Origin of the sequence: Actinopolymorpha pittospori (assembly GCF_014873875.1) — a bacterium.
GTDB classification, from domain to species: domain Bacteria; phylum Actinomycetota; class Actinomycetes; order Propionibacteriales; family Actinopolymorphaceae; genus Actinopolymorpha; species Actinopolymorpha pittospori.
The window spans coordinates 3,364,357-3,420,796 of sequence record NZ_JADBEM010000001.1; the positions used below are offsets into that span (position 1 = coordinate 3,364,357).

Genomic DNA, 56,440 nt, shown 5'->3' on the forward strand with positions numbered 1-56,440 from the left:
GTCGAGCTTCACCGCCGAGACGCCGACGTTCGTCGTCGCCGCCGATCCGGCCTATGCCGCCGGCCGCTCCGTGCTGGCGGCCGCCGCACACCAGGGCAGGGTCGATGGCGACCGCATGATCGAGGACAATGCCGACCGGTTCGAGTGGACGTGGTACGGCACCCGCTCCCGCCGTACGGCCATGCGGGTGGGCGCGGTCGAGCGGTTCGTCGCGGATCTGGGTGCTCGACCGTCCCGATACGTCGCGGCCGCGCTGCCGGATCTGCCCTTCGCGGACGACAGCTTCGACCTCGTGCTGTGTTCGCACCTGCTGTTCACCTGGGCGAACCAGTTCGACCAGCGGTGGCATCGACGGGCTGTGCTGGAGATGGCGCGGGTCGCCCGACGGGAGGTACGCGTCTTCCCGCTCGTCCTGCAGGGGACGGGCGAACCGGTGCCGTTCCTGCCGGCGCTGTGTGAGGAGCTGGAGGCGGCCGGCCACCGCACCGAGCAGCGGAAGGTGCCCTACCGCTTCCAGCGCGGCGCGAACCACATGCTCATCGTGGCGGGGTCGTCAGCCCGTGTGTGAACGGCTCCGCCGTGGTCAGCGGATCCTGGCTCCGTACACGTGATCGACCGTCATCGTCATCAGGACCCGGCGGTCGGCCACCATCACCGACCGGTACTCGTCCCAGTCCGGGTGCTCCCCGGCGGCGAGCCGGTAGTAACGCACCAGTGCCTCGACCTCCGGACCGTGGGGATCGGTTCCCGGCCCGGTGAGGGTCACCGCGCCCTCGGCCGTGGCCCACGCCCAGCCGTCGGGGCTGGTGACCTCCAGCGCGGCTCGTGGGTCCCGACGCAGGTTGGCCGTCTTGGCTCGTCCCTCGGTCATCGACACGTGGATCACACCGGCTTCCTGGTCGTAGAAGGGCGTGACGGGGGAGAGCTGGGGAAGGCCGTCCGACTTGATCGTCGCGAGGACGCCGAGTCGACTCTCCGTGAGCAGCGTGTACGGATCGAAGGTGCTCGTCATGGTCGCTCTCCTGAGGAGTAGTGGGGACCGCTCGGTCATCGCTGTCATGGCAATCCTCGGCCCTCACACTGATGTGAGGGTCAAGGAGGGCACCGAGGTGTGATTCGTCACCCACCACGAAGCGATGGTCACGCGCCCTGCGGGCGTCGTTTCTGGCCGGCCTTCAGTAGCCGGACAGTTTCGGCGATCCGGCGTGCCCTCTCCTCGGGCCGTCGCTTGGTGGCGTTGATCCACGTCAGGTAGCCCTTGCGGTAGAACTGCGCGAGCGAGTCGAAGAACGCGCCCGCCTCAGGCTCCGCCCCGAGCGCAGCGGCGACGTCGGGGTCGAGATCGGCGCGTTGGGGACCTTCCGCCGACAGGACGACCTTCACTTCGCTGCCGACCTCGACCGGGCGGTCTCGCTGCCAGGAGGGGCCGAGCGCGATGCCCGGGCCGTCCTCGAACTGCTCGACGACCGCGCGGACCTTGCATCCGTCGACCGTCCCGCTGACGTGGTGACGTTGCTTGTGGCCCCACACCTGGTCAGGATCGAAGGGCAGCGCGATGACCGCCCGCCCCCGGCTCCCCTCAGTGACGGCCGCGGTGAAACGCATGGAATCCGCCATACGAGCATCCTCGCACGGCATCCCGCGAGGTCAGGCCCCTTCTGCGGCTCGTGACCCCGAGGCCTCACATCCGCTCTGGTGCGGACACCCCGAGGAGTTCGAGCCCGTTGGCCAGGACCGTCCGCGTCGCGGTGACGAGCACCAGGCGCGCCCGATGCAGGTCGGACGGCTCCTCGTCGTCCTGCGGTAGCACCCGGCAGACGTCGTAGAACTTGTGGAACGCGGACGCGGCGTCCTCGAGGTAGCGGGCCACCCGGTGCGGCTCGCGCAGTTGGGCCGCGGTGCCCACGACCCGTGGGAACTCCGCGAGCGTCCGCACCAGCTCACCTTCCTTCTCGTGCGACAGCAACGACGGGTCGAAGCCGTCGAGAAGGCTGGTGGGTGAGCCGGCCGAGACGGCGAGGTCCGCCGCGTTACGCAGGATCGAGGAGAGCCGGGCGTGTGCGTACTGCACGTAGTAGACCGGGTTGTCGTTGGTCTGCCTGGCCCACAGGTCCAGGTCGATGTCGATCGTGCTGTCGCAGGTGTAGCGGGCCAGTGCGTAGCGTGCCGCGTCCACACCGATCGAGCCGACGAGGTCCTCCAGCGTGATCACGGTGCCGGCGCGCTTCGACATCCGCAGCGGCTGCCCGCTGGAGATGAGGTTGACCATCTGACCGATCAGGATCTCGAGGTTGACGCCGGGGGTGTCCCCGAACGCGGCGCACATGGCGTTCATCCGCCCGACGTACCCGTGGTGGTCCGCACCCAGCATGATCAGGCAGCGGTCGAAGCCGCGTTCACGCTTGTCGAGGTAGTAGGCGAGGTCGCCTGAGATGTAGGCGCCGTTGCCGTCGGACTTGATGATCACCCGGTCCTTGTCGTCGCCGTACTTCTCGGTACGCAACCACAGCGCGCCGTCCTGCTCGTAGGTGTTGCCCATGGCGGAGAGCCGGCTGATGGCTCGCTCGACGGCGCCGGACTCGTGCAGGTTGTTCTCGTGGAAGTAGACGTCGAAGTCGACACCGAAGTCGTGGAGGGCCTTCTTGATCTCGGTGAACATGAGGTTCACCCCATGGGACCGGAAGACCTCCTGGGCCTCGTCGTCGGGCCGGGCCAGGACGTCGGGGTATTCGGCGAGAACCTGCTGGGCGATGTCGACGATGTACTGGCCCGCGTAGCCGTCCTCGGGCGTCGTGGCTCCGCGAGCACTGGCGAGCAGCGAGCGAGTGAACCGGTCGATCTGCGCGCCGTGGTCGTTGAAGTAGTACTCGCGCGTGACGTCCGCGCCGCTGAAGGAGAAGATCCGCCCGAGGGCGTCACCGACGGCGGCCCACCGGGTGCCGCCGATGTGGATCGGCCCGGTCGGGTTGGCGGAGACGAACTCGAGGTTGATCTTCTCACCCGCGAACAGGTCGTTGCGGCCGTACGACGAACCCGCCGAGACGACGTCCGCGGCGACGCTGCCCTGCGCCCCGGCGTCCATCCGAATGTTGAGGAACCCCGGACCCGCGATCTCGACGGACGCGATACCAGCCGTCTCCCGGAGTCGCTCCGCGAGCAGCGTCGCGAGGGCACGCGGCGGCATCCCTGCCTTCTTGGCGAGCTGGAGCGCGACGTTGGTGGCGTAGTCGCCGTGGTCGCGCACCTTGGGACGCTCGATGACGACCTGAGCTGGCACACCGTCGGGGAGGGACACCGCACCGTCGACGGTCATGGTTGTCAACGCGTCGACGATCGCGGCCGAGAGCTGTTCGGAGGTCACCGGAGGAGCGTATCGGCGCCGCGTCCGCCGCGGGCAAGGTAGTTTCGCGGCGCTACCGACGGAGGCGGTCTCCGGCTTCCGGCTAGGGCGGAAGATGGGCCTGTCCGGCCTCGACGATGCGGTAGGTCAGGTCGAGAAGTGGTCCGTCAGGTTCGTCCAGCGGGATGCTCACTCGGTAGGTGCCCGGTGTGACCTGGCCGGCCTCGGTGCTCGGGTAGAGCCGCACCTGGACGGTGGAGTCCTGACCGGCACCGATGGCGGTGACCGGCGACACGGCGCTGCACGGGTCGGCGTCGATCTGCTCCCCGTCGACGGTCCAACCCTGCCCGCACATCCCGGTCACGCCCAACTCCGCGCCACCGTTGACGCGGGTGGCCCTGCCCTCGAACTGGACCAGACCCCGCGTCGACACGACCTCGTCCGCCTCCAGACGAACCAGCGAGGTGAGCATCTCGCCTGGGCGCAGGGTTCCAGCGGGAAGCGGCGTCGCGGCTACGCCATCCATGCCACGGACCACCGCCGACTCGAACAGCACGTCCAGGCCGGTCCGGTCCGGCGCCGCGACCGAGCGGTCGGCGCCGCATCCGAACGCGGCGGGGAACGCGGTGAGGACAAGCCCCATGGCGATGTGCGTGTATCGGACCCTCGACATGAGGCACCAGTCCCACTGCTCGCCGACGCGTTTACCCCGAGACGTCGCAGACGCAGAACAGGTTGCCCTCGGTGTCGGCCAGGACGACGTGAGCGGCGTCGTCCGGAAGGGGCCAGTCCACCCGCCTGGCGCCGAGCGAGACGAGTCTCTCGACCTCCGTCCTCAGCGCTTCCTCGCCTTCCACCCACAGGTCGAGATGTGTCCTGTCACCCTCGTCGAGATGAAGGCGCGGACCCTCGCCGCTCGCCGGTCGGAGGAACGCCGGATCGCCGGGGGCGACGTAACCAAGCGCCTTCTTCCAGAACTCCGCAGCTCTGTTGATGTCCGACACGTTCAGTACGGTCGATCCGAGCGTCACCATCAATGGTCTCCTCGACTTCGGCGTCGTTCCTCAACTGCCAGGTGGCCTTACCTCGTAGGCCCGGAACAACCAGAATGGCAGCCGAACAGGACACCTTCTGTCTTGTACGTCCAGGAGATTCGCCGCCGAGGAGGAACGCCGCTCTAGGGTGCGCGGCGGGCGACGACTCGGGAGAGGCCCAGCGTGCGGCCGGCGTCGGTGCGAAGCATCTGAGCCTCCCATCCCTCTGCGCCGTTCTCGCGGTCACACACTTCGTTCCACCGCAGCCAGTCTCGCCAACCGTCCGGCACTCGATCGGCGATCTCGACGGTGACCAGGCCGGTCTTCTCCCAGTGCCGGCGCCACCAGGCCGGGCTGTGCCAGGCGCAGAAGTCCCACTTCCATTGGGGTTCCAGGTGGGGTGGGGGAAGCGTCTCGTACTCCTCGGCGAGACCGGGCTGAACGATGCCGATCTGTCCGCCGGGTTTCACGAAGCGCGAGTAGTAGCCGAGGTAGAGGTCGTCGGTGCCGAAGTAGTGGTAGGCGCCGATGCTGATGAGCGCGTCGAAGAAGCCCTCCGCGAAGGGCAGCGCGTGCGCTTCGGCGTAGATCGGGTGAACCTGCTCTTCCACGTGTGCCTCGGCCACGCGGCGCAGGTTCTCATCAGGCTTGACCCACAGGTCAGTGGCCCACACCTCGACGCCGAACTCCTTGGCCAGGAAGATCGAGCTCAAAGCTGTGCCACAGCCCATGTCGAGTATGCGCATGCCGGCCTCGAGTGGCATGACATCGGTCAACGCCTCCGCCTGCCACAGCGGGTTCGGCCCCATCGCCCCGTCGACCATCCAGCGGCCCGAGTATCGGGCGGACCGGGGATAGCGTGCGTTTCTCAGCGCCAGATCGAGTTCGTCGTCATCCACGAGACCGGAGTATCGAGAGTACGTCCAGCAAGGCAACTGGTTAGTTCGCAGGGACGCGTGCCACCGAGCCGGGCCAGTTCCGGTCGAAGCGCCGGTACGACCTGACGTCCACGCCCACGTCTCTTGTACCGTCGACGATCACCGCGCGTACGTTGTCGATAACAAATCCATGATGTCGGCGCCTTCGCGTTCGGCCTCTGCTGCGATCTCGCGGTGGCGATCTTCCTGACCGTCCAGCGTTTCGAGTCTCCAGCCGTGGCCGGCTGAGGGGAGCGTGGCAGGCGTCATGACCAGGGCGAAGATGGTTCGGCGGTTGGTGGCGATGGCTGCGGCCGTCGCGATGCTGAGCGGCGTGGGCATGGTCGGCGGGGGCGATGAGGGGAACGCGGCGCAGGCTGCCCCCTACGACAATGCCAGCGACAACCGCGGCGACCGCGACTACGTGAGTCTCGTCGATCCCTGGGTGGAAGCCGACATCGCCCGCTACTTCTTCTTCCAGTCCGCGAGCAACCCGTTCGGCTTCGTGAAGCTACGTCCGGACACGAGTACGCATTCCAGTGGCGGCACCGGATACCGGACGACCGAGAACGACGTCAAAGGCTTCAGCCACATCCACGACTGGCAGTTCTCCGGTGTCCAGATGATGCCCACCTCGGGTTCGAGTGTCCCGAAGACCGAAGGGGACACCGGATGGCAGTCCCATGTGGAGCATGACGAGAGCGAGGTCGCCGAGCCCGGCTACCACAAGCTGCACCTCGACCGCTACGACATCACCGCCGAGCTGACCGTCACCGATCGGGTCGGGCTGCACCGTTACACCTACGGCCGCGCGGGACAGAGCGAGATCATCGTCAACCTCGGCGGCACCCTGGGCGAGGCGGTGATGAAGGACGCCCAGGTGACGAAGGTCAGCGACCGCGAGATCGAGGGATACGTCAACCAGCATGGCGGTGCGTACGCCGACCACGACACCAGGCTCTTCTTCGTGGTGCGCTTCGACCGGCCCTTCGACTCGATGCACGGTTGGGCGAACGGCGCGCTGGCGCGCGGCGGTGCGGCGGTCGACGAGCTCGCCGGCGACAACATGGGTGTGTACGTCCGTTACAACCACCTCGACGCCGGCGATGTCGTCCAGACGAAGGTGGGCCTGTCGCTGACCGGCACCCAGGGTGCGCGGAGGAACATCGACGCCGAACTCCGGGTTGGTCCTTCGACGACGTCAGGGCCGCGTCCCAACGGCACTGGAACGACATGCTCGGGCGGATCGATGTTCGTGGCGGGACGCGTCAGCAGCAGGTGAAGTTCTACACCGACCTGTTCCACGTGCTGTGCGGGCGCAGTGTGGTCAGCGACGTCGACGGAAAGTACCTGGACGACACGTGGAACCACAACACGGTCAAGCAGATCCCGCTGGACGAACGCGGCCGGTCGACGTTCGCGATGTACAACTACGACGCGCTCTGGCTCACGCAGTGGAACGTCAACTCGATCCTGGGCCTGGCCTACCCCGAGATCTACAGCAGCTTCGTCCAGTCACAGTTGCAGATGTACAAGGACGGCGGCCTGCTCCCGCGTGGACCGATCGCGGGTAACGACTCCCTGATCATGACCGGATCGCCGGTCACGTCGTTCATCGCCGGCGCGTGGAACAAGGGAATCCGCGACTTCGATCCGGACCTCGCCTACGAGGCGATGCTCGACGCCCAGTCGGTCGGAGGCCTCTTCGACAAGGGCGCCCTGGAGTACAAGGGGTGGAGCGGCTCCGGCGGTGTCCGGTCCTACCTGGACAACGGCTACGTGGCGTACCGGCCAGGCGGCGGCCTGAACTGCGGAGCGGGGCAGACCCTCGAGTACGCCTTCCAGGACTGGACGCTGGCCCAGTTCGCCAGAGGGTTGGACAAGAAGGGCGTCAACATCGCACAGTACGCGCGGGTGGAGGCGTCCTCGGCCGCGAGCGGTGCGCAGTGGGCCCCCGAGCACGCGGTCGACGGACGGCCGATCCGCTCCGGCGGCGCGTCCGGGGAGGACGTCGGATGGGCGTCCGCGGCCGAACAACGGCCCTGGATCAAGCTGAGCTGGGATCGGCCGAGGACGATCCGGACGGTGGTGCTGAGCGACCGGGCCGGACCGACCTCCAACGTCGGCAGCGGACGGTTGACCTTCAGCGACGGGACCTCGGTCGACGTCAGCGGCGTGCCCGTCGACGGCACCCGCAAGGTGGTCGACGTCGGCGCGAGGAAAGCCACCTGGGTCAGGTTCGAGGGCACCGGCGGAAGCGGCGACGATGGTGCCGGTGTTGCCGGTGTGGGGCTGAACGACATCGAGGTGTGGGACGACACCGACGCGTACGAATATCTCCTCGACAGGTCACGCAACTGGCGCAACCTGTACGACCCGTCGACCGGGTTCATCCGACCACGGCACGAGGACGGCACGTTCCTCGAGGACTTCGACCCCCTCAGCCCGAGCGACTTCGTCGAGTCGAACTCCTGGCAGGCCACGTGGTTCACGTCGCACGACGTGATGGGGCTCGCCAACCTGATGGGCGGTGAGGCCGCCTACGCCGACCGGCTCAACTACGCGTTCGAGCGGGCGAGGGACTCCAACTTCATCGGCGTCTACGGCGAGGGCTACGTGAGTTACGGAAACCAGCCCGGGCTCCAGGTCGCCCACCTCTTCAACTACGTCGGCAAGCCGTGGTTGACGCAGTACTGGGTACGCCAGGTCAAGGAGCGGACGTACGGCTCGATCTCCACAACCGACGGGTACGGCCATCACGACGAGGACCAGGGGCAGATGGGAGCGACCAGTGCCCTGATGGCGATGGGACTCTTCGAGGTCACCGGTGGTGGCGCGTCGCGGCCTGTCTACGACATCACCTCGCCGGTGTTCGACGCGATCACCATCACGCTCAACCAGGACTACTACGAGGGAAAGACGTTCCGGATCCTCACGCACCACAACTCCGCACGCAACGTCTACATCCAACGCGCCAACCTCGACGGCAGGCGACTCGACAACGCGTGGTTCCGCCACGACCAGCTCGCGGACGGCGGCACGCTCGAGCTGTGGATGGGGGACCGGCCCAACACCCGCTGGGGAACCAAGGAGCCGCCTCCGTCGGAGTCCGCGTCGCAGGGGAAGAAACCGGTCTACGCGAAGGAGATCGGGATCACCGGCCCCGACCGGATCGAGGAGCCCTACGGCTCGGCGCGTTTCGAGGCGACGTTCACGCCGGAGAACACCACCTGGCAACGTGCGTTCTGGTCGGTGTCCGACCCGGACGGCTCGCCGACCGACAAGGCCGTGATCAACGACGACGGCGTCCTGACGGTCAACCGACGTGAGGGCGACGTCGTGGTGACGGCGACGAACTCCGACTCCGGTCCCACCGTCCGGGCGCGCAGGACGGTCACCCTCGACCTCGACGTCGCGCTGCTGCGCGGCAACGCGGCCCGCTGGCCGGGCGCGCGTGCCACGGCCTCCTCGGAGTACAGCGACGGCTACCGCGCCGACAAGGTACGAGCGGTGTCATCGGCTCGAAGGACGGCGGCGACTGGGCCTCGCGCGGCGAACGCACTCCGTGGGTGCAGCTTGATTTCGACAGCCCGATCAGGGCGGACCGGATCGTGCTGTACGACCGACCAGGTGACGACGACTCCAACGGCGGCACGCTGAGCTTCAGCGACGGCAGCACCGTGGAGGTACGCGATCTTCCTCGCAACGGCGGCGCGAGGACACTGACCTTCCCGATGAAGACGTTCGACCGGGTGCGGTTCCAGGTCGCGGGTGGCACCGGGCTCAACCCTGGTCTGTCGGAGTTCGAGGTGTACGCGGTGCCGTCGGCTCCCGAGGCTCCCACGGACGTGAGCGTGGTCAGGGACGGCGACGAGGCGACCGTCTCGTGGAAGCCACCCACCTTCGACGGTGGTGCGCCGCTCACCGGGTACGTCGTGACCGCCCGTCGTGACGGCGTACCGGAGAAGACGGTCGAGGTCGACGAGAACACCACCGAAGCGGTGCTCGACGGGCTCTCCGCCGCGCAGTCCTATGACTTCACCGTGGCGGCGCGGAACCTCATCGGGACCGGTCCGGGGATGGGCGAGCCGGTCCTGGCGACGGGGCTCGCGATCACCGGACCAAATCAGGTCGTTCGACCGTATGGGTCCGCGCGCTTCGAGGTGGCCTTCACACCCGACGACACCACGCTGAAGAAGGCCCGGTGGTCGGTGACCGAGTCGGACGGTTCGCCGACGGACAAGGCGACGATCGACGACGCCGGCGTCCTCCGGGTCAACCATCGTGACGGGAACGTCGTCGTCACCGCCACGGCCGCCGACGCGGGCGGGGTGAGCACGAACGCGACCGTGACCATCGCCCTCGATCCGAGCCTGTATCGGTCCAACGCCTCCCGCTGGCCAGGGGCGAGCGCGACCGCGTCCTCCCAGTTCAACAACGACTTCCGGGCGGCGAAGGTCCATGACGGCTTCGGCGCCGCCGCGGGTGAGTGGGCGTCCGGCGGCGAACAGAACCCGTGGATACGCCTGGAGTGGACGACCCCGGTCCAGGCGGACACCATCACGCTGTACGACCGGCCGGGCGTCGACGACGCCACCGGCGGCACCCTGAGCTTCAGTGACGGCAGCAGTGTGCCGGTGGACGGCATACCGGCCGACGGCGGCGCGAAGACGGTCAGTCTCGGGCAGAAGAGGTTCACCTGGGTACGGTTCCAGGTTGTCGGCGGGTCGGGACCCAACGTCGGCCTCGCCGAGTTCGAGGTCGCGGCCACACCGTCACCACCGCAGGCACCGACCGACGTCGCGGCGGCTCCGCTCGAGGACGGAGTGGTCGTGTCGTGGAGCCCGCCGGCGTTCGACGGTGGTGCTCCGCTGACCGGGTACGTCGTGACGCCGTACCGGCAGGGTGTCGCTCTGGATCCGGTGAATGTGGAGGCGGGCCTGAGCAGTGCCACCGTCACCGGGCTGTCGGCCGGGCAGGCGTATGAGTTCGGTGTCGCGGCAAGGAACATCGTCGGGACGGGGCCGGAGTCAGCACGCACCGAGCCGGTGGTTCCGACGTGACCGGGACGGACGATTCGGGGTCGGACTCGGAGGCGGACTCGGAGGTGGACGTGAGACAGGTGGACGTGGCACAGGGGGTACGGAGGCCGCTGCGGAGGTTCGGCGTCCTGGTCGCGGGCATGGCAGTCCTGCTCGCCGCGAGTACCTCGGTCGGTGAGTCGTCGTCGACCGCGGTCGCGGCCTCCGCGCCGACGCCGCAGGGACGCGAGGCCACTCGTCTCTTCACCTTCGGGCACTCCTATGTCGCCGGCCTCGGAGCGTCGAAGCCGGACCGGGCGTGGCCGTCGATCGTCGCCGCGCGGACCTGCCGCCCGCTCGTCAACAAGGCCAGGTCCAGTGACCTGTCCGCGGAGACGGAGAACCAGTTCCTGATGACGGTGAACTCGTTCAGGCGCGGTGACGTGGTTGTCATCGAGACCGGTATCAACGACGTCCGGTTGTTCGGCCCGGACGCGGACCTGGCGAACCGGTACGCGCAGCACCTCACCGAGATGCTCTCGTACCTGCGTTCCACCCAGCGGGGGCGAGAGATCCCGGTCGTCTTCGTGGTTGATCCCGGCATCTCGGCCTCGACATGGTCGAAATACCCGCCGTACGACAAGGGCAGTCAGGAGGTCGCGGACGACTACGCCGAGAAGCTGAAGGACGTCGCCGCGGACATGTCGGACATCAGTGTGGTCGACGTCAGGTCGACGTGGTCCGAGGAGCACATAGCCGCCGACGGCGTGCATCCCAACGACACCGGCCACGCGACGATCGCGGCCGCCGTGGGAGAGGCCCTGCGCGCGGAGCGGCTCGGTCGCTGCCAGGACGTGACACGCATCCAGGTCCACGGCCCCGAGTTGATCGAGGAGCCCTACGGTACGGCCAGATTCACCGCCACCTTCGCGCCGAGAAACTCGCTGCACCAGGCCACCTGGTCCGTCACCGAACCCGATGGCTCACCCACCGACCGGGCGGTGATCGACGACGAGGGCACCCTGACGGTCAACCACCGTGATGGCGACGTCCTGGTCACCGCCACCGCCGCGGACGGGGCCGGTGCGCGGGCGAGCATGCGCGTGCACCTCGAACTCGACAAGGCGCTGTTGCGGGGCAATGCCGCACGATGGCCCGGCGCCGAGGTCACCGCGTCGTCGACGTACAACAGCGACTTCGGCGCGGAGAACGCGCGGGACGGCGTGATCCAGGCCGACGGTGGCGAGTGGGCGTCCGCGGGGGAGCAGAATCCCTGGATCGAACTCCGCTGGGCGCAGCCGGTCCGGGCCGATCGGGTCGTGCTCTACGACCGGGCCGGGATCGACGACCTTCACGGCGGAACGCTGAGCTTCGGTGACGGCAGCACGGTCGAGGTGAGAGACGTACCGACCAATGGCGATGCCCAAGTGGTGACCTTCGCCATGCGGACGTTCACCTCGCTGCGCTTCCAGGTCGAGGGCGGCACCGGACCCAACGTCGGGATGTCGGAGTTCGAGGTCCACGCCGTCCCGTCCGCTCCGCAGGCGCCTGCGCAGGTGGCGGCAGTGGCGGGTGAGCGCGTCGCGACGGTGTCGTGGAGCCCGCCGGCGTTCGATGGTGGTGCTCCGCTGACCGGGTACGTCGTGACGCCGTACCGGCAGGGTGTCGCTCTGGATCCGGTGAATGTGGACGCGGGCCTGAGCAGCGTCGCCGTCACCGGATTGTCGGCCGGGCAGGCGTATGAGTTCGGTGTCGCGGCCAGGAACATCGTCGGGACGGGGCCGGAGTCGGCACGCACCGAGCCGGTGGTTCCGACCTGACAACCAGTTCGGGATGACGGTGAACTCGTTCGGGCGCGGTGACGTGGTTGTCATTGAGACCGGCAGCAACGACGTCCGGTTGTCCGGCCCGGACGCGAACCTGGCGAACCGGTACGCACAGCTGATGGTCTCGCACTCGTCGATCGCGGCATCTGGGCCGCACATCACTGGGGAGCAGGCGAACCATGTCCATCACCGCTTTCGCGCGCAGAAGCGCGTACGCCGCCGTTCCGCGGGCGGCGCTGTCCGCGGCACTGGCGTTCTCGGCGTCGACACCGGCGGCAGCACAACGAGCCCTCTTCACCGAGGAGACGGCGGGGGCCTTCTGGGCGCCCACACACGAGTGCGCGGAGGGCGGACCGGTGCAGGGCACGCTCCTGGTGCAGACCACCCGCGTCTTCGAGTCACCGGACCGCGACGACGCCAACCCCACGGTGCGGGTGCAGTTCCTCGCGGTGTGCCCGGACGGTAGGTCGTTCAGTTGGGCCGCGGGAAGTGTCCCGGCGACCCTCACCAGCACCGAGGACCTCAGGAGTGTCACCGCCTCCGGTGCGGGAGTCGCCCGGGACAACCTCGGCGGAACTCACCAGATCTCCTTCGACGTGGCCTGGACGGGCGTCGGATCCCTGGAGGTCGACCGGCCCGCGCCGGGAAGCATGCGCAAGGAGCGGGAGGCGACCGCGACGGGTCAGGTGATCTTCGACGGCGAAGCGATCGTCGACGGCTCGAACAACCACCCGACCCGGGAGGCTCCGTTCGTCCGCGTCGACACCGAGCGGTGATCCACCCACTCCCAGCGGCCAACGCGGCGGTGGTCGGGCCGGGCTCAGCCGCTGCGTAAACGGATACGTGTGGGCGCCAGGTTCCGGTCGACGGTTGGCGCCCACACGGCTCGCTGATCTGCCAGGATCACCGCATGGATCTGGCCGGTCGTCGTGCACCGCTCTGGATCGCCGTCGGCCTTGTGGCCGCGGCGCTCACCTGGTCCCACCTGACCGGCGGCGAGGACGAGCCGGCGCCGGACACGCGCGAGTACGCGCAGGCCCAACTCGCCGCGGCCGAAGGCGTGCCGATGGTCCTACCGGTGGCGCTGCCTGCCGGTTACGACTACGGACGCCTGTACAGCTTCGACTCCGGGGCGCGGGACCAGACCGGCGACGGCAGCGACGGCACCTCCCTCACCGACCTCGGGCTGCCCGACGGCTACGGCGGCGCCGACGTCAGCTGGAGGCATGCCGACTCACGTGAGGTCGTGTTCTCTCCCGACCCGGACCGATCCTCCGACGATGACGACCTCCCCATCGTCGCCGTGTGCGTCCAGCCGACCAGCCTCGACGACGAGCTCTGCCCCGAGTCGCAGGACGCGAGGCATCTACAGCGACAGCTCGGCGGGACACGGGTGGCCATCTACGTCGCCAGCAAGGACCACCACGACGTCAGCGCATGGCGCGACGTCGCCCTCACCACCGACCTTTCCAAGGTCCGCTGGCTCCACTGAGAGGTTCCGTCGCGCGCCTCTAGCGCCGGTCGTCGTAGGCGCGTACGGACACGATGTGTGCACGTGGCGCGCCGTTGGTGGCGTGGACGACGACGCGTAGCGCGTCCGTACGCAGGTCGACGTCGAAGCGTCGGGTCCGTCGACGGTTAGCCTGCTCACCGGCCACCGGGTGCCACTGCCCGTCGGTCCGCGCCTGGATCTCGTAGTCGCGGACCAGCCCGGGCATGGTTTCGCTCGGCGTCCAGTGGTGGTGCAGGTTGATCAGGTCCTCCTCGACCTCGACGTCGAAGATCACGGCCAGCTGGCGGATCTCGACCGGCTCCGGCCACTGGAGCTCGAGCCACGGGTGCGGGTCGAAGGCCAACGGCTCCGACGCCCACAGCTGTGGGCCCCCGTAAGGGCGGGCGTAGCCGCCGACGGCGCGCTGCGGTGCGTACGCGTCAGTCTGTTCGACCAGGCGCAGGCACAGGCCCTCCCGATGCCAGACGTGCTTCCAGGACCGCCACTGCTCGGTGTACTGCTCGTCGGGGTCCATCTCCCGATGCCGGAAGAACAACAGTCCCGGCTCGGTGGTCGCGCTCCGGTGCACCTTCAGGTCGGGGTTGGGCGCCAGCACCACGAACGCGTTCTGTGCCTCCTGCGGTGTCCAGTCGAGGTTGACGCGAACCCACTGCTTCTCTCCCGCGGACACCGCGACCTGCGTCGCACCGACCTGGTCGGCCGGCAGGTAGTTCTGCGGCTTGCCAGTCGTGTGAACGGCGACGTCCAGGGTGGTGTCGGCCCGGGCGTCGACCAACAGCTCCAGCGCGCCGAGGGTGGGTGCCACAGGCAGCACGATCCCAAGCGGGGCGTCGAGAGCCTCCGTGTCGGTGCTGACCTCGACCGTGAGCTGACGCAGGGTGGACGACGCCGTCACCGTCGCGCGCGGGGCGAGATCGTGGGGATCCTCGGAGCAGATTCCGAGGACGGACGCGTCGGTGCGCACCAACGCCCGGCGGACCTCGCTCACGTGGTCGCGCGCGAGCTCACGCGGAGAGCAGTCCAGGCTCAGCGCGAGATGTGCCGCGAGGCCGGCCGCCTCGCCCAGGACGGCGCACGTGGCCATCACCCGCGTACTGCCGAACGCCACGTGGCTCGCGCTGATGTCCCGGCCGGCCATCCACAGGTTCGCGACGTTGCGGGAGTACAGGCAACGCAGCGGGATGTGGTAGTTGCCGTCGGCGTGCCAGTGCCGGGAGCCGCGTTCGCTGGCGTAGACACCGCCGGGCGGGTGGAGGTCGATCGACCAGCCTCCGAACGCCACCCGGTCGGGGAACTCGGTCTGGCCCAGGACGTCGTGCTGGGTGAGCACGTGGTCGCCGACGAACCGGCGATACTCCCGCTTGCCCGGGACCGAACCGATCCATTCCAGGGTGAGGTTGTCCGCCGCGAAACTGCCGGAGTTCTTGATGTAGTCCCAGATGCCGTAGACGACGGACTGCAGCTCGTCGCGGATCGTCTCGTTGTCGTCCACGACGTCGAGTTCGCCGCCCCACTCGATCCACCAGTACGCGCAGCCGTTGTTCTCCACGGCGATCACGCGGCGGTCGGGGACGGCCGTCTCGGTGATGTCCTTGGCGAAGGGCGGTGGGATGAAGGGTGCGGGCCGTCCGACGTCCTTGGTGTAGAAGAGGATCGTGCTACCGAGGGTGTTGTCGTCGGGCACCTGCGGCGCCCACGGCTCCTGGTAGACGTCGTACGCCTCACGGCCGGTCCGAAAGTCGGCACCGGCGAGGAAGCCGATCAGGCCGTCGCCGCTGCAGTCGATGAACACCGGGCTCTCGAAGCGGATGCGGCGTTCGGACCCGGACATCCAGCCGGTGACCGAGACGACCCGCTGCTCGTAGCCGTCCTCCGACCGGGCGGTCGGAAGAGCCTCCGCCTGGACCTCCGTCACGTCGGTGTTGAGGAAGAGGGTGATGTTCGGCTCGGCCCGAACGGCTTCGAGCACGGTGAGGTCCCAGTAGTAGGGGTTTCCCTCGCGGTTGCGGTACTGGTTCTCCACGAACAGCTCGCCCATGATTCCGGTCTCGCGGGCGTTGCGGTGGAATCCGTGGCCGGTGGCACCGCAGACCCAGACCCGGACCTCACTGGAGGAGTTGCCCCCGAGCACGGGACGGTTCTGCACCAGGGCGACCCGCGATCCGGCACGTGCGGCGGCGATGGCCGCGCACACTCCCGCCAGCCCGCCGCCGATCACCGTGACGTCGCTTCTGACCTGCTCCGAGCGCATGCCGATCAACCCTCCTCTTCCTGCCTCGGCTCACCCGTCGGCGTACCTGTGTGGTGTGCTCGAAGGCGAGGTCCGAGACTCAACGGCCACGGTAATCGTGTTGGCGCCCAGGGACCCGGCGCGCGGGCAGGTGTGGTCGATACCGGTCAGCCCCACGCGGACCCGGCTGCTGGCGGCCTGTCCGATGCTCCGGGTGCTGCGGCCGCGCGGGATCCGGAGGCCTACGGCCGGCTCACCACCCGGCCGTGGTTCCTGTTCGTACGCGCCGTGGCATAGGCCCGACGCCCGCCACGCGGCCGCGACCCGCTCCCGGCGCTCAGCCGTGCTCCCGGATCGGGCGGATCTCGACACCGCTGTGGCCCGCATGGACCTCCGGGAGCTTCCCGGCGAGGGAGATCGCCTGGTCGAGGTCGGAGGCGTCGAGCACGTAGTAACCGCCGAGCACCTCCTTCGTCTCGGCGAACGGTCCGTCGATGACCATGAGTCGGCCCGTCGCGTCCGCGCGCAGGCTGGTCGTGGCCGTCGTGGACTCCAGTTCGTGACCGCCGAGCACGCTGGCCCCGGCCGCCGCCCGGAAGGCCTCGTGCCCCTCCATGTTGGCCTGCTCCTCCTCCGCGGTCCTCGCGTCCCACTTCTGCTCGTCCCCGTAGATGAGGACCAGGTACTTCGCCATGTCGCTGCTCCGATGATGTGGGGCCCGGTCGGCCCGACCATGCCTATGACGTACCAGGAGTCCGCCAATCGACAAACCGACGCGCCCGGTCCAGGTGGCTCCGGGAGAAGGCGCGGCCGTTCGCGGAACGCCGCTGGCGCGCGCGTCACCGCTGGGGGATCGTGGGTGAACAGCGGGGAGTCTTCGGTACACAGGCAATCGAAGGAGCATCCGATAGATGATGAATCCCGAAGTCGCGCCGGGCCCGTTCACCGATCTGGATCGCTTTGTGTTCGAGTCGTGGGGCTACCTCGTGATCCCCGACGTGCTGACCCCGGCGGAGGCGGAGGAGGCCTATGAGGCGTCCAAGCGGCTGCACGCCTCCCGCGAACGGGCGTTCGGCCAGATCGGACAGGGCTACCACACCGAACCCAGCCTCGAGCGACTGATCGACCATGCGGCCGTGCTGCCCAAGGTGCGGGGTCTGTTCGGCGACCGGTTCATCCTGCAGGCGAGCTGGAACACCATGCAGCCCGCGCACGCCGGGGTGGGTGGCTGGCATCAGGACGGCTCGAGCGCGTACAACTTCAACCAGGTGGGATATCCGGTACCCCTGATCCAGTTGCGGGCGTCGTTCCTGCTGACCGACCAGCTGGAGCCGGGCACGGGCAACATGGAACTCATCCCGGGCAGCCACCGCAGCCAGGTGCCGCTGCCGGCCGACATCCGCGCCGAGCGGGGCGACACCCCGATCGGGCACGTGATCTGCGCGCCGATCGGGTCGGTGCTCCTGTTCCACAACGGTGTGTGGCACCGCACCTACCGCCACGACGGAGACCGCGACCGTTACACGGCGCACTACGTCTACAGCCCGCCGTGGGTGCGTGCGGCCGACCGGTTCGCCAACTCCGAGGACTTCCTGGAGCGGACGACGCCGATGCGCCGGGCCCTGATGGGCGAGTTCGAACGGCCCGACGCTCCCTACGGGGCCAGCTACCAGCCGCTGCCGTTCGGCTAGCTCGCCGGCACCCTCCGTGCGCCAGGTGCCTGTCGCCGCGTTCGTCACCCGAGTCGCGGCGACAGCCACCGGGGCTGGGTCGTGTCCTAGAGGGCCTTGCGGTACGGGCTCATGTCCATGCCCGGGTAGCGGAGTCCGACGTTGGCGATGGTGTTCTCGTCCCAGTAGGGGTCGCCGACGCGTGGGAATCCGACGAACTCGCGTTCGCGGGGAGTGGCGTTCTCCAGGAAGTGGTTCATCTCGGCGCTGCCACCGTCGTGTTGGAACGTGACCTGCCCGGCCCAAGGTGTGTCGACCCGCTTGAAGCCGATGTTCTGGGCGTAGCGGAGGCCTTCGGAGGCGCGGAGCGCGGAGCCGCGGTGGAAGGTGTTCATGGAGTAGATCAGCACCGAGCCGGCGGGGACGACGACGGGGAACTCGTGTGCGTAGAGCTCGGGGTGGTCCTCCCGGCTGCGATGGCGCGGCTCCCGCGGTTCGTCGCGGGTGAACTGCTGGGACACGACGTAGGTCGGGCTCAGGTCGACCGTCACGTCGGTGTAGTAAATGATCGCCGGCAGGTCGACGATCTCCTCGTCCGGCTTGGGGCAGACCAGGGTGTTGTTGCCGTAGTCCAGGTGCAGTCGCTGTTCGAAGTCACGGGTGCCGGCATACTTCCCGCCGAGCTGGCCGTGGCTGAGCATGAGCCGGTCGGTGCCGATGACCCGTTCGGCGAAGGCGATCAGCTCCGGATGCAGCGTCGAGGCGTTCAACGCGTCACCCACGAAGGGGAAGGTGGCGTGCGTGCGCAGCCGCCCGGTGAGACTCGCGACGGAGTCGGCGTACCAGCGCGGATGACGGGCGTACTCCTCCCAGGGAGGCATGTACTCGTGGATGTTCTCGACGGTCGCCCGCACCTCGTCGTCCTCCAGGAGGCGCACGATGACGTACCCGTGCTCACGCCAGTGTTCGTAGTCTGCTTCCGTGATGCGACCCATTCTTCTTTTCCCTTCTGCCGGGGTGACGGATCTTCCGTGGGGACAGACGTCGAGCGCACGGGGCGCTTCGGGGCCAGGGGAGTGGAGGGCACCTGGTGGCTGTGTCTGTCTCGCAGTCGTCGACGCATCGGTGCGCCAGCTGATTCGGGGCGAAGCCGCGTTGCCTCGCTGGCATGTCCGGCCGTGTGATCGGAATTCCCGGCCGCCGGGCCGCTGGAGTTCTCAACTGCCGTTGGACCTCACGCCATCGCAACTTACCGCGTCGCGCACCTGCGTCGGCGGGCGGCGGCGACGATGGGACCGGTCATGGCCAGAAGTGATGTGGGAGCCTGACCCGATGACAACACACTGGATCGCGGTGGTGGGCAACAGTCCGGGTGTCGGAAAGTCGACCCTGTGCGTGGCGCTCGCGAGCTGGCTCCGTGACGCCGGCGCGGTGGTCGATCATTTCGAGGAGGAGCACATCCTCACCCGTGCGCAGTTTCGCGATGTGGCGGAGGAGTTCGCCGGCGACGGGGTCGTACACCCGCGCACCCTGGTCGCCGCCACCCGTTCCTACGTCGAACATGCCCGCGGGAGCGGGGTGGACGTCCTGGTGACCGACGCCCTGATCCCGTTCGTCCCGTCGCTGGTCGCCTGGGGTCAGGACGAGCCGGCGATCGCCGAGATCATCCGCGACCTGGAGCGGGCCGTGGAGCCGACTCGGGTGACCTTGGTCTATCTGCGGGACGACCCGGGGGTGGCGCTACAGCGTGCCGTCGATCGCGAGGGGCCGGCGTGGGCAGAGTGGTACGTCGGCAAGCTCGGCGCCGCGCCGGGCACCCGCTCCGTGGTCGACCTGGCGTCGGCGGCCGAGCATCTTCGCCGCGAAGCCGACCTGACGCTGCGGCTGCTGGCGGCCTCGCGATGGGACGTCGTGATCGCGGACGCCGGGGTGGCCGACGCGGGGCAGATCGCGCGGTACGTCCGGGAGCGGTTGCGCGGCCGGCTCCAGGACGTCGTCCCGTCCGGGCGCTGACCTTTCGGCAGGACAACCCTCGCTTCCTGGCGCGCGATATGCGAACATGTGTTCGTGCCAGGTGAGGCGACCATCCTGCACGCTGACCTCGACGCGTTCTACGCATCTGTCGAGCAGCGTGACGATCCTCGCCTGCGCGGCCGACCCGTGATCGTCGGAGCGGGCGTGGTGCTCGCCGCCAGCTACGAGGCCAAGGCCTACGGCGTCCGTACGGCGATGAGTGGCGGACAGGCTCGGATGCTGTGCCCGCAGGCGATCGTGGTCCCGCCCAGGATGTCGGCCTACTCCGAGGCGAGCAGGGCCGTGTTCGAGGTCTTCCGGCAGACGACGCCGCTGGTCGAGGGGCTCTCGATCGACGAGGCGTTCCTCGACGTCGGCGGGTTGCGGCGGATCTCCGGCCGGCCCGTGGACATCGGCGTGCGGTTGCGGCACGACGTCCTGAGCCAGGTCGGCCTGGCGATCACGGTGGGCGTGGCGCGCACCAAGTTCCTCGCGAAGGTGGCCAGCGGGGTGGCCAAGCCCGACGGCCTGCTGGTGGTCCAGCCCGACGGTGAGCTGGCCTTCCTGCACCCACTGCCGGTCGAACGACTCTGGGGCGTGGGCCAGGTCACCGCCAAGAAACTGCGCGACCGGGGCATCACCACGGTTGGTCAGGTGGCCGAGCTCACGGAGTCGACCCTGGTCTCGATGCTCGGCCGCGCGGCGGGGCGGCATCTGCACGCGCTCGCCCACAACCGTGACCCACGGCCCGTGCAGGTGGGTCGCCGGCGCCGATCCGTCGGGGCGCAGCGCGCGCTCGGTCGTCGGCCCAGGTCGCCACATGAGATCGACGCCATCCTCATCGGCCTGGTCGAACGCGTCACCAGCCGGATGCGGGCGGCCGGGCGGACCGGGCGCACCGTCGTGCTCCGGCTGCGGTTCGACGACTTCTCCCGGGCGACCCGCTCGCACACCCTCGCTCGGGCGAGCGCGCAGACCAACGAGATCCTCGCCGCCGTACGCGGTCTGCGGACGGCGGCGAACCCGCTGATCGAGAGTCGGGGGCTCACCCTGGTGGGAGTGGCCGTCAGCAACCTCGACGACGACGGTGCCGTCCAACTCGAACTGCCGCTCGACGGACACCGCGACGCCGCCCTCGACGCCGCGTTGGACGCCGTACGCGAGCGGTTCGACTCGGGCGCGGTCACCCGTGCGGTCCTGCTCGGCCGGGACCAGGGCCTGACGGTGCCGATGCTGCCCGACTAGGTCGTGTCCTGGCCCGCGTGGTCCCGGCCGGAGGATCGAGTCCGGCTCGGTCGGTGGTCTCGGGTCGGATCAGCCGCGCGGAGCGATCCGCTCGAGCTCCTCGACGGTGCCGGACATGATGACGCGCAGGTGCTCGGTGATGTGCTCGACGGGCCAGTCCCACCAGGCGAGCCTGCGAAGTCGGGCGACCTCGTCCGCGTCGAAGCGGGTGCGGATCAGCTTGGCCGGGTTTCCGCCGACGATGGCGTAGTCGGGAACGTCGTCGACGACCACGGAGCCGGAGGCGATGATCGCGCCGTGTCCGATGCGGACGCCGGGCATCACCATCGCGCGGTAGCCGAACCACACGTCGTTCCCGACGATGGTGTCGCCCCTGCCGGGCAGGCCGCTGATCAGATCGAAGTGATCCGACCAGGAGCCACCCATGATGGGGAAGGGGAAGGTGGACGGACCGTCCATGCGATGGTTCGCGCCGTTCATGATGAACCGAACGTCGGTACCCAGCGCGCAGAACTTCCCGATGACCAGCTTCTCCGGCCCGTAGTGGTAGAGCACGTTGCGGGTCTCGAACGACGTCGGGTCATCCGGGTCGTCGTAGTACGAGTACTCGCCCACCTCGATGAGCTCGGACTTCACCAGTGGCTTGAGCAGCACCACCCGCGGCTGGTCGGGAAACGGATGGAGGGTAGTCGGGTCGGCGGGCACGCGGTTCATGGAGGACGCCTTCGGTTTCGGATTCGGGTCCTCCCACTGTGCCAGGCGCCCGGTCCGGCAGGAGATCCACTGGTCGCTCGGGCGGGTGGGCACGCGCGGCTAGGCTTTGGCTCAGGGTCACCGTTCACCCCCAGAGAGCGAGCCTGACGTGCCCGACGACACGCCGACCGACTCCCGTCCCGCTCTGCCGTTCCGCATCCTGATCGTCTTCGTCGCGGCCGTCCTGCTCTGGCTGTTCGTCTATCACGGGACGCCGCTCGGCTACGGCTACGACCGCCTCACCCATGCCGCGCGGGCGGTCCTCACGACGATCCTCGTCGTACCGATGGTGGTGCTCGCCCGCCGCCTGCTCGCCCGCCGCCCGTGGGCGGGACTCGGGTTGCCCTCGCTCCGCACCGGCTGGCGGCACCTACTGCTCGGCGTGGCCTGCTGGGCGGTCCCGGCGGCGCTCGGGTTCGCGCTCTGTCTCGGCTTCGGCTGGGTCGAGATCGGCCTGGGTGCCTCCGTCGGCGAGGTTCTGCAGACGGCGGCCCTTCTGGTCGTGCTCGTCTTCCTGTACGAGGCGTTGCCCGAGGAGTTCGTCTTCCGCGGCTACCTCCAGCGCAACCTCGTCACCAGGGTGCAGCCGTGGCAGGCGGTCGTGGCGCAGGCGGCCCTCTTCACGCTCTTCGGGTTCCTCGTGGGCGCCGCGCGTTCCATCGACCGGATCCTCGTCTTCTTCGTCTTCGCCCTGGTCCTCGGCGTGTTCCGCGTGGCCACCGGCGACATCTGGGCGGGCATCGGCTTCCACCTCGGCTTCCAGACGGTCGCGCAGCTGTTCTCGGGCGAGGGCGCCGTCTTCGAGACGACAGGGCTCGGCACGCTCGAGTTGGTCGCCCTGGGCGGGTTGCCCTTCTTCCTCGGCTGGCAGGCCATCGAACGCCTGAAGAAGGGGAGCCTCGACTGGCGCACGCTCCAGCCGGATCCGTGCGGACGCGCGGCCGGCGCCGCGTAGCGGCGAAGCGGCGTTCAGTCCCGGAGGAGCAGACCCTCCATGACGAGGTCGAGCATCCGGGCGGCGCGTGCCTCGCCTCCGGTCGCGGGGTCGATCCGCCACAGGAACGAGATCAGCAGCAGAAAGTCGTCCGGGTCGACGTCGGGGCGGAGCAGGCCGGCGTCCGCGCCCGCGGTGAGCAGCTGCTTGATCGCGCCGATGACCAGCGCGTAGGCCTCGTCCTCGAGGCTTGCCGTCGTGGCCGCGTGAATGACCTCCGCGACGCCGTACTTCACCTGGCCGTAGCGCGCGACCCGGTCCAGCCAGCCGCGCAGGGCCGTGAGCGGCGGCTGGGTTTCGAGGAGGGCGGGAGCGAGCGCGGCGAGTTCCTCCAGCTCGTGCCGGTAGATCGCCAGGACGAGTGACTCCCGGGTGGGGAAGTGGCGGTACAGCGTGCCCGGACCGACCTCGGCGCGTTTGGCGATCTCGTTGAGGGACGTGTCACCCGCCCTCGACAACGCTTCGCGCGCGACTTCCAGGATCCGACGCCGGTTCTCTCGGGCGTCGGACCGGACCGGTTTCCCCGTCATGTCGTACAGCTCCCTTCGCGACTCCTCAGCCCCATCTTGCTAGACGGAGACCTCTCCGGTACCGTCGGGTCCACTACCGGAGAGGTCTCCGGAAAAGGATCATGGCAACGATCGAGGAGGATCGGTGGCGCAGACCGTGTTGGTGACCGGAGGTACGGGATATGTCGCGGGCTGGTGCGTCGCGGAGTTGCTCCGGCGCGGCTACCGCGTGCGGAGCACCGTCCGGGACGGCAGCAGGGGAGCGACGGTCCGGCGCGCCGTGTCGTCCGTGGTCGATCCCACTGACCGCCTCTCCCTGGTCGTCGCGGACCTCACCGCGGACGACGGGTGGGACGCCGCGGTCGACGGCGTGGACTTCGTGCTCCACGTGGCGTCCCCGCTCGGCGACACCGCACGCGGCGCGGACGACCTGATCGTCCCCGCGCGGGACGGCGCCCTGCGGGTGCTGCGTGCGGCCGCCGACGCCGGCGTCCAGCGGGTCGTGTTGACGTCGGCGGCGAACGCGGCGAGCCCCTCCTCCTACGGCGACGACAGCGTGACCGACGAGACGCTCTGGACCGATCCCGACGACCCGACCCTGATCCCCTACCGGAGAGCCAAGACGATCGCGGAGAAGGCCGCGTGGGACTTCATGGCCGACCACGACGGACCCACCACCCTCACGACGATCCTGCCGGGAGCGGTGTTCGGCCCGATCCTCGACGTCGGCCACCTCGGCACCACGCGGATCATCGCCCGGATGCTCGACGGAAGCATGCGCGGCGCCCCGCGAATCGCGTTCGAGATCGTCGACGTACGCGACATCGCCGACATCCACATCCGCGCGATGACGGCGCCGGCGGCCGCGGGTGAGCGGTTCCTGGCGACAGGCGAACTCGTGTCGATGCGGGAGATGGCCCGCGCTCTCCGCGCGGGGCTGGGTCCGGCCGCCGACAAGGCGCCGACGCGGGAGCTTCCCGATGTCGCGGTCAGGTTCGCGGCGAGGTTCCTCGACCCCTCACTGCGCGAGATCGTCCCCGCGCTCGGGCGACGAAACCGGCACCGCACGGACAAGGCGCGGCGACTGCTCGGCTGGCAGCCGCGGCCCGCCGCCGAGACGCTCGTCGACTGCGCGCGGAGCCTCATCGAGGCGAAGGCCGCTCAGGTCGGTCCGTAGGCCCCGGCCTTGCTCTTCCCCGTACGGAAGGGCCGCCCGGCGGTGACGAGGACGACGAACGTGGACGCCAGGAGCAGGGCGCTGGCGACGGCGAAGGCGGCCCGATACCCCGCCACGTCGGCGTTGTGCGCGGCCCGGGCGGTGACGCCGCTCGCGATCGTGTTCAGCAGAGCCACGCCGAGCGCGCCGCCCAACTGCTGGGTGGTGTTGACGAGGGCGCTGGCCACTCCGGCGTCGTTCGCGTCGATTCCGCTGAGGGCGACATTGTTGACGGCAACGAACACGACACCGAGCCCGAAGCCAAGCAGCGCGAGCGCCGACAGGAGAAGGATTAGACTTCGCGGGTGGTCGATCGTGGTGAGCGTGAGCATTCCGACGACACCAAGAACCATCCCTGAGACCATCAGCGGGCGCGGACCCATCCGGGGAAGGAGCGCCGACACGAGCACGGCGCTCACGATGATCCCGACGCTGAAGACGAGGAACACGAGACCGGTTCGCAGCGGCGTGAGTCCGAGCCTCCCCTGGAGGTAGTAGGTCAGGAACAGCAGCATTCCGAACATCGCGCCGGCGGCCAGCAGGGTGGTGAGATAGGCGCCGCCCCGGACCCGGTCCGTGACCACTCGCAGCGGAAGCATCGGGTGCTCGGCGCGGTGCTGCCTGACGACGAACGCGAGGAGAATCGCACCGGAGGCGACGAGGGTGACCAGGGTGAGCGGATCGCGCCAACCCCGGCCTTCGTCCGCGGCGAGGGTGAATCCCGCGACCAGACCGAACGATCCGGCGGTGGCGAGCGCCGCGCTCGGAACGTCGTACCGCCGGTGCGTCTTCTCGAGGCGGCTCTCGCGAACCGAGTAGAGCGCGAGTGCGGCGGCGACGAACGCTATGGGTACGTTGACGAACAGTGACCAGCGCCAGTCGACGTACTCGGTCAGTACGCCGCCAAGCAGGAGGCCGACCGCCCCGCCCGCGCCCTGGACCGCGCCGAAGACTCCGAAGGCACGCGAGCGCTCCCGCGCCTCGGTGAACGTGACGGTGACCAGTGCGAGCGCCGCCGGGGCGAGTGTCGCGGCGAACACGCCCTGGGCGCCGCGGGCGACGAAGAGCAGCTCCGGTGTGGAAGCGAACCCTCCCAGTGCCGAGACCGCGGCGAACCCGATCAAGGACGGACCAGCGTTCTCCTGCGTCCGTTGATGTCGGCGACGCGTCCGCCCAGCAGGAGCAGGCCGCCGAAGGTGAGGGCGTAGGCGGTGACGACCCAGTGCCGGTCCGCCTGCGCGATGCCCAACTCGCGTTGGGCGTCCGGGAGTGCGATGTTGATGACCGACGCGTCGAGCACGACCATCAGACTGGCCAGCGTGATGGCGACCAGGGCGGTCCAGCGCCTGGGGTCCGCGGCCGTCGGCCGGATGGTGGCGGCTGCCGTCGGTGTGTTCTGGGTGGGCACAGATGTTCCTTGCGACAAGAGCGGTGGAAGGCTTCGACGTCGACGTCCCCCGTCTCGTCGTACCGGGTCGAGTGTCGAGGGCCCCTGGCTCTGTCGCAAAGAAACTTGCTGAAGCAGCAAACAGTCCGGTGTCAGTCCGTGGAGATGAAGTACTGGTGCGGATCGGTCGGTCCGGGTGTCGGGAACCACGCGCCCGTACTGCTGATCATCGACTTCGGGACGTTGTGGAAGTCGTTGCGCACGATGCCGTAACCAGTGGCCGGCAGGATGATCCCGATCAGGGTGAACTCCTCCGCGGCGATCTCGATGACCTGCCGCATGAGCTCGTCCTGTCGTTTCTCATCCGTCGTCGTCCTGATCTCGTTGTAGAGCCGCATCTGGTTGCGGATGGGCTCCGGTGGCTCCTCGCCGCCCTTGCCGCGACTCTCGTACCACTGCACCCAGGGCAGGAAGTGTTCCGTGCCGTGGTGCGGGAAGACCGCGCGCGGGTCCATCAGGATGTTGAGTCCGCCGAAGTCCACGTCGATCGCCGCGTCCTGGAGGTTCGCCTCGGCACGACTCGCCATGAGTTCGGCGCTCCACACCCGCGGCTCCGTCTCGACGCCCACCTCACGCCAGTAACGGCTGACGAACTCCGCGACGTCGGGGAGCACCGGGCTGTCCCACTGGACGGTGCACTCGAGCATGATCGAGATGCGCTTTCCGTCCGGGCCGAGCCGGAACCCACCCCCGTCGCGTCGGCTGAACCCCGCGCGGTCGAGGTGGTCGTTCGCCTTGGCCACGTCGTACTCGATGTACTGCTTCGCGAGCCGTTCGTTGTAGAACTTCGACTCCCGGCGCGGTGAGCTCTGCCAGGGCTCGCCCTGACGCTGGTAGACGGCGTCGATGATCTCCTGCCGGTTCAGCGCGTGGGACAGGCCGATGCGGAAGTCCTTGTTCTGGTAGATCTGCCGCTTGATCGGGTTCTTGTGGGTGAGGTTGAGGGTGATCATCGCCTCGTTGACGAGTTCGGAGGTGAGGTCGAAGAACCTGTAGTTGCCCTTCTCCCTGCTCCGGGCCAGGACCGGCTTGTTCCGCAGGGTGTTGATGTGCCGGTCCACCTGGCCGAACTCGCCGTTCTGTGCTCGCAGCAGTGCCGCCTCGAGGTTCTGCATGACGTAGTAGTGGATCTCGTCGATGTAGGGGAGTTGCCGGCCCTGCGGGTCGACCTTCCAGAAGTACGGGTTTCGCTTGGCGATGATGCGTTCGAGTCCGTCGCCGAGTGGTGAGGTGACGACCCACGCGCTGAGGACGGGCAGGTCGGGGTTGATCGACCAGTCGGCCTGGTTCAGGAAGAGCTGCACCCAGTCGTCCAGGCTCGCGTCCTTGACGAGCGCCTCGATCCCTTCCGGGTTGTACTTCTTGTGGAACTTCTGGAGATAGTGGCGCGGCTTACCGATGATCTCGTCCCCGTACCCTCCGGCCAGGACGCGTGGCAGCAGCCCGTGCGGAGTGTCGTACTTGAAGACGACGGTGTGGTCGTCGGTCTTCTCGACCTTGGGTGGTTGGTCGTTGCTCAACAGGTCCGTGGGCGGCACCGGAGTGAGTTCCTCGTTCATGAGGAGGTCCTCGTACCAGAACATGATGTCGTCGGCGGTGAACGGATGGCCGTCCGACCACTTCACGCCCTGCCGGAGGTGGAACACGTACTCCCGGCCGTCGTTGTTGACGTCGTAGGACTCGGCCAGGTCGGGGATGATGCCGCTCCAGTTCCGGTTGTAGCGGAGCAGGCCGTTGTAGCGCTGTTGCCGATCCATCCAGGCGACGTACTCGCCGCTCACCAACAACGAATGCCAGGTGCCACCGTAGGTGCCGAGGCGTTCGACCGGCTCGACGACCAGCGGCGCGCTGGGCAGCCGATCCTTCAGCGCCGGAAGCTTTCCCTGCTTGACCAACTCGGCGAGCATGGGCGCTTCCTTGCCCGTGCGAGCACCGGATCCACCGGCCCCGCCGGCCGGCTCTGGCTGACGTTTCTCCGGATCGGTCGCGAAGAACTGGCAGCCCGGAAGGGTCAGGATCGCTCCGGCCGCGGCGGCGGTCTTCAGGAAGGACTTGCGGCTGAGACTCCGTCGTTCCTCTCGATGATCCATCGCGATACGCCTTTCACGGAGGCCGATGATGCGGGTGAAGGCCGATGGCGGCGAAGTCGCGTCACGACTCGTAGCCGATGCCGGGCTCGGTCGGTGCCTGGACGTGACCGTCCGGGCCGACGGCGGCTTCCCGTTGGACGGGGTTGGAGTAGATGAGGGATTCGTAGTACGTCGTGTTCGCGATGGCCATGCACAGATGCCGGTTGACCGCTCCGCCGCCGTGTACTTCGGCGCGGATACGGAACGCGTCGGCCAGGTGCGCGATCCGCATGGCACCGGTGATCCCGCCCTTGAACGCAGCGCTGGTGCGGACGAACGCGGGCGACACCTCGGTGATGAAGTCGGCGGTGTTCATGTGGGCGCCGTCGGAGGTCTCGGCGACCAGGAGCGGAACGCGTACCTTCTCGGACAGGATGCGGTAGGCGGTGATGCTGAACTCCCGCATCGGCTCCTCGTACCACAGGTACCCCGCGTCGGCGAGCGCGTGGCCGAGATACAGCGCGTCCGGAAGGTCGAAGCCGGCGGACCCGTCGTACATCAGGGGTATGTCGTCGCCCACGTGCGCGCGTAGGGCGGCGCACAACCGGGCGTCGTCGCGGGCGTCGCCCCAGGCGTGCAGCTTGATCGCCGGGTAGCCGAGCGTGAGGCACTGGTCGGCGACGTCGAGATACTCCTGCACGGACTCGAACGTGACCGTGCTCGCGTAGGCGGGGATGGAGGTGCGGAATCCGCCCAGCAGCTGGTGAACCGGAACGCCGGCGGCCTTCCCGGCGAGATCCCACAGCGCGACGTCGAGCACACCGAGGGCGTAGATCGGCAACTCCTCGATCCGGTCGACCTCCCAGATCCGGTGCCACAGGTACTCGCGCTGGAGGGGGTCCTGGCCCACGAGTTCGTCCCGTAGCCGGCGGGCGACGACCTCGGCGACGATCGAGCCTCTCCGGGCGTGCGCGACACCCTCGACACCCGCGTCGGTGATCACCCGGATGACCGCGCGGGTGCCCGCCGGCGACGAACCCGGAATTCCTTTACGCCAACGATAGGAAGGTCCAGCCGGTGCCTCGACGACATCGGTCTTCACGTCGTTGATTCGCATCCGTTGCCTCGCTTCGCGTGTCGGCACTCGATGCGCCCGGCCGATGAGATCACGCGCGAACGACATCGGCGGTCCGCAGGTCGGCAATGCGTCGGAATCGATGGGCCCGGCCTCATTGATTGCCCAGCAGAACTGTGCGGCTGTCAGAGGGCGAATACGGGCTCAGAGTAGCTATGAGGTGGCGGCATGACCACCTTCGGTTCACGCCTGGTGACTGACCGATCGTGGACAGTGCCGATCGTCGACGGCGACGGAAACGCCTTGGGGCGTTCGGCGTCCGGCTTCCTGCCCGGTTGCGGAAACGGTGTGGTCTACCCGTGCAGCGCGACCGGTAGGTGGCGCGGCCCGCGAAGGATCGGGCTGCGTCGGTACGGCGGTGGGTCCTCGACCAGCCGGGCACCGCCGAGATGCGCGAGAAGTTCGGTCAGCGCGACCTGGGTCTCCAGTCGGGCCAGCGGTGCGCCGAAGCAGTTGTGGATGCCGCTGCCGAACCCGAGATGCTGGTTGTCCTCGCGGGTGGGGTCGAAGCGGTCGGGGTCGTCGAACCGCACCGGATCCCGGCTGCCGGAGGCGAGTACGAGGATCAGCGGCGCGCCCTGGGGGATCGTCGTACCCGCGACGTGGACGTCGGCGAGCGGCGTACGCAGCGGCAGCATCTGCACTGGCGGCTCGTACCGCAGGAGTTCCTCCACGGCGCGGGGCATCAGCGCCGGTTCGCGTCGAAGTCGCTCCAGCCACTCGGGATGGCGGAGCAACGTGAGCGTGCCGTTGGTGATCAGGTTGACGGTCGTCTCGTGGCCGGCGATGAGCAGCAGGACGCCGGTGGCCATGAGCTCCGGCCGGGTGAACCGACCGTCGGGCCCCTCTTCCTCGACGTAGGCCGAGAGCATGTCGTCGGCCGGGTGACCGCGGCGGGTGTCGGCGAGATCGCCAAGATACTGTCCCATCGCCCTGCGCGCCTCGAGGCCGGCGCGTTCCCGTACGGCCGGGTCCTCGCCCGGCGTGGGGTCGAAGCTCGCGATGATCGCCTCCGACCAGGCCCGGAACCTGGTCTCGTCCTCCCGTGGAACGCCGAGCAGCCGGCAGATCATGGTGACCGGCAGCGGATAGGCGAAGTCGTCCACGATGTCGACGACGTCCCTGCCCCGGAGACCGGTGAGAAGGTCCCGGGCGACGCCGGCCATTTCCCCGACGAGCGAGTCGATCCGGCCCGGTGTGTGGGGCGGACCGAACGGCCGCATGGCGATGCGGCGGAGTCGGTCGTGTTCGGGATCGTCGACGATGATGAACGACGGGGGCAGGTCGTCCTCGGGCTCGATGCGTTCCGGTGGGATGCGGTTGCGGCCGTCGGAGCTGATCCGCGGGTCGTGCAGCAGGGCCTCGATCTCGTGGTAGGTCCCGACCAGATAGGTGCCGTCGTCCTGGCGCGCCACGCGATGCCGGCGCAACTCCGCGTAGAGGGGATACGGGTCGGCGCGACTGGCGTAGTCGTTGATCCGGTGGATCAGGGTGTCCACGGCCATGCGGGAGGACTCCTCGTCGTCGGGGCGAGCCTGCGCTCAGGTGTCACGCACCCGGGTCAGCCTTCGGTCCGGCAGGTACCCGGTGAGGGCGACGGTCGGGCCGTGGGAGAGCAGCTTCGGGTCCGGCACGTCGGAGGGAACCGGGCCGAGCGTCTCCGGCTGGTCGGCGGCGCCGGGCTCGGGCGGAAAACGCGCCGCGGTCTCGATGAGGCGTTCATAGTGCTCGAGCCACTTGGCCCGGTTGACGCTCACGGCGGCGGTGACGCGGCCGCGATAGCCGTAGACGGCGACCAGACGAGCCTCCCGCAGCGAGCCCTGGGCGATGACCACCTGGTCGGAGAAGGTCGGCACGCCGACCGACTTGATGTTGAGGCCGAACTGACTCGACCAGAACGCCGGGACCGCGAGGTGCGGCATCCGGCGCGACTCCGGGTTGACCATGTTGTGCGCCGCCACCTCGGCCTGGCTGACGGCGTTGCCCCAGTGCTCCAGCGACAGCAGTTGGTACTCGAAGAGCGGATGGGGGAAACGGGCGACGTCACCGGCGACGAAGACGTCGTCGGTGACGATGCCGTACATGGTGAACGCCCGGCACCCGGCGTCACAGGCGACACCGCGGGGTCCGGCGGCGAGCCCGCACTCGGCCAGCCAGTCGGTCTCGCGGACGGCGCCCAACGCCACCACGGCCACGTCGGCGTCGACCCGGGAGCCGTCGGAGAACCTCGCCCCGGTGAGCCGACCGTCGCCTTCGAGGGCGGTGACCGTGACACCGCAGCGCAGGTCGACCCCGTGCGCGCGTTGCAACCGGGCGGCGAGCTCTCCGAGCGTTCCCCCGAGCGCACCGACGAGTGGAGCCGGCCCGCGCTCGGCGACGGTGACCTCGAGGCCGCGTTCCCGGCACGCCGAGGCCACCTCCGAACCGGTGAACCCGGCGCCGATCACCAGGACGCGACGGGGGCCGGCGTCGAGTCGCTTGGCCAGGCGGGCAGCGTCCTCGCTCGTGCGCAGGCTGAACACGCCGTCCAGCGCGGCTTCGGCGGAATTCGGCCAGGGGCGGGCGCGGGTTCCGGTCGCGATCAGTACCCGGTCGAACGGCACCTCCGCGCCGTCGCCCAGGAGCACCCGCTTGCCGAGCAGGTCCAGTCCGGTCGCCCGTACGCCGAGCTTCCAGTCCGCGTCCACCTCGCGGCGTTGCGGCAGCCCCGTCAGGTCCGCGGCCATCCGGCCGAGCAGGACCTGTTTGGACAGGGGCGGCCGGTCGTAGGGTGGCCGGCGTTCCTCCCCGATCACGGTCAGCGAACCGGCGAAGCCCTCCTCGCGCAGCGTCTCGGCCGCGCGCAGCCCGGCCAGCGACGCGCCGATGATGACGATCCGGCCGTCCCGCAGGTCAGGAGGCATCGACGCGGCCTTCGCCGAGACGGTCGGCGACAAGGTCGCCGACTCCGACCTCGTTGCCGACGAGGATGGCCTGCACCGGGCAGGCCGCCGCGGCGCGGAGGACGCGTTCGGTTTGCTCCTCCGGTACGACCGGTGTGTACGACAGGGCCTCCTCGCCGTGCAGCTCGAACACCCGTGGAGCGAGGAACACACACTGTGCGTAGGCCTGACAGCGATTGAGGTCGACCACGACGTTCATCCGGGCACTCCCCCAACCGCGACGCCTGATGAGCGAACGACATCAGTGGTCCTACCCCGTGCGCGGCGGTCCCGCGCCTCCCGAGGGTCACGCACCCTTTGTGGCGCGCACAATCGACGGGTCGCGGGGCTTCCTGCCTCCGGCGGTCACGACCGGACCGGTGGTGGGCCCAGGGCGGAGGCCGGTTCGGCGAGTTGGGAGACGCCGCGCTCGGAGTACGGCCGCTCGTGTGAGCGAGTGGCCGTACCCCTTCGTCGGCCGGTGGGGGAGTCCTCCTACTTCGTGCCGGCGTTCTTGGCGGCTTCGGCGTAGGACTTCTCGAGCTCGCCGCGGATCGCCTCGCCGCCGTTCGACAACCAGACCTTGACACCTTCGTCCCAGTCGGAGACCGGCTTGCGGCCGAGGATGATCTGGGTGGCGAGGTCGTTGAGCACACCATCGATCTGGCCGCTCTTGCGGTCCTTGGTGTCGGAGTACAGGCCGTACGACGCGTCCTTGATCAGGCGCGGGGTGATCTTCTGCTGGATGGCGTACTGCTTGCGTACGACGTCCGGCTTGCCGGCGAGGTACAGCGCCATCGGCGCGTCCCCGAAGTACTGCAGCCCGATCCCGGTCTCGGTGACGCCGGTCCGGCTGGGAATCGGATCGCTGCCCTGCATGGTGTAGTGACTGCCGGGCAATCCGTACTTGCGGAAGAGGTACTCCTCCGTACCGAAGGAGGCCGACATCCAGTCGGCCAGCTTCAGCAGCGTCTCGGTCGAGTGCTCGTTGTCCTTGTTGAACGCCGTGATGTTGTTGAGGGCCAGACCGAGCCAGGGCGTGCCCTCCCCACCGTCGAACCCGGGCACGTCCAGCATGTTGACCGCGAAGGCGTCACCGGCGGTGTTGTCGGCGTAGAACTGGTTCCAGGCGACGAAGCTGTCCAGCACGAAGCAGACGATCCCGCCGTTGAACCACTGCTTCTGCTGGCTCGCGCCCGACCCGAAAGCGTCGGGGTTGACGACCCCGGCGGCGACCAGCTTCCGGACCGATTCGAGGGCCGTCTTCATCTGCTCGGACTCGTTGGCGCTGGTGAACTTCCCGCCCTCCTGCTTCCACAGGTAGGGGATGTCCAACATCTGCTTGACGTAGTTGGTCGGTGCCGAAGCCCAGGCCCACCGGCGGGACTTCGCGTCGGTCAGCTCCTTGCACAGGTCCAGGAACTCCTGGAAGTTGCTGGGCGCGGGGTCCTTGATGCCCTTGGCGGCCAGCAGATCCTCCCGGTAGAGCGGCAGGGCGGTACGGGCCATGCCGCGCGGGATCGGGATGCCCCAGATCGCGCCGTTGTAGATGCAGCCCTTCCACGCCTCGGCCGGAAGGTTGGCGAGGAACGGGTACTTCAGCACGGCGTCGCCGGCCAGGTGCTCGGTGAGGTCCTGGCACTTGGCCTGCAGCAGGCCGGGAAGTTGGGCCGTGGCCGGCGGGATGTTGATGACGTCGGGCAGGTCGTCTCCGGCGATCCGGGTCGCGAACTTCTCCGGATACTCGTCGTTGGAGGCCATGCTGATCTCGAGCGGAGAGCCGATGCGCTTGTTGAGGGTTTGCCAGAAGGAGTTGCGGTCCTCGGTGGGCGGAATCGCACCGGGGATGTTGGTCATGAAGGTGACGGTCTTGCCGTCGCCCGGTGTCTCCTCGATGGCCCGGACGGGCTTGTCGGGGTAGCTCAGGAACCCGTCCAGGATCAGGTCCGTGCCCACGAGGTCGGGCTTGACCTGTGCGTACTTCCGATAGGTCGGCAGCAGCGCAGCGGCACTCTTCTGCGTGGTCTTGGCGTTGCTGGTTCCGGCCGTGGTGTTGGAGCAACCACTGAGAACGGGCAGCCCGGTCGCTGCGAGGGCTGCCGTGGCGAGCCCGCCCCTGAGGAGCGATCGTCGGCTCACTGGCTCCACGAGGCTCTCCTTCCGCTGGTCACGTCGCCGATGGGGAGCCAACCATGACATAGTACGTCCTATGTCCACAAGATCAGGTTCTGAAGGTTCCGGTGCCGCTCTGTCCGGAGTCGTCCCGCCGCTGGTGACCCCGCTGACGCCCGACTGCGACGTCGACGTGCCGTCCCTGGCCAGGCTGATCGACCATCTGCTCGGTGCCGGAGTCGCAGGTGTCTTCGTACTCGGCACCTCGGGGGAGGGCACGTTCCTCACCGACGACCAGCGCAGGCGGGTGCTCGACACGACGGTCGCCCATGTGGCGGGTGCGGTTCCGGTGCTGTCCGGGATCATCGACGCGTCCACCTACCGGGCGCGGGCTCTCCTCGACCAGGCACTCCAGGCCGGTGTCGACGCCGTGGTGGCGTGCGCGCCCTTCTACGCCGGCACCCATCCCGCCGAGATCGAACGCCACTTCCGATACCTGTCGGAGCGGGCCGGAGACACCCCGCTCTACGCGTACGACATCCCGGTGCGGGTGAACGGCACCAAGCTGACCAGCGACTCCCTCGTCCGGCTCGGCCAGGAGGGCGTGCTCGCCGGGGTCAAGGACTCCAGCGGGAGCGACGCCAGTCTGCGCCGGGTGCTGCTGGACCGCGCGGACGCGGGAGTCCCCGGCTTCGCGGTGATGACCGGCTCGGAGATCAGCGTGGACGTCGCGTTGGCGCTCGGCGTGGACGGGGTGGTTCCCGGGCTCGGCAACGTCGATCCGGCCGGCTACGTCCGCATCTTCGAGGCCATGACGAAGGGCGACCTGGAGACCGCGCGCGCGGAGCAGAACCGGTTGTTCCGGCTCTTCGACATCGTCAAGGTGGCGGACCGGGGCCGGATGGGACCGAGCTCGGCGGCGCTCGGCGCCTTCAAGGCCGGCCTCTACCTGCGTGGTGTGATCAGCTGCCCGGTCACGATGTTCCCCTCGATCCCGCTCAGCGACGACGAGATCGAGGGCGTCCGCGCACATTTGGTGACCGCCGGTCTGCTGTAGCCGCCCCGGTACGCTCGGGGCGGGCACCGACCACCACGCACCGATCACCCGGACTGGGCCCGGTCGGGTACGGCCTGGAAGGAGTCAAGGTGACGGCTGAGCAGGGCACCCGATCGCGTACCGCCGCGGCCAACCAGACGTTCATCCGTGATCAGGTGAAGGCCTACATCCTCGAGCACAACCTGAAGGCGGGCGACCCACTTCCCAACGAGCCCACGCTGATGGCACAACTCGGCGTGGGCAGGCATCCCCTGCGTGAGGCGATGAAGGCGCTGCAGGCCGTCGGCATCATCGAGATCAGGCACGGGTACGGCACCTACGTCGGCGAGGTCACGCTCCAGTCGCTGGAGGACGGGCTGTCCTTTCGGATGTCGCAGTCGATGGGCGGCGACCTGCGCGACATCCGCAACGTCCTGGAGGTGCGCCGGGCTCTCGAGGTCGGGCTGGCCGACGAGGTCGTCGCCTGGTTCACCGAGCGTGGGTCGGAGCGGCTCGACGAGATCGTGGCGCGGATGGAGGCCAAGGCCGCACGGGGCGAGTACTTCCCCGAGGAGGACTGGGCGTTCCACCTGGCGCTGTACGAACCGCTGGGCAACTCCCTGGTCATCGACCTGCTCAGTGTCTTCTGGCGGACGTTCGCGGAGGTGGACGCCCGGCTGCCCGGCGCCCGTTACTCCGCGAACGACGCCGCGGGTTGGCACCGCGATCTGCTCGAAGCACTTCGCAGCGGAGACCCGAGCGACTACGCGAAGTCGATGAAGGACCACTTCGTCGGGATCCAGACCCGCTTCGACGACTGAGATCCTTCGCGGCCCAACGCGTCGAGGTGAGGGGAGTGGCCATGACGTCCAACCAGCCGGGTGCCCGGCGAGACGAGGCGGACCAGGCGGCCGGTGAGCACCGGATCACCCACGCCGACCTGTTCGACGCCGAGGTGCGCCCGCACAACGAGCGCTTCCGCGCCGCCACCGCTGTCGGCCCGCGCGACAGGGTGCTCGACATCGGTTGTGGCGCGGGCGAGTCCACGCGGGACGCGGCGCGGGTCGCCGTCGCCGGACATGTGGTCGGCCTGGACCTGTCGGCCGCGATCCTCGAGCACGCCCGTCGGGTCAGCGACAACGAGGGCTTGCGCACCCTCACCTTCGTCCAGGGGAACGCCCAGACCCACGCCTTCCCGGCGGAGCACTTCGACCTGTGCATCAGCAGGTTCGGCGCGATGTTCTTCGCCGACCCGGTCGCCGCGTTCACCAATGTGCGGGAGGCGTTGCGCCCCGGAGCGCGACTGGTGTTGCTGGTCTGGCAGGACCACGGCCGCAACGAGTGGTCCTGGGCGATCCGGGCGGCCCTCGACGTGGACGCGGCGGCTCGCGCGACGTCCCCAGCCGGTACGGGACCGTTCTCACTGGCCGACCCCGACGTCGCGGAACGGATCCTCACGGCGGCGGGCTTCACCGATGTCGTCTTCACCGACGTGCACGAGCCCGTCTTCTACGGTCCCGACGTCGCCACGGCGTACGACCTCGTGCTCGGTCTGCGACACGTCCGCGAGATCCTCGCCGGCCTTGGTCCGGCGCTCGCCGAACAAGCGCTTGGGCGGCTGCGCGCCACGCTCGCCGCGCACGAGACCGACCGCGGTGTGCACTTCGACTCCCGCGCCTGGATCATCACCGCCCGTCGCCCCTGACGCCCGCGTCCCTCACCACGCGCCACCCGGGTTGCGGATCGCTGAAGCCGGGGACGATCAGCGCGGTCGCGGCGATTCCGACCGCGGCGGTGAGCAACGCGACCCGCAGGCCGCTCGTCGTCGCGGCCAGGTTCGTCCCGGCCATTCCCTGGGTTCCGAAGTTGGCGACGGCGACCAGGACCGCGAGACCGACGGCGCCACCGATCTGCTGGGCGGTGGAGGTCATGCCGGCGGCGATGCCGCGGTCGCGTGAGGCGATTCTGCTGGTCGCGGCACCGAACATCAGCGTGTACGCGGCCCCCTGGCCCACTCCCATCAGCAGCAGGCCCAGGATCAGGGCGGTGTAGGGGGTGCCGGTCCCGAGCGTCCTGCCGATGAGAACGACGCCGATCCCACCGACGAGAAGACTGCTGACCATGGCGGTGCGCGTTCCACGGCTGCTCGCCAGCCGGGAAGCGATGTGCGGACCGGCGACGCTGCCGGCCATCGGGACGAGGAAGGCCAGCCCGGTTCGCAGTGCGCCGTATCGGTGCACCGTCTGGAAGTAGGTGGTGAGGAAGTACAGCGGAGTGCCGAAGGTGCCCATGTAGAGGAAGGTGACCAGGACGCCGGTGCGCAGGTCGCGACCGCCGAGCAACCGCAGCGGATGCGACGATCTGTTGCCGCGGCGTTGGATCCGGACGAACGCCCACAGCAGAACCAGACCAACCGCCGCGGCGCCGAGGACCACCGGAGTGAGCCAGCCCGACTCGGCTCCCTGCACCAGGGAGAACACCACCAGCGTGATGCCGGCCGTGGCGGTCAGCATGCCCGAGACATCGAAACGGGCGCGAGCGGCTCGCGTCGGAGGAGTCGCGACGGGTGTGATCAGCAGGAGCGCCAGCACCACGGCGACCGCTGCCAAGGGCACGTTGACATAGAAGACCGCGGGCCAGCCGAACGTCTGGGTCAGCACGCCGCCGAGGAGCAGCCCGAGGATCAGTCCGGCCCCTCCGGCGGTGCCCCAGACCGCGAAGGCCCGGTTGCGCTCGCGGCCCGGTGCGAAGCCGGAACTGAGGAGTGTCAGGGTGGCCGGAAACAGCAGCGCCGCGCCGAGTCCCTGCACGACCCGAGCGGCCAGGAGTGGCCCGGCCGCGGTGGCGAGGCCGCCGAGCAGCGACGACACGGCGTGCAGCACCAGCCCGAGGACGAACATCCGGCGTGGCCCGAACAGATCGCAGGCCCGCCCACCCAGCAACAGGAAACCGCCGAACGCGACCGCGTAGGCACTGAGCACCCAGTGCGATGTCGGCAGTGAGGAACCCAGGCCGGCGCCGATCTGTGGCACCGCCATGTACACGATGTTGTAGTCGACGGAGATGATCAGTTGAGCGACCGCCAGGAGCGCCGTGGTCAGTCCCGGTCGGCGGAAGCGCACGTCCGTCGACCGGGCGAGGACGACCTTGCCGGTGGTGCCGCGCGCTTCGACTGGAAGGCCTCGGCCTGGCGGTGGATGCGTACGGCTTGCATGGGGTGCCCCTTCGCTGCCCTGCGGGTTCTGGGCGCGCCGGTCGGAGTGGGTCGGGCACTCCCGACCGAAACGTAACGGAACGTTTCCGTCGGCCCATCGTGGTCATCCCAAGGCGTCTCTGTCAATACGTAACGTTTCGTTTTATCGCCTGCTAGAGTGCGACTATGACTCCAACCTCCACAGGTCGTACGGCCCGATCCAGGGAGACGATCCTGCGAGCCGCACTGGACCTGTGTGCGGAGCAGTCGTACGGCTCGGTGACCATGGAGGCGATCGCGGCCCGCGCGCGCGTCGGCAAACCGACGCTTTACCGGTGGTGGCCCTCCAAGGGCGTGCTCTACCTCGACGTCGTGCTGGCCGAGGTGAGCGAGCGGTTCCTCGTCCTGCCGGACACCGGAGACATCGCGGCCGACCTGCGCACCTGGATCCGCGGCTTCCTGGACCTGTTCGCCGAGCCTCGCCTGCGAGCGCTCTGCGTCGGCGTGGTCGGCACGGCCCAGCACGATCCAGAGCTCAAGGCGATGGTCCGGAAGGCCATCCACGACCCCATCCGGGCGCGCAACCAGTCTCGGATCGCCGCCGCCCAGGCGGCCGGTCAGCTACCCGCCATGGAACCCGACGTCATCGAGGACATGCTGATCTCGCCGCTGTGGTACCGCCTGCTGATCAGCGAGGCACCACTCACCCCGGAGTACGCCGACGCCGTGGTCGCCGCGGTGGTCGGAGTCTCCGACCCCGGTGTCCGCGAGACCTCCTGAACGCCGGACCTGCCCTGGTATGCCCAGGGATGACAAGGCTGCCTTGACTGTTCTCGCCGACCCACGCCCGCCGTCGCCGAGCGGTCGCCGACTCCCGCCGACTCGGACGGGTCCCCGTCATGCCGTTGAGCAGTTCGCGGCGGCGGTCACGGAGTTACGATCAAAGCGAAGCTCGGCAAACTTCGAATGCCACAGCCTCACTTCCGTTTGGGAGGTGTTCAGTGCTTATCATCGGCATCATCTGTTTGGTCCTGGGATTCGTGTTAGGTATCTCGATCCTCTGGACGATCGGGATCATCATTCTCGTGATCGGCGCCATCCTCTGGATCCTCGGCGCCGTCGGCCGCCCCGTCGGCGGACGACGACACTGGTTCTGAGTTTCGGCGGCGCTGAGCGCCCACCGGTACGGGACGAGGGACCTCGACCGCCCGGCATGTCCGGGCCGCACGTACTGCTGTCGTGTGTCACCGGGTCGTTGGGATGATGAACCGATGCGAGTGGTGGTGCTCTCCGACACACACGCTCCGCGTCGCTGGCGATCGTGCCCCGAGCGAGTGGCCGAGCAGCTGCGGACGGCGGACCTGATCCTGCACGCCGGAGACGTGTGCACGCCCTCGGTGTTGGACGAACTGGCCGCCTATGCACCCGTCCAGGCCGTACGCGGAAACAACGACGGTCCGGACGTGGCCGAGTGGGGCGCACCGGAGGTACTCGAGGTGACGCTGGAGGGCGTGCGGGTCGCGATGCTGCACGACAGCGGCCCGGCGGGCGGGCGCCTGGCTCGGATGGGACGCCGGTTTCCCGAAGCCGACCTCGTGGTCTTCGGCCACTCCCACATCCCGTTGATGCAGGCCGGCGAGGGTCTGCTCATCTTCAACCCCGGCTCACCCACCGACCGGCGGCGGCAGCCGAAGGGGACGATCGGCCTCCTTCGGCTCGACGCGGGGCGGATCGTCGACGCCGAGATCGTGCCTGTCACCTAGGCCGACTCCTGGGTCGTGCCCTGGGTCGTGTCCTGGGTCGTGTCCTAGTCGTCGGTGGTGGACTCGCGGACGACGAGCTGCGGCGGCACCAGCTCCACTCCGTGGTGTGGCGCTCCGGCGATCGCGTCCAGCAGGAGTTCGGCGGCTCGCCGGCCCAGGTCCTCCAGCCGTGGGTCGAGGGTGGTGAGTGGCGGGCGACTGGCGAGCGACATGACGTCCCAGTCGTCGTAGCCGGTCACCGCGACCTGACCGGGCACGCTGACCCCCCGTTCCCGCAGCCGGTCCGTCACCCCTCGCGCCACCTGGTCACTGCCGCACACGATGGCGTCAGGGCCAGCCTGCCCGGAGTGCTGGGTGGTGCGCAGCAGCGCGTCCGTGGCCTGTCGACCCCAGCGTTCGGTCCACTCGCCGAACAGCGGCTCGCGAACGGTGTCCAGGCCGGCCTCCCGCAACGCCTGTTGTGCGGCCTCCACCCGGACCCGGGCGCTGAGCCGGTCGGCCCGTCCGGTGACGATGGCGACGCGGGTCCGGCCGAGCGCGAGAAGATGCGCCACCGCCAGCCGGGCACCGGCCGCGTCGTCGGGCACCACGGACGCGTCCGCCGCGGCCCGAGACGGCGCGAACGCGTAGACCACCGGAACAGGAACCTCGATCGGACGGCGCGGCTCGGTGTTGCGGCCGGTGACGATGATGCCGTCGACGCGCCGACCGAGGAGCGCTCGGACGTGGTGCTGCTCGCGGACGGGATCGCCGCGGCTGGTCGCGAGGAGTGCCGACATCTGCCCGGCGGCGAGAGCGTTCTCGGCGCCGAGCATGACCGGGATGCTGAACCGCCCCGCGGAGTCGGAGCTGAGCAGGCCGACGCTGTAGGAACGCCGGGACGCGAGCGAGCGGGCGCTGCCGTCGGGGACGAAGCCGAGGCGTTCGGCCGCCTCCCGCACGCGTTCCCGGGTGCTCGCCCGCAGCGCGCCCGTGTTGTTGAGCGCCTTGGAGACCGTGCCGGGGGAGACACCGGCGAGGGCAGCCACATCCACGATGCGGACGGGGCGTGAGGTCGAGGCCACGGTCGTGTCTTTCTGTTTCCGTTCGGGCTCCTCCGATGAGGGGGAGAGTGTAGCGACGGCGGCCCGCCGGGCGCTGGACATCAGGCCGCTCCGATGCCCTGGCCGAGGGTCGCGAGTCGCGGCGACGTCCCGAGGCGACGGCGTCCGGGCCCGGTGGAGTCCATGGCTTCCTGGCCCGAAATCACTGTGTGCACAGGAAGAAAGGGCTCCTGTCGGAGGTGGGTGGAACGACCTGACCGCATCCGGCCGCGGTCGAGGTGACCGCGCGGCGTACGAGCGGCAACCAGCGGCGGACGGTCCCCCAGGTGTCCTTGACGCCCCTTCGAAGGGAGGTCTAGCGTGTGGGAAATCGTATTCCTGAATTTCTCGCGAAACTCTCTCGGAGGAGATGGATGAGCACCAAGCCATCGGCCGGCACCGTGTGTGGACCGGCCTCGCCGACGGCCGGGGCACAGACCCGTCTGCACCCGTTGCCGCTCGGCCAGGTCCGGATCACCTCCGGTCTGTGGCACGAACGCGGTGAGGCCAACCGGCTCGCCTCGATCCCCCGTGGCCTCGACCGGCTGCACGAGGCGGGAAACCTCCGCAACCTCGACATCGCCGGGGGACTCGCGCAGGGCGAGGCGGAAGGGCGGATCTTCGCCGACTCCGACGTCTACAAGTGGCTCGAGGCCGCGGCCTGGGAGTACGCACGTACCGGCGACGAGCAGCTGCTCGCGAACCAGCTGTCGGTGACCGAGGTGGTCGGCCGGGCCCAGGCGGAGGACGGCTACATCGACTCCGTCGTCCAGATCCGGGAGAACAAGGAGCGCTACCGCGACCTGCCGCACAGCCACGAGCACTACGTCGCCGGACACCTCATCCAGGCGGCCGTGGCGCAGGTGCGTGCCACCGGGCGGCGCGACCTGCTGGAGGTGGCGATCCGCCTCGCGGACCACCTCGCGGCGACCTTCGGACCGCAGGCGCGGGACGACGTCGACGGCCACCCGGTGGTCGAGATGGCCCTGGTCGAGCTCTACCGCGAGACCGGCACCCGGGAGTACCTCGACCTCGCGGAGTACTTCGTCTCCGCGCGTGGTCGCGGACTGATGGCCTCCTACGGCCGGGAGCCCACCTACTTCTCCGACCGCGTTCCCGTCCGCGAGGCGACGACCGTCGAGGGCCACGCCGTCCGCGCCGTCTACCTCGCCGCGGGCGCCGCCGACGTGGCCGCCGAGACCGGTGACGCGGAACTGCTCGCAGCGCTGGCCACGCAGTACGACTCGATGGAGCGCGGCAAGCAGTACATCACCGGCGGGCTCGGGTCCCGCTGGGAGGGCGAGTCGTTCGGCGACCCGTTCGAGCTCCCCACCGACCGTGGCTACGCCGAGACCTGCGCCGCCATCGGCGGTGTCCAGTGGGCCTGGCGCATGTTGCTCGCGACCGGTGACGCACGCTACGCCGACCAGATCGAGCGGATGCTGTTCAACGGCTTCCTCGCGGGCGTTTCGCTGTCGGGGACGGAGTACTTCTACGTCAACCCGTTGCAGCTGCGCGGCGACGCTCACCCCGAGCACGAGCGCAGCGCGGCCAACGGCCGGCGCGGCTGGTTCGACTGCGCGTGCTGCCCGCCCAACATCATGCGCATGCTCTCCAGTCTGGGAGCACACGTCGCGACGACGACCGATGCCGGCGTGCAGATTCACCAGTACGCAAACGGCACCATCGCGGCGGGCGACCTCCAGCTCGACGTCGAGACCGCCTACCCATGGGACGGTCGCGTTCGGGTCACCGTCCGACAGGCGCCCACCACACCGGTGGAGCTCGCCTTCCGCGTGCCCGCGTGGGCGGCGGGTGCGACGTTGGACGGCGCGGCGGTGGCCGCCGGCGACTACGCCCGCGTGTCCCGCACCTACCGCGACGGGGACGAAATCGTCCTGGACCTGCCCATGGCCCCGCGTCTCACCCGGGCCGACGAGCGCGTCGACGCCGTGCGCGGCTGCGTCACGATCGAGCGCGGGCCGCTCGTCTACGCGCTGGAGCAGTGCGACCAGGCTGAAGGGGCGCCGGTCGACGACCTGCGGATCCTGCCCGGGGCGCCGTTCGAGGTCGAGCACCGTCCCGACCTGCTGAGCGGCGTGAGCGTCGTACGCACCACCGGACGGGTCGCCTCGCCCCCGCCCGCTGCGCGCAGCCCCTACTCGACCACGCCCGCCGACGCGCGGGAGGAGCAGGCCGGTCGCGAGGTGAGCCTGGTCGCGATTCCCTACTACGCCTGGGCCAACCGTGGCCCGCAGCCGATGCGGGTCTGGATCCCGACGGCCTGACACCTCTGTCGACACCTGACGCCGCTGCCAACACCTGACGCCACTGCCAACACCTGACATCTCTGCCAACACCTGACACTTCTGGAGACATCTGGAACCACCAAGAGCAAGGGGTGCCGACCGACGCGCGGACGAGGAGGAGCGGTGGAGTTCTCACGCAGGACCTTGTTGACACTCGCGGGCGCCGGTACGGCATCCGCCCTGCTCACGAGCTGTGCCCACCGGCTCGCCGAGGTCGACGTCACCGTCGCCGGCTTCGGGGAGGGCGCGAAGGGAACGATCAACGTCTGGTGCCGGTCGGAGACGCAGACCGGCATCCAGACGATGGTCGACGCCTTCCACGCTGCACAGGACCGCATCCGGGTACGGCTCACACCGGTGCTCGGCGGCCAGTACGTCACCAAGCTCGCGACCGCGATCCGCGGCGGCCGGGTGCCGGACCTGGTCGACATCGACGACATCAACTCCGCGCTCTTCATCTACCGCGACGCGTTCACCGACCTCACCGACGCCATCCGGCGACTGCCCGGGGCCGACCGGCTCAGCCCCGGGCACCTCGCCCTCGCCACCCGGAACAAGCGCTACTACGGTGTGCCGTTCCTCGCGGACAACTCCGTGATGTGGTGCAACGGCGACCTGTTCGAGCGGGCCGGAGTCGACGTGGACGAGGCGACCGGATCCTTCGAGGGATACCTCGAGGCGGCCCGCGCGATCACCCGACTCGGCCGCGGCTTCTACGGCTGGTCCCTGCCCGGTAACGCCTCCGGGTCACTCGGCTTCCGGGTACAGCCGCACATCTGGGCGGCGAAGACCGACCTGATCGCCGGCCAGATCGGCGGGCAGCGCGGCAACGTGGCCGGTAACGCGGCGCTGAGGCGAACCCTGGAGTTCCTGCGCACACTGTGGACCGAGAAGCTCGTACCACCAGGTGCCTACTCCGACGACAACTCCCGAGGTGCGGCCGACTTCCTGGGCGGCCGGGTCGGTATGAGGTCGGACTCCTACGGGTCGATCGTTCCCGACACCAAGCCCGACTTCCTGAAGCGGGTCGAGGTGCGCCTGCTCGCCGGACCCGAGGGTGGGCGGAGCTTCTTCGACGGCGGCGACAACTTCTCCATCCCCAACGGCGCCGCGAACCCTTCCGCCGCGTGGGAGTTCGTGCGCTTCTGCATCGACGTCAAGCGGCAGTCGACACTGCCGAGCGGTGGCTACACCCCGATCCGCTCCGATGCCGCGACACCGGAGTTCCGGAAACGCTACCCACTCGCCGTGTCCCCGCTGGAGAACCTCGACGCGGGATACGCGCCACTGTCGCTGTCCTACAACCGCATCTACAACCAAAGTGACGGACCGTGGCTGGAGATGATCCGCCGGGCGGTCTTCGAAGGAGAGGTGGAAGCCGCGATGGAGGACGCGCAGCAGCGCTACGACCTGATCCTGCGGCAGGCGGACGCATGAGCACCCTCACCAACCGCGTCGCCGCCCCCGCCCGCACCCGTCGGCAGGGTTCGCTGACACATCCGTCCCGAGTCGGCCTGGCCCTCGTCGCTCCGGCGGCACTCTTCGTCACCGTCTTCGTCTTCGTCCCGCTCGTCGTCGCGATCTACATCTCGCTGACGAACTTCCCGCTGATCGGGCCGTACCACTTCATCGGCCTGGAAAACTACCGGCTCGCGCTCACCGACCCGGTGTTCGGTCGGTCGATCCTCTACACACTCCTCTACACCGCGATCGTCACCGGTCCCATCCTGGTGCTCGGCTACGCACTCGCGGTGATGGTGCGGTCCAACCGGCGTGGTTCGACGTTGCTGCGTACGTTCTTCTTCCTGCCGCACGTCGTCGGGCTCACGACCCTCAGCTTCCTCATGCTGCTCGAGGCGCAACCCAACAGCGGCGCTGTCAACATCGTCCTGCGTGCCCTCGGCGTCACCGACGGAACGACAGCCTGGCTCGTCAACGGCCCGTTGGCGACGGCCCTCATCTGCGTCCTGGTCGTCTGGGGCGTCTCGGGCCTCACGATGGTGCTGCTCATGTCCGGGATGCAGGGCATCCCGCGGGAGATCTACGAGTCGGCCGAGATGGACGGTGCCACCTGGTGGCAGACCGAGCGCCGCATCACGATCCCGATGCTGCGTCGTACGATCACGCTGAGTCTGATCATCTCCGTGATCGGGTCGTTCCTCGCCTTCACGCAGTTCTACATCCTCACCCAGGGCGGGCCCGGTTCGGACACGACGACGGTCGTCATGGCGATCTACCGCCGGGCGTTCGTGGACCTGCAGCTTGGTGCCGCGACCGCCATGTCGCTCATCCTGGTGGTCATCACCGCAGTGGTGACCGCCGTACAGTTCTGGCTGCTCCGCGAGAAGGACTGAGGCCCATGGCCGCAACCACCACCACGGCACGAACGGTCCGACGCGGCACCCGCGCGCCCGCCACCCCGGGCTCGTCCGGGCCCGAGCGCGACACACACGTCAAGCGCGTGTTGTACGTTGTCGGGGGAGCCGGTGCGCTCCTCGTCTTCGCCGTGCCGCTCGTCTTCGCGCTGGTGCGTTCGGTCCAGCCGGGTGACGTCATCGTCTCCGCACCCCACGCGTCCACCTTCTTCCACTGGACGTGGGAGAACTTCTCCGGGCTCGGCGCCCAGGGACCGCTGCGCCGCTCGATCATCAACAGCCTGGTGGTGTCGCTGTCGACCGCCGCGCTCACCACGGTGCTCGCGACGCTTGCCGGCTACGGCTTCGCGAAGTTTCGCTTCCACGGCCGCGGCCTGCTCTTCGGCCTCATCCTGCTGACCATGATGGTGCCGTTCCAGGCGATCCTCACGCCGTTGTACCTCCAGCTCAACACCATGGGCCTGACCGACTCCCTGCTCGGCCTCGTCCTCTTCTACACGACGGTGAATCTGCCGTTCGGCGTCTTCGTCATGCGCAACGCGTTCGCGGCGGTCCCGACCGAACTCGAGGACTCCGCCCACGTGGACGGGTGCGGCACGCTGCGGTTGCTGGTCTCGGTGCTACGCCCGTTGATCGTTCCGGGGGCGGCGACCGCGGCGCTGTACGCCTTCCTCGCGTCCTGGACGGAGTTCCTCGGTGCGCTGACCTTCCTGACCGACCAGGATCTCTACACGTTGCCGATCAGCCTGGTGAACCTGCAGGAGGGCACCTACGGCGAGGTCAACTTCGGGTTGCTCGCCGCGGGCGCCGTGGTCGCGATGATCCCGTGTGTGGTGCTGTACGTCGCACTGCAACGCTTCTACGTCGCGGGTCTCGCTTCGGGCTCCGTCAAGGGCTGAGTGCGAGTGAGTTCCATGACCCAGTTGCTGACCCAGGTCCTTTCTCCGTCGACGGAGAACGACTGCTCCCACCGCGCGGAGTGTGCGGTGATGTCGGACCAGACGAAGCGCACCCGGACCGGCGTCCCGGCGTGGGTGTCGTCGCCGTAGAAGTCGCCTCGTCCGTCGGTGAAGCGGCCGACGACCGGAGGGAAGAGCGTGCCGGTGCGCCTGCTTGCCCAGTACAGCGACCACTCCTGTCTCGCGGGGTCGAACAGCCGCAGGGTGAGCCCGCTGAACCCCTTCGTGGGGAAGTCGATCTCGTCGAAGCTGGCGCCGCCCGCGAAGTGTCGGGACGCGTGGCTGCGCGCCGGGAACTCCTCCCATTCGCTGGTCTCGTCCAGGAAGTCGGTCCGCCACCGGTTGGCGACGTCCCAGGTGCCGGTGAAGAAGTCGAAGTCGTTCATGGGCGGTCTCCCGTCGTGCCGTCGGGCAGGGTGTCGGCGATGTATGCGTCGAGGTCGGGTCCGTCCGGGCGGTCCGGGTCGCTGCCCTCGGGTGCGAGCAGGTGACGCACCCACGCGTCACGTTCGTGCAGGATCGGCGGCAGCTCCCACACGCAACCGATGAGTGATCCGCGCAGCCGGACGAAGTGCGTGGGGTCCGTGTCCGGGCAGCCCAGCACCGGCTGGCCCGCCGCGGCCCCCTCGAAGTGCAGGGCGTTGTCCCACATCCAGCTGTAGGCGTTGAGGTAGGCGCCGGTGTCGCCGCCCTTGTGCAGGATGACGAAGGTCGCCGGCGGTGTGCCGTCCGGCTCGGGCAGGAGTTCGGGCAGGATCGCGTACGCCTCGCGCACGATCTCGGGCGCGATACCGGCCGGGTCGGCGGTGACGTGGTAGCGCTTGACGCGGCGGCCGGCCACCTCGATCGGCGGCGGCACCCGCAACAGTTTCTCCGCGAAGGGCATGACTGGACGCTAGGGCCCTTCCACTGTCATCTTGTGTCAGTGAAGTCCAGCCGACTGCTGTCGATCCTGCTGCTCCTCCAGACCAGGGGGCGGATGACCGCCGCGCAGCTCGCCGCCGAGCTGGAGGTGTCGGTCCGGACCATCTACCGCGACGTCGACGCGCTGCACGTCGCGGGGGTGCCGCTGTACGGCGACGCCGGGCACGCGGGCGGGTACCAACTGCTGGCTGGATACCGCACCCGCCTCACCGGCCTGAGTTCCGGCGAGGCGGAGGCGCTGTTCCTCTCCGGCATCCCCGGACCCGCTGCGGAGCTCGGCCTCGGTGAGGCCCTCGCGGCCGCCCAGCTCAAGGTGCGGGCCGCGCTCCCGCCCGATCTCCGGACCCAGGCGGACCGGATGCGGTCCCGCTTCCACCTCGACGCCCCTGGGTGGTACGCGCCGGACGACGACATCCGCCAGCTGCCGCGAGTCGCCGACGCGGTGTGGCACAGCAGGGTGCTCGACGTCCGCTACCGCCGCTGGAAGGAGCCGACCGAGGTCCACCGGCGCCTGGAGCCGTACGGGCTGGTGCTGAAGGCGGGTCGCTGGTACGTCGTCGCTGGACCTGGGCCTCGGACCTACCGGGTGGACCAGATCCTCGACCTCGCCGTACTGCCGGAGGAGTTCGAACCGCCGCCGGACTTCGATCTGGCGGACTACTGGCGGCGTTACCAGGCGGACTTCCACGCTCGCCTGCACCAGGGTGAGGCGCTGGTCCGGGTCGCGCCACGAGCGGCGGCTGGACTCTCCGGCGCGGCCGGCCGGGCGCTCGCCGACAACGGAACCACCGAGCCGGACGGCTGGATCCGGGCGAAGCTTCCGATCGAGTCTCTCGACCAGGCGCACGGGGTGTTCCTCGCCTTGGGTGCAGACATCGAAATCCTCGAGCCCGCGGAGCTGCGGGCCCGGCTCGCCGAAACGGTCCGCGCGTTGGCGTTCCGTTACGCCGGCGCCTGACCCGGCTCACGAACGGTCCTCCCGCGCATGATCACGGGGGCGAGCGGGGTCCCAGTAGTGAGCGGGGATCTCAGTAGGGTGAGAAGTCCGGCCGGTCGGAGAAGGAGCGGGCGGCGTTGATGGCGTCCAGCCCGAGCGCCACCGTCGCCCAGGTGAACAGGCCGGCGACCACGACGGCGAGGATCGCCAGCACGATGGTGCCGCGCGAGCGCCCCCGTTTCAGCAGCGCCCAGCCCCCGAGGACGACGGCCGCGGCCGGAGGTAGCAGGCAGTAGACCAACATGTGTTCCCGGTGGCCGATCTGCTCCCGCCAGTAGGAGCGGCCGTAGTCGTTCGGGTCGAAGTCGAACCCGACCACGGCCATCACGAGCACGGAGAAGAACGAGAAGAGCGCCCAGGCGAGCCCCCACCACGCGAGCCGACGTCCCGGTCGCCGCGTCGGAGTCGAGCCGGTGCGCACCGTCGTGGAGTCGGCCACTGCTTCGTACTTCCCCACTCTTCCCGTCGCTGGTCCGATCGCGCGGCTGGGTCGTACTCGTTCGCGCACCGAGACCACTCGGATCGTCTCATCTCACCCGCGCCGAATCGACACATGGGTGAACAATCCGTCGGCCCTGCTCCGATGACGGTCCGAGAACGTCTGGTGACCACTCGGGTGGTGGAGTGCGGGCGGGGGCCGTTCGGCACGCACCGACCCCGGTCGTGTGACCCGTGCCTGACCCAAGCTTGCGTACGACTCTGGGCGTGTGGGCCCTGGGCAGGGTGCAACGGACTGAGGGGTACGCCAATGACCGAGCACGCCGTGACCGATCCGGACGTTATGGACGCGCGGGCCATCAACACGATCCGGGGTATTTGCATGGACGCGGTCCAGAAGGCGGAGTCCGGTCACCCGGGCACGCCCATGGGAATCGCTCCGGTGGCCTACACGCTGTGGCAGAAGTTCCTGAGATTCGACCCCGCTGATCCGATCTGGCCGAATCGCGACCGCTTCGTCCTCTCCGAGGGCCACGCGTCGGCACTGCTGTGGTCGTTGCTGCACCTGACCGGTGTGCGCGCGGTGGACCCGGACTACGAGGTGCTCGGCCGTCCCGCGGTCACCATGGACGACCTCAAGACGTTCCGCCAACTCGACTCGCACTGTCCGGGCCACCCGGAGTACCGGTGGACGAGTGGTGTCGAGGCGACGACCGGTCCGCTCGGGCAGGGCGTCGCGATGTCCGTCGGCATGGCGATGTCGGGCCAGTGGCTCGCGACCCGCTACAACCGGGAGGGCTTCCCGCTCTTCGACTTCGACGTGTACGCGCTGGCCGGCGACGGCTGCATGATGGAGGGCGTCTCCAACGAGGCCGCCTCGGTCGCGGGCCACCAGAAGCTGTCCAACCTGTGCTGGATCTACGACTCCAACCGGGTGACCATCGAGGGCCACACCGACATCACGTTCACCGAGGACGTGGCTGCCCGCTTCCTGGCCTACGGCTGGAACGTCACCACCGTCGCCGACGCCAACAACCTCGGCATGGTGGCGCGGGCCCTGCACTCGTTCCGGACCGAGCACACCCGCCCGACGCTGATCCTGGTGCACAGCCACATCGGCTACGGCTCACCGATGGAGGACACACCCAAGGTGCACGGCTCACCGCTCGGCGAGCAGGCCGTGCGGGCGACCAAGCGGGTGTTCGGACTGCCCGAGAACCTCGACTTCTACGTCCCCGACGGGATCTACGAGTGGTTCGAACGTGGTGTCGGCACGCGGGGCGCGGCCGCGCGGGCGGCGTGGGAGGCGAGCTTCAAGGAGTACGCCAACACCTTCCCGGCTCTCGCCGACGAGATCGAGCGGATGCAGACGCGGGAGCTGCCGATCGGCTGGGACGCTGACCTGTCGCCGTTCCCCGCCGACCCGAAGGGCGTGGCGAGTCGGGCGTCGTCGGGCCAGGTGCTCAACGACATCGCCCGGAACGTGCCCTGGCTGGTCGGAGGTTCGGCCGACCTCACTCCGTCCACCGACACCTGGCTGAAGGTCGACGGCGGCACCGGGTTCGAGCCTGCGGATCGGGCGGCGCGCAACTTCCACCACGGCGTTCGCGAGCACGCGGCGGCCGCCATGTCCAACGGCATGGCGCTGACGAAACTGCGCCCGTTCTGGTCCGGCTTCCTCATCTTCTCCGACTACGCGCGCGGCGCGATCCGGCTGTCGGCGTTGATGGAGGTGCCGGTCATCCACATCTTCACCCACGACTCCATTGGGGTCGGGGAGGACGGGCCGACCCACCAGCCGGTCGAGCAGCTCGCGTCCCTGCGGGCGATGCCCGGGCTCATGGTGTTCCGGCCGGCGGACGCGAACGAGGTGGTCGAGTGCTGGCGGGTGGTCGCCGGTCTGCGCCGTGAGCCGGCGGTGATGGTGCTGTCCCGGCAGGCGCTGCCGACGTTCGACCGGTCCGTCGTCCACAGCGCGGACGGCGCCGCGAGAGGTGCGTACGTCCTCGCCGACCCGCCCGGGGGCGGTGATCCGGACGTGCTGCTGCTGTCCACCGGCTCGGAGGTGGCGCTCGCGATGAACGCACGGGACGAGCTCGCCGCCGAGGGCATCGGCGCCCGGGTCGTGAGCATGCCCTGCTGGGAGCTGTTCGACCGGCAGCCGGCGGAGTACCGCGACGAGGTGCTCCCACCGTCGGTGACCGCCCGGGTCGGGATCGAGCAGGCGTCCTCCTTCGGCTGGGACCGCTACGTCGGTCCTGCGGGCGCCATCATCGCGATGCACACGTTCGGCGCTTCCGCGCCGCTGAAGCAGCTGCTCAGCAAGTTCGGCTTCACCCCGGACAGGGTGACCGAGGTGGCGCGCGACCTGGTGCGGGAACAACATGGGGAGGGAACGTCGTGACAGCGACCCAGACGCTACATGAACGCGGGCAGAGCCTGTGGCTGGACAACATCACCCGGGGGATGCTCGACCGGGGAGTGGTCCAGCGTTACATCGACACCTATGCCATCACCGGGCTCACCTCCAACCCGTCGATCTTCGACAAGGCGATCGAGTCCGGCGACTACGACGAGGCCATCGCGGCCGCGGCCCCGAAGTTCGCCTCGGACGAGGACCTGTTCTTCGCCCTCGCGATCGAGGACCTGCAGCGGGCGGCCGACGAGTTCCTGCCCGTCCACGAACGTACCGACGGTGTTGACGGCTGGGTGTCGCTGGAGGTCTCGCCGTTGCTGGCGTACGACACGGCCGCGACCATCGCGGCGGCGAAGTCGCTGCACGAGCGGGCCGCCCGGGCGAACCTGCTGATCAAGATTCCCGGCACCAGGGAGGGCCTGCCCGCGATCACCGAGGTGGTGGCGTCCGGCATCCCCGTCAACGTCACCTTGCTCTTCTCCGCCGACCACTACGCTGCCGCGGCGCGGGCCTATCTGGACGGCGTACAGCAGCGGGTCGAGCGGGGTCTCGACCCGGCGGTCGGCTCGGTCGCGTCGGTGTTCATGTCGCGGTGGGACGCGGCGGTCGCGGACCAGGTGTCGGCGCAGCTGAAGGACCAGCTCGGACTCGCGGTGGGCCTGGACACCTACCGCGCGTACCGGAGCTTCATGGACAGCGACGACATGCAGCGGCTGGAGAACGCCGGCGCCCGGGTGCAGCGGCTGTTGTGGGCGAGCACCCGCACCAAGGACCCGGCCGCCTCCGACACGTTGTACGTGCACGGGCTCGCCGCGCCGTTCACCATCAACACGATGCCGGACGCCACCCTCGAGGCCTTCCACGACCACGGCCGGGTGGGGGAGATGATGCCCGCCGACGGGGACGAGTGCGACCTGATGCTCCGGCGCTTCGCCGATGCCGGTGTCGACGTCGGCGCCCTCGCGGCACGTCTGCAGGAGGAGGGCGCGAAGTCGTTCGTCAGCGCCTGGAAGGACCTGCTGGGCCGGATCGCCGCCCAGCGTGCCTCGCTCACCTGAACCACCGACCCACAGGGAGTCAACGATGGCCACCGACCGACCGATGCAACTGGGCATGATCGGCCTTGGGCGGATGGGTGCCAACCTCGTCCGCCGGCTGATGCGCGACGGCCACCAGTGCGTGGTGTACGACGTCAACGAGAAGGCCGTGCAGGAACTCGCCGGCGAAGGTGCACGGGGAACGACCACGCTCGAGGACTTCGTCTCGGCGCTGGACCGGCCCCGGTCGATCTGGCTGATGCTGCCGGTCGGCGTGGTGCAACCCACCCTCGACCAGCTCGTCGGCCTGCTCGACCCGGACGACGCCGTGATCGACGGCGGGAACTCCTACTACCGCGACGACATCACCCGCGCGAAGCAACTCGCGGACCGGCAGCTGCACTACGTCGACTGCGGAACCTCCGGCGGTGTGTGGGGTCTGGAGCGGGGCTACTGTCTGATGATCGGTGGCGACAGCCGTGCGGTGTCGCGCCTGGACCCGATCTTCGCCACCGTCGCACCGGGCGAGGGTGACGCCGCCCCCACGCCGAGCCGGACCCGGAACGGAACTGCGCCCGACGGGTACCTGCACTGCGGCCCGAACGGCGCCGGTCACTTCGTCAAGATGGTCCACAACGGTGTGGAGTACGGCATGATGGCCTCGCTCGCCGAGGGCCTGTCCATCCTGCGGCACGCCAACACGGGCAAGAAGGACCGTCCGATCGACGCGGAGACGGCTCCGGTGCGCGACCCGGAGGCCTACCAGTACGACATCGACGTCGCCGACGTCGCCGAGGTCTGGCGACGTGGTTCGGTGATCGGGTCCTGGCTCGTCGACCTGTTGGCCGACGCCCTCGCCCGTTCCCCCAACCTCGAAGGGTTCAAGGGACGCGTCTCCGACTCCGGCGAGGGTCGCTGGACGGTGATCGCGGCGATCGAGGAGAGCGTTCCCGCGGCCGCCATCACCGCCGCCCTGAACGAACGCTTCGAGTCTCGTGGCCTCGGCCACTTCGCTGACGCGGCGATGTCCGCGATGCGTAGCGAGTTCGGCGGCCACGCGGAGAAGAAGGGTTGAGGCGCCATGCACCACGACCTCGAGGTGCTGGAGACGCCCGCCGACGTCGCGACGGCGGCGGCGGACGACGTCCTGCGACGGAGCGAGGCGGCGGTCGCCGACCACGGCCGCTTCACCTTCGCGGTGAGCGGCGGCCACACCCCGTGGGCGATGTTCGCCGAACTCGCCCGCCGCGACATGGCGTGGGACCGGGTGGTGATCTACCAGGTCGACGAGCGCGTCGCGCCGGCCGGTGACCCCGACCGCAACCTCACGCACCTGCGCGAGAGCCTCGGCTCGGCGCCGGCCGAGGTGGTGCCGATGCCGGTGAACGACACCGGTCCCGGTGGCCTCGAGGCGGCGGCGGACAGGTACGCGGCCACGCTGCCGGAGCGCTTCGACCTCGTCCACCTCGGCCTCGGACCGGACGGGCACACGGCCTCGCTCGTACCGAACGATCCGGTGCTCAAGGCGACCGACCACCTGGTCGCGATCACCGGCCCCTACCAGGGCCACCAGCGGATGACGCTCACCTATCCCGCCCTGGCGCGAGCCGCACGAGTGCTCTGGCTCGTCACCGGGGCGGACAAGCAGGAACCACTGGCGAAGCTCCTGGCCGGTGACGAGTCCATCCCGGCCGGGCTGGTGCGGGCGCAGGCATCCCTCGTCCTGGCCGACCGGCAGGCGGCCGGCCGATGAACCGAGGGTCAGGCGAGGTCCCGTCGTTCGACCGAGTCGCCGCGCCCGACCAGGATCGTCGCGACGAGGTCCGGCGGGAAGAGCCCGTGCTCGACGAGCCCAGGTGCGCCGGCCAGGTCGGCCGCGAGGCGCACCGGGTCGCCGATGTCGCCGTGGTAGTCGGCGATGACGCCGCCGTCCGGGCTTCGTGGAACGTCGCGCCGCCGCACGTCGGCCAACCGCCGCAGCGTCGTGGCCAGGCCGTACTCCAGGAGTTCCAGCGGGACCGGCGGCCGGAGCGCGTCGACCGGCTTGCTGGAGTCCGCGATGACCACGAACCGGTCGGCCGCCGCGGCCACGATCTTCTCGCGGGTGTGGGCCGCGCCACCGCCCTTGACCAGCCACCCGTCCGGCGCGATCTGGTCGGCTCCGTCGATCGCGATGTCGAGGCGGTCGAAGCCGCCGAACGGCTCGACCTGGATCCCGAGCTCCCGCGCGGCCTGTTCGGTACGCGGGGACGTCGCGACACACCGGATCGACAGCTCGCGGCGCGCCAGCGCGGGGAGCAGGTAGGCCACCGTGCTGCCCGTACCAAGACCCACGGTCATGCCGGAACCGACGAGTTCGGCGGCGGCCTCCGCGGCGATCCGCTTCTCGCGTTCGACGCTCACAGGGGGACAGTCTGCCCCGCTCCCCGCCTGACACACCCCGACGTGACGGAGGGATCACGATGGTTCTCGGATACCAGAGTCCGCTGTACGTGATGGCTTTCGACCATCGCGGGTCGTTCGAACGCGACCTGTTCGGTGCGAAACCACCGGTGCGGCCGGAGGTACGCGCCGGGATCACCGACGCGAAGAAGATCATCTACGAAGGTTTCGTCCGGGTTGTCGGCAGTGGCGCTCCACGCGAGGCGGCCGGCGTCCTCGTCGACGAGCAGTTCGGTGCGGAGGTCGCCCGCGCGGCGAAGGCGGCGGGGTACCTGCTCGCCATGCCGGTGGAGAAGTCAGGGCAGCCCGAGTTCGACTTCTTCTACGGCGAGGACTTCGGCGCGCACATCGAGGCCTTCGACCCGAAGTTCGCCAAGGTGCTCGTCCGCTACAACGCCGAAGGCGACCGGGATCTCAACGCCCGCCAGTCCGAACGTCTCGCGAGGCTCAGTTCGTGGCTGCACGAACGGGACCGGAAGTTCCTGTTCGAGCTGCTGGTTCCGCCGACGCGGGAACAGCTGGAGCGGTGCGGCGGCGACCACGGCCGCTACGACCGCGAGCTGCGACCCGACCTCGTCGCCCGCGCGATCGGCTCGCTGCAGGACTCCGGCGTCAACCCCGACATCTGGAAGATCGAGGGGCTGGAGACGGCGAACGACTGCATCCAGGTCGTGGCGCAGGCCCGGACCGGTGGCCGGGACGGCGTGAGCTGCATCGTCCTCGGCCGCGGCGCCGACCTCGCGAAGGTGACCCAGTGGGTCGAGATCGCCGCGGGTGTCCCCGGCTTCATCGGCCTGGCCGTCGGCCGCACGGTGTGGGAGGACGCGCTGCGGGCCTACCTGGCCTCCACCGTCACCCGGGACCAGGCCGCGGCCACGATCGCCGACCGCTACCGCGACCTCGTCGACGCCTACGTCACGACCGCCCGGGCGGGCGTCGTCCCCACCTCGGAGTCGTCATGACCAGACCGGACGAAGCAACCAGCGCAGGCGCCGGCCGCCCGATCCGGCTGTTGCTCGCGGACGTCGACGGCACGCTGGTGACGAACGACAAAATCCTCACCGACCACGCCGTCGAGGCCGTCCGCAGGCTGGACGAGGCCGGCGTCAGGTTCGCGGTCACCAGCGGACGCCCGCCGCGCGGCATGGCGATGCTGGTCGAGCCGCTGCGCATCTCCACCCCGATCGCGGCGTTCAACGGTGGCCTCTTCGTTCACCCGGACATGTCGGTGATCCAGCAGCAGGCGGTACCGGACGAGCTGGTCGCACCGGTCATCTCGCTGCTCGAGTCCCACCGGCTGGACGTCTGGCTCTACCAGGGGACGCGGTGGTACGTCCGCGACCGGAACGGTTCGCACGTCGACCGGGAGGCGTGGACGGTGAAGTTCGAGCCGACCGTGACCGACTCCTACGAGGGCATCGGGGACGTCGTGAAGATCGTCGGAGTGAGTGACGACCTGGACGCGGTGGCGGTGGCGTCGAAGGCCGCGCACGACGAGTACGGC

General features: G+C 69.2%; 55 protein-coding genes and 1 pseudogene (2 of these 56 running past the window's edge). 30 read left to right on the top strand and 26 right to left on the bottom strand.

Features of this window, described 5'->3' with window-relative positions; all coding sequences use genetic code 11:
- A protein-coding gene (locus HEB94_RS16010) for a methyltransferase domain-containing protein (protein ID WP_192750632.1) crosses the window boundary here: on the top strand, positions 1–568 show its 3' portion. It extends 101 nt beyond the left edge of the window; 568 of the gene's 669 nt are visible here — the last part of the coding sequence; the start codon falls outside the window, past its left edge; its stop codon occupies positions 566–568.
- 15 nt (positions 569–583) lie between these two features.
- Here HEB94_RS16010 and HEB94_RS16015 read toward each other — a convergent pair whose 3' ends face one another.
- The 7 genes from HEB94_RS16015 to HEB94_RS16045 all read right to left on the bottom strand — a co-directional run bounded on the left by HEB94_RS16015 (position 584) and on the right by HEB94_RS16045 (position 5,633).
- Positions 584–1,012 carry a PPOX class F420-dependent oxidoreductase gene (locus HEB94_RS16015; RefSeq protein WP_192750633.1) on the bottom strand — a complete coding sequence of 143 codons (429 nt, stop codon included), beginning with the start codon at positions 1,010–1,012 and terminating at the stop codon, positions 584–586.
- A gap of 128 nt (positions 1,013–1,140) precedes the next feature.
- Positions 1,141–1,617 (bottom strand): YdeI/OmpD-associated family protein, encoded by a 477-nt coding sequence (locus tag HEB94_RS16020; RefSeq protein ID WP_192750634.1) that lies wholly within the window; start codon positions 1,615–1,617, stop codon positions 1,141–1,143.
- A gap of 64 nt (positions 1,618–1,681) precedes the next feature.
- On the bottom strand, positions 1,682–3,361 hold the full coding sequence (gene argS, locus HEB94_RS16025; protein ID WP_192750635.1) for an arginine--tRNA ligase: 1,680 nt from the start codon (positions 3,359–3,361) through the stop codon (positions 1,682–1,684).
- Between the two features lie 82 nt (positions 3,362–3,443).
- Positions 3,444–4,013 carry a hypothetical protein gene (locus tag HEB94_RS16030; RefSeq protein WP_192750636.1) on the bottom strand — a complete coding sequence of 190 codons (570 nt, stop codon included), beginning with the start codon at positions 4,011–4,013 and terminating at the stop codon, positions 3,444–3,446.
- Positions 4,014–4,044: 31 nt separating this feature from the next.
- Positions 4,045–4,374, bottom strand: a complete 330-nt coding sequence (locus HEB94_RS16035; RefSeq protein ID WP_192750637.1) for a VOC family protein — start codon at positions 4,372–4,374, stop codon at positions 4,045–4,047.
- A 143-nt stretch (positions 4,375–4,517) separates the two neighbouring features.
- Entirely contained in the window at positions 4,518–5,273 is a 756-nt protein-coding gene (locus tag HEB94_RS16040; RefSeq protein ID WP_337917718.1) for an SAM-dependent methyltransferase, read from the bottom strand.
- A gap of 138 nt (positions 5,274–5,411) precedes the next feature.
- The gene (locus HEB94_RS16045; protein ID WP_192757196.1) at positions 5,412–5,633 is read right to left on the bottom strand and encodes a hypothetical protein; all 222 of its coding nucleotides are present in this window, start codon (positions 5,631–5,633) and stop codon (positions 5,412–5,414) included.
- Here HEB94_RS16045 and HEB94_RS50620 point away from each other — a divergent pair.
- From HEB94_RS50620 to HEB94_RS16065, 7 genes and pseudogenes are all read left to right on the top strand, one after another.
- The gene (locus HEB94_RS50620; RefSeq protein ID WP_238362265.1) at positions 5,632–6,573 is read left to right on the top strand and encodes a hypothetical protein; all 942 of its coding nucleotides are present in this window, start codon (positions 5,632–5,634) and stop codon (positions 6,571–6,573) included. The two genes, HEB94_RS16045 and HEB94_RS50620, sit on opposite strands and share 2 nt — an antisense overlap.
- Positions 6,522–7,115, top strand: a pseudogene (locus HEB94_RS50625) (glycoside hydrolase domain-containing protein); the annotation flags it as partial. The gene HEB94_RS50620 and the pseudogene HEB94_RS50625, both read left to right, overlap by 52 nt.
- On the top strand, positions 7,095–8,951 hold the full coding sequence (locus HEB94_RS50630; RefSeq protein WP_337918529.1) for a glycoside hydrolase domain-containing protein: 1,857 nt from the start codon (positions 7,095–7,097) through the stop codon (positions 8,949–8,951). The pseudogene HEB94_RS50625 and the gene HEB94_RS50630, both read left to right, overlap by 21 nt.
- Positions 8,861–10,354: a DUF7402 domain-containing protein gene (locus tag HEB94_RS49285; protein WP_202896372.1), complete on the top strand. Its 1,494-nt coding sequence runs from the start codon at positions 8,861–8,863 to the stop codon at positions 10,352–10,354. The genes HEB94_RS50630 and HEB94_RS49285 overlap by 91 nt, the downstream gene beginning before the upstream one ends.
- Before the next feature lie 50 nt (positions 10,355–10,404).
- Positions 10,405–12,132, top strand: a complete 1,728-nt coding sequence (locus HEB94_RS49290; protein WP_202896373.1) for a DUF7402 domain-containing protein — start codon at positions 10,405–10,407, stop codon at positions 12,130–12,132.
- 185 nt (positions 12,133–12,317) lie between these two features.
- Positions 12,318–12,914, top strand: coding sequence for a hypothetical protein (locus HEB94_RS16060; protein WP_192750638.1), 597 nt, complete (start codon positions 12,318–12,320; stop codon positions 12,912–12,914).
- Between the two features lie 134 nt (positions 12,915–13,048).
- A complete protein-coding gene (locus HEB94_RS16065; RefSeq protein WP_192750639.1) occupies positions 13,049–13,630 on the top strand; it encodes a hypothetical protein in 582 nt (193 codons plus the stop codon).
- A 19-nt stretch (positions 13,631–13,649) separates the two neighbouring features.
- On the opposite strand, the gene HEB94_RS16070 is transcribed toward HEB94_RS16065, so the two are convergent.
- The gene (locus tag HEB94_RS16070; RefSeq protein ID WP_192750640.1) at positions 13,650–15,902 is read right to left on the bottom strand and encodes an FAD-dependent oxidoreductase; all 2,253 of its coding nucleotides are present in this window, start codon (positions 15,900–15,902) and stop codon (positions 13,650–13,652) included.
- Positions 15,903–16,218: 316 nt separating this feature from the next.
- Positions 16,219–16,575, bottom strand: coding sequence for a YciI family protein (locus HEB94_RS16075; protein WP_192750641.1), 357 nt, complete (start codon positions 16,573–16,575; stop codon positions 16,219–16,221).
- A gap of 217 nt (positions 16,576–16,792) precedes the next feature.
- On the opposite strand from HEB94_RS16075, the gene HEB94_RS16080 reads away from it, so the two are divergent.
- Positions 16,793–17,572, top strand: a complete 780-nt coding sequence (locus HEB94_RS16080) for a phytanoyl-CoA dioxygenase family protein (RefSeq protein ID WP_192750642.1) — start codon at positions 16,793–16,795, stop codon at positions 17,570–17,572.
- A gap of 86 nt (positions 17,573–17,658) precedes the next feature.
- Here the strand turns inward: HEB94_RS16080 and HEB94_RS16085 are convergent, their stop codons facing one another.
- On the bottom strand, positions 17,659–18,546 hold the full coding sequence (locus tag HEB94_RS16085; protein WP_192750643.1) for a phytanoyl-CoA dioxygenase family protein: 888 nt from the start codon (positions 18,544–18,546) through the stop codon (positions 17,659–17,661).
- Positions 18,547–18,883: 337 nt separating this feature from the next.
- Here HEB94_RS16085 and HEB94_RS16090 point away from each other — a divergent pair, with 337 nt between their 5' ends.
- Together HEB94_RS16090 and dinB are read left to right on the top strand one after the other, a co-directional pair.
- On the top strand, positions 18,884–19,564 hold the full coding sequence (locus tag HEB94_RS16090) for a P-loop NTPase family protein (RefSeq protein WP_202896374.1): 681 nt from the start codon (positions 18,884–18,886) through the stop codon (positions 19,562–19,564).
- 54 nt (positions 19,565–19,618) lie between these two features.
- A complete protein-coding gene (dinB, locus tag HEB94_RS16095) occupies positions 19,619–20,809 on the top strand; it encodes a DNA polymerase IV (RefSeq protein WP_337917719.1) in 1,191 nt (396 codons plus the stop codon).
- A gap of 69 nt (positions 20,810–20,878) precedes the next feature.
- Here dinB and HEB94_RS16100 read toward each other — a convergent pair whose 3' ends face one another.
- The gene (locus HEB94_RS16100; protein ID WP_192750646.1) at positions 20,879–21,523 is read right to left on the bottom strand and encodes a CatB-related O-acetyltransferase; all 645 of its coding nucleotides are present in this window, start codon (positions 21,521–21,523) and stop codon (positions 20,879–20,881) included.
- A 148-nt stretch (positions 21,524–21,671) separates the two neighbouring features.
- On the opposite strand from HEB94_RS16100, the gene HEB94_RS16105 reads away from it, so the two are divergent.
- Positions 21,672–22,517 (top strand): CPBP family glutamic-type intramembrane protease, encoded by an 846-nt coding sequence (locus HEB94_RS16105; RefSeq protein WP_192750647.1) that lies wholly within the window; start codon positions 21,672–21,674, stop codon positions 22,515–22,517.
- A 14-nt stretch (positions 22,518–22,531) separates the two neighbouring features.
- Here the strand turns inward: HEB94_RS16105 and HEB94_RS16110 are convergent, their stop codons facing one another.
- Positions 22,532–23,086, bottom strand: a complete 555-nt coding sequence (locus HEB94_RS16110) for a TetR/AcrR family transcriptional regulator (RefSeq protein WP_192750648.1) — start codon at positions 23,084–23,086, stop codon at positions 22,532–22,534.
- Positions 23,087–23,210: 124 nt separating this feature from the next.
- Here HEB94_RS16110 and HEB94_RS16115 point away from each other — a divergent pair, with 124 nt between their 5' ends.
- Entirely contained in the window at positions 23,211–24,242 is a 1,032-nt protein-coding gene (locus HEB94_RS16115; RefSeq protein ID WP_192750649.1) for an NAD-dependent epimerase/dehydratase family protein, read from the top strand.
- Here the strand turns inward: HEB94_RS16115 and HEB94_RS16120 are convergent.
- From HEB94_RS16120 to HEB94_RS16155, 8 genes are all read right to left on the bottom strand, one after another.
- Positions 24,227–25,405 (bottom strand): MFS transporter, encoded by a 1,179-nt coding sequence (locus tag HEB94_RS16120; protein WP_192750650.1) that lies wholly within the window; start codon positions 25,403–25,405, stop codon positions 24,227–24,229. The genes HEB94_RS16115 and HEB94_RS16120 overlap by 16 nt on opposite strands.
- On the bottom strand, positions 25,402–25,689 hold the full coding sequence (locus HEB94_RS16125) for an MFS transporter (RefSeq protein ID WP_192750651.1): 288 nt from the start codon (positions 25,687–25,689) through the stop codon (positions 25,402–25,404). The genes HEB94_RS16120 and HEB94_RS16125 overlap by 4 nt, the downstream gene beginning before the upstream one ends.
- 131 nt (positions 25,690–25,820) lie before the next feature.
- Complete coding sequence (locus HEB94_RS16130; protein WP_192750652.1) at positions 25,821–27,818, bottom strand: ABC transporter substrate-binding protein; 1,998 nt, start codon at positions 27,816–27,818, stop codon at positions 25,821–25,823.
- A gap of 61 nt (positions 27,819–27,879) precedes the next feature.
- On the bottom strand, positions 27,880–28,914 hold the full coding sequence (locus HEB94_RS16135; protein ID WP_192750653.1) for an enolase C-terminal domain-like protein: 1,035 nt from the start codon (positions 28,912–28,914) through the stop codon (positions 27,880–27,882).
- A 311-nt stretch (positions 28,915–29,225) separates the two neighbouring features.
- Entirely contained in the window at positions 29,226–30,437 is a 1,212-nt protein-coding gene (locus HEB94_RS16140; protein ID WP_192750654.1) for a cytochrome P450, read from the bottom strand.
- A gap of 36 nt (positions 30,438–30,473) precedes the next feature.
- Positions 30,474–31,835 carry an NAD(P)/FAD-dependent oxidoreductase gene (locus tag HEB94_RS16145; protein WP_192750655.1) on the bottom strand — a complete coding sequence of 454 codons (1,362 nt, stop codon included), beginning with the start codon at positions 31,833–31,835 and terminating at the stop codon, positions 30,474–30,476.
- On the bottom strand, positions 31,825–32,073 hold the full coding sequence (locus HEB94_RS50635; RefSeq protein ID WP_192750656.1) for a ferredoxin: 249 nt from the start codon (positions 32,071–32,073) through the stop codon (positions 31,825–31,827). Before HEB94_RS50635 ends, HEB94_RS16145 begins: the two co-directional genes overlap by 11 nt.
- 275 nt (positions 32,074–32,348) lie before the next feature.
- Positions 32,349–34,001, bottom strand: a complete 1,653-nt coding sequence (locus tag HEB94_RS16155; protein WP_337917720.1) for an extracellular solute-binding protein — start codon at positions 33,999–34,001, stop codon at positions 32,349–32,351.
- Between the two features lie 61 nt (positions 34,002–34,062).
- Between HEB94_RS16155 and HEB94_RS16160 the strand changes: the two genes are divergently transcribed.
- The 3 genes from HEB94_RS16160 (at position 34,063) to HEB94_RS16170 (ending at position 36,706) form a co-directional block, all read left to right on the top strand.
- The gene (locus HEB94_RS16160; RefSeq protein ID WP_192750658.1) at positions 34,063–35,022 is read left to right on the top strand and encodes a dihydrodipicolinate synthase family protein; all 960 of its coding nucleotides are present in this window, start codon (positions 34,063–34,065) and stop codon (positions 35,020–35,022) included.
- 89 nt (positions 35,023–35,111) lie between these two features.
- Positions 35,112–35,822 (top strand): FCD domain-containing protein, encoded by a 711-nt coding sequence (locus HEB94_RS16165; RefSeq protein WP_192750659.1) that lies wholly within the window; start codon positions 35,112–35,114, stop codon positions 35,820–35,822.
- Positions 35,823–35,863: 41 nt separating this feature from the next.
- Positions 35,864–36,706, top strand: a complete 843-nt coding sequence (locus tag HEB94_RS16170) for a class I SAM-dependent methyltransferase (protein WP_192750660.1) — start codon at positions 35,864–35,866, stop codon at positions 36,704–36,706.
- Here the strand turns inward: HEB94_RS16170 and HEB94_RS16175 are convergent.
- A complete protein-coding gene (locus HEB94_RS16175; protein WP_192750661.1) occupies positions 36,687–38,123 on the bottom strand; it encodes an MFS transporter in 1,437 nt (478 codons plus the stop codon). The genes HEB94_RS16170 and HEB94_RS16175 overlap by 20 nt on opposite strands.
- Positions 38,124–38,380: 257 nt before the next feature.
- On the opposite strand from HEB94_RS16175, the gene HEB94_RS16180 reads away from it, so the two are divergent.
- The 3 genes from HEB94_RS16180 to HEB94_RS16190 all read left to right on the top strand — a co-directional run bounded on the left by HEB94_RS16180 (position 38,381) and on the right by HEB94_RS16190 (position 39,957).
- Positions 38,381–38,974, top strand: a complete 594-nt coding sequence (locus HEB94_RS16180; RefSeq protein WP_192750662.1) for a TetR/AcrR family transcriptional regulator — start codon at positions 38,381–38,383, stop codon at positions 38,972–38,974.
- Positions 38,975–39,195: 221 nt separating this feature from the next.
- Complete coding sequence (locus HEB94_RS16185; protein ID WP_192750663.1) at positions 39,196–39,351, top strand: DUF6131 family protein; 156 nt, start codon at positions 39,196–39,198, stop codon at positions 39,349–39,351.
- 114 nt (positions 39,352–39,465) lie between these two features.
- Positions 39,466–39,957 carry a metallophosphoesterase family protein gene (locus HEB94_RS16190; protein ID WP_192750664.1) on the top strand — a complete coding sequence of 164 codons (492 nt, stop codon included), beginning with the start codon at positions 39,466–39,468 and terminating at the stop codon, positions 39,955–39,957.
- 44 nt (positions 39,958–40,001) lie between these two features.
- On the opposite strand, the gene HEB94_RS16195 is transcribed toward HEB94_RS16190, so the two are convergent.
- Positions 40,002–41,021: a LacI family DNA-binding transcriptional regulator gene (locus tag HEB94_RS16195; RefSeq protein WP_337917722.1), complete on the bottom strand. Its 1,020-nt coding sequence runs from the start codon at positions 41,019–41,021 to the stop codon at positions 40,002–40,004.
- Between the two features lie 392 nt (positions 41,022–41,413).
- On the opposite strand from HEB94_RS16195, the gene HEB94_RS16200 reads away from it, so the two are divergent.
- From HEB94_RS16200 to HEB94_RS16215, 4 genes are all read left to right on the top strand, one after another.
- Positions 41,414–43,327 (top strand): glycoside hydrolase family 127 protein, encoded by a 1,914-nt coding sequence (locus HEB94_RS16200; RefSeq protein WP_192750666.1) that lies wholly within the window; start codon positions 41,414–41,416, stop codon positions 43,325–43,327.
- A 144-nt stretch (positions 43,328–43,471) separates the two neighbouring features.
- Positions 43,472–44,785 (top strand): extracellular solute-binding protein, encoded by a 1,314-nt coding sequence (locus HEB94_RS16205; RefSeq protein ID WP_192750667.1) that lies wholly within the window; start codon positions 43,472–43,474, stop codon positions 44,783–44,785.
- Positions 44,782–45,702 (top strand): carbohydrate ABC transporter permease, encoded by a 921-nt coding sequence (locus tag HEB94_RS16210; RefSeq protein ID WP_192750668.1) that lies wholly within the window; start codon positions 44,782–44,784, stop codon positions 45,700–45,702. The genes HEB94_RS16205 and HEB94_RS16210 overlap by 4 nt, the downstream gene beginning before the upstream one ends.
- A gap of 5 nt (positions 45,703–45,707) precedes the next feature.
- Positions 45,708–46,622, top strand: a complete 915-nt coding sequence (locus HEB94_RS16215) for a carbohydrate ABC transporter permease (protein ID WP_192750669.1) — start codon at positions 45,708–45,710, stop codon at positions 46,620–46,622.
- On the opposite strand, the gene HEB94_RS16220 is transcribed toward HEB94_RS16215, so the two are convergent.
- Together HEB94_RS16220 and HEB94_RS16225 are read right to left on the bottom strand one after the other, a co-directional pair.
- Entirely contained in the window at positions 46,583–47,068 is a 486-nt protein-coding gene (locus tag HEB94_RS16220) for a hypothetical protein (protein ID WP_192750670.1), read from the bottom strand. The genes HEB94_RS16215 and HEB94_RS16220 overlap by 40 nt on opposite strands.
- The gene (locus HEB94_RS16225; RefSeq protein ID WP_192750671.1) at positions 47,065–47,568 is read right to left on the bottom strand and encodes a hypothetical protein; all 504 of its coding nucleotides are present in this window, start codon (positions 47,566–47,568) and stop codon (positions 47,065–47,067) included. Before HEB94_RS16225 ends, HEB94_RS16220 begins: the two co-directional genes overlap by 4 nt.
- 39 nt (positions 47,569–47,607) lie before the next feature.
- Between HEB94_RS16225 and HEB94_RS16230 the strand changes: the two genes are divergently transcribed.
- A complete protein-coding gene (locus tag HEB94_RS16230; RefSeq protein ID WP_192750672.1) occupies positions 47,608–48,564 on the top strand; it encodes a WYL domain-containing protein in 957 nt (318 codons plus the stop codon).
- Between the two features lie 70 nt (positions 48,565–48,634).
- On the opposite strand, the gene HEB94_RS16235 is transcribed toward HEB94_RS16230, so the two are convergent.
- The gene (locus tag HEB94_RS16235) at positions 48,635–49,042 is read right to left on the bottom strand and encodes a hypothetical protein (RefSeq protein ID WP_192750673.1); all 408 of its coding nucleotides are present in this window, start codon (positions 49,040–49,042) and stop codon (positions 48,635–48,637) included.
- 309 nt (positions 49,043–49,351) lie between these two features.
- Here HEB94_RS16235 and tkt point away from each other — a divergent pair, with 309 nt between their 5' ends.
- The 4 genes from tkt to pgl are packed head-to-tail and all read left to right on the top strand — an operon-like array spanning position 49,352 to position 54,247.
- The gene (tkt, locus tag HEB94_RS16240) at positions 49,352–51,445 is read left to right on the top strand and encodes a transketolase (protein WP_192750674.1); all 2,094 of its coding nucleotides are present in this window, start codon (positions 49,352–49,354) and stop codon (positions 51,443–51,445) included.
- Positions 51,442–52,515: a transaldolase gene (gene tal / locus HEB94_RS16245; RefSeq protein WP_192750675.1), complete on the top strand. Its 1,074-nt coding sequence runs from the start codon at positions 51,442–51,444 to the stop codon at positions 52,513–52,515. Before tkt ends, tal begins: the two co-directional genes overlap by 4 nt.
- Before the next feature lie 25 nt (positions 52,516–52,540).
- Positions 52,541–53,569: a phosphogluconate dehydrogenase (NAD(+)-dependent, decarboxylating) gene (gnd, locus tag HEB94_RS16250; RefSeq protein ID WP_238361541.1), complete on the top strand. Its 1,029-nt coding sequence runs from the start codon at positions 52,541–52,543 to the stop codon at positions 53,567–53,569.
- A 6-nt stretch (positions 53,570–53,575) separates the two neighbouring features.
- Positions 53,576–54,247 carry a 6-phosphogluconolactonase gene (gene pgl, locus HEB94_RS16255; RefSeq protein ID WP_192750676.1) on the top strand — a complete coding sequence of 224 codons (672 nt, stop codon included), beginning with the start codon at positions 53,576–53,578 and terminating at the stop codon, positions 54,245–54,247.
- A gap of 8 nt (positions 54,248–54,255) precedes the next feature.
- Here the strand turns inward: pgl and rpiA are convergent, their stop codons facing one another.
- Positions 54,256–54,897 carry a ribose 5-phosphate isomerase A gene (rpiA, locus tag HEB94_RS16260; RefSeq protein WP_202896375.1) on the bottom strand — a complete coding sequence of 214 codons (642 nt, stop codon included), beginning with the start codon at positions 54,895–54,897 and terminating at the stop codon, positions 54,256–54,258.
- A 59-nt stretch (positions 54,898–54,956) separates the two neighbouring features.
- Here rpiA and HEB94_RS16265 point away from each other — a divergent pair, with 59 nt between their 5' ends.
- Together HEB94_RS16265 and HEB94_RS16270 are read left to right on the top strand one after the other, a co-directional pair.
- Complete coding sequence (locus HEB94_RS16265) at positions 54,957–55,898, top strand: 2-deoxy-5-keto-D-gluconate 6-phosphate aldolase domain-containing protein (protein ID WP_192750677.1); 942 nt, start codon at positions 54,957–54,959, stop codon at positions 55,896–55,898.
- Positions 55,895–56,440: the 5' portion of a Cof-type HAD-IIB family hydrolase gene (locus tag HEB94_RS16270; RefSeq protein ID WP_192750678.1), read on the top strand. Its footprint extends 327 nt past the window's final position; only the first 546 of its 873 coding nucleotides appear in the window; the start codon lies at positions 55,895–55,897; its stop codon lies off the right edge, out of view. The genes HEB94_RS16265 and HEB94_RS16270 overlap by 4 nt, the downstream gene beginning before the upstream one ends.

Excerpts from the sequence above, each read along its gene's own strand:
- HEB94_RS16060 (WP_192750638.1), top strand. The coding sequence starts at position 12,318 with ATGTCCATCACCGCTTTCGCGCGCAGAAGCGCGTACGCCGCCGTTCCG.
- HEB94_RS50635 (WP_192750656.1), bottom strand. The coding sequence starts at position 32,073 with ATGAACGTCGTGGTCGACCTCAATCGCTGTCAGGCCTACGCACAGTGT.
- HEB94_RS16160 (WP_192750658.1), top strand. The coding sequence starts at position 34,063 with ATGTCCACAAGATCAGGTTCTGAAGGTTCCGGTGCCGCTCTGTCCGGA.
- HEB94_RS16145 (WP_192750655.1), bottom strand. The coding sequence starts at position 31,835 with ATGCCTCCTGACCTGCGGGACGGCCGGATCGTCATCATCGGCGCGTCG.
- HEB94_RS16190 (WP_192750664.1), top strand. The coding sequence starts at position 39,466 with ATGCGAGTGGTGGTGCTCTCCGACACACACGCTCCGCGTCGCTGGCGA.
- HEB94_RS16140 (WP_192750654.1), bottom strand. The coding sequence starts at position 30,437 with ATGGCCGTGGACACCCTGATCCACCGGATCAACGACTACGCCAGTCGC.
- HEB94_RS16110 (WP_192750648.1), bottom strand. The coding sequence starts at position 23,086 with ATGACGGGGAAACCGGTCCGGTCCGACGCCCGAGAGAACCGGCGTCGG.
- HEB94_RS16215 (WP_192750669.1), top strand. The coding sequence starts at position 45,708 with ATGGCCGCAACCACCACCACGGCACGAACGGTCCGACGCGGCACCCGC.
- HEB94_RS16200 (WP_192750666.1), top strand. The coding sequence starts at position 41,414 with ATGAGCACCAAGCCATCGGCCGGCACCGTGTGTGGACCGGCCTCGCCG.
- HEB94_RS16090 (WP_202896374.1), top strand. The coding sequence starts at position 18,884 with ATGACAACACACTGGATCGCGGTGGTGGGCAACAGTCCGGGTGTCGGA.
- gnd (WP_238361541.1), top strand. The coding sequence starts at position 52,541 with ATGGCCACCGACCGACCGATGCAACTGGGCATGATCGGCCTTGGGCGG.
- pgl (WP_192750676.1), top strand. The coding sequence starts at position 53,576 with ATGCACCACGACCTCGAGGTGCTGGAGACGCCCGCCGACGTCGCGACG.
- HEB94_RS16075 (WP_192750641.1), bottom strand. The coding sequence starts at position 16,575 with ATGGCGAAGTACCTGGTCCTCATCTACGGGGACGAGCAGAAGTGGGAC.
- HEB94_RS16030 (WP_192750636.1), bottom strand. The coding sequence starts at position 4,013 with ATGTCGAGGGTCCGATACACGCACATCGCCATGGGGCTTGTCCTCACC.
- HEB94_RS16065 (WP_192750639.1), top strand. The coding sequence starts at position 13,049 with ATGGATCTGGCCGGTCGTCGTGCACCGCTCTGGATCGCCGTCGGCCTT.
- HEB94_RS16130 (WP_192750652.1), bottom strand. The coding sequence starts at position 27,818 with ATGGATCATCGAGAGGAACGACGGAGTCTCAGCCGCAAGTCCTTCCTG.
- HEB94_RS16085 (WP_192750643.1), bottom strand. The coding sequence starts at position 18,546 with ATGGGTCGCATCACGGAAGCAGACTACGAACACTGGCGTGAGCACGGG.
- HEB94_RS16220 (WP_192750670.1), bottom strand. The coding sequence starts at position 47,068 with ATGAACGACTTCGACTTCTTCACCGGCACCTGGGACGTCGCCAACCGG.
- HEB94_RS16045 (WP_192757196.1), bottom strand. The coding sequence starts at position 5,633 with ATGCCCACGCCGCTCAGCATCGCGACGGCCGCAGCCATCGCCACCAAC.
- HEB94_RS16100 (WP_192750646.1), bottom strand. The coding sequence starts at position 21,523 with ATGAACCGCGTGCCCGCCGACCCGACTACCCTCCATCCGTTTCCCGAC.
- HEB94_RS16035 (WP_192750637.1), bottom strand. The coding sequence starts at position 4,374 with ATGGTGACGCTCGGATCGACCGTACTGAACGTGTCGGACATCAACAGA.
- HEB94_RS16210 (WP_192750668.1), top strand. The coding sequence starts at position 44,782 with ATGAGCACCCTCACCAACCGCGTCGCCGCCCCCGCCCGCACCCGTCGG.
- HEB94_RS16265 (WP_192750677.1), top strand. The coding sequence starts at position 54,957 with ATGGTTCTCGGATACCAGAGTCCGCTGTACGTGATGGCTTTCGACCAT.
- HEB94_RS16015 (WP_192750633.1), bottom strand. The coding sequence starts at position 1,012 with ATGACGAGCACCTTCGATCCGTACACGCTGCTCACGGAGAGTCGACTC.
- HEB94_RS16080 (WP_192750642.1), top strand. The coding sequence starts at position 16,793 with ATGATGAATCCCGAAGTCGCGCCGGGCCCGTTCACCGATCTGGATCGC.
- HEB94_RS16020 (WP_192750634.1), bottom strand. The coding sequence starts at position 1,617 with ATGGCGGATTCCATGCGTTTCACCGCGGCCGTCACTGAGGGGAGCCGG.
- HEB94_RS50620 (WP_238362265.1), top strand. The coding sequence starts at position 5,632 with ATGGTCGGCGGGGGCGATGAGGGGAACGCGGCGCAGGCTGCCCCCTAC.
- tkt (WP_192750674.1), top strand. The coding sequence starts at position 49,352 with ATGACCGAGCACGCCGTGACCGATCCGGACGTTATGGACGCGCGGGCC.
- HEB94_RS16135 (WP_192750653.1), bottom strand. The coding sequence starts at position 28,914 with ATGCGAATCAACGACGTGAAGACCGATGTCGTCGAGGCACCGGCTGGA.
- HEB94_RS16225 (WP_192750671.1), bottom strand. The coding sequence starts at position 47,568 with ATGCCCTTCGCGGAGAAACTGTTGCGGGTGCCGCCGCCGATCGAGGTG.
- HEB94_RS16070 (WP_192750640.1), bottom strand. The coding sequence starts at position 15,902 with ATGCGCTCGGAGCAGGTCAGAAGCGACGTCACGGTGATCGGCGGCGGG.
- HEB94_RS16180 (WP_192750662.1), top strand. The coding sequence starts at position 38,381 with ATGACTCCAACCTCCACAGGTCGTACGGCCCGATCCAGGGAGACGATC.
- HEB94_RS16170 (WP_192750660.1), top strand. The coding sequence starts at position 35,864 with ATGACGTCCAACCAGCCGGGTGCCCGGCGAGACGAGGCGGACCAGGCG.